This is a genomic window from Streptosporangium sp. NPDC050148, assembly GCF_055586505.1.
In genome coordinates, this window is the sequence record NZ_JBVJIA010000021.1 from 1 (window position 1) to 57239 (window position 57239).

Below are 57239 nucleotides of genomic sequence, written 5' to 3' on the forward strand. Positions count from 1 at the left end.
CCCCCCCCCCCCCCCCCCCCCCCCCCCCCCCCCCCCCCCCCCCCCCCCCCCCCCCCCCCCCCCCCCCCCCCCCCCCCCCCCCCCCCCCCGGGACCCTCGGCGCACCGGACCCTAGGTCAGGTCCTCGCACTTCCTGGCGTCGGGATCACCGGCCGCCTTCGGCACCCAGCGGACGTTGGCGAACGAGGCCGAGAAGGTCCCCTCGGTGTAGACCAGGAACGGCGTGTTCACCACCTCCAGGTCCAGACCCCCCGCGGCGAAGCACGAGACGGGAATCTTGACCGTCGTCCTGGTGCCGACCGGGATCCCCTGGAACAGGGAGGTCGCCACCACCTCGGAGAAGCACGGGTAGACGCAGTGCACGCTCAGCACCGTCCTGGCGGACGGGGCCTGGTGCACGATCGTGTCGAAGACCAGCGCCCCACCGGCGTTGAGGTACCCCCGCAGGTCCGAGCCTCCGGCCGGGTCCTGCATGTAGATCTGGGCCGGGCCGGTGCCGCTCCAGGTCGCCTTCAGGCCGTCCTGCTGCACGTTGACGTCCGCGGGCTCCACGCTGATCTCGGCGTGCGCCGCCCGGCCGTCGGCGCCGATCTCGGTGCCGCCCCAGTTCTCCGCCGAACCGATCAGGCTCTTGTACGGCGCGACGTCCGTCCGGTTGAAGATCTCCAGATCCTCACCGGCCTCGCCACCGCCGCCCTGCTGGCCACAACCGGTCGGCGAGGTCTCGTCCAGCGTCCCCACCTGGGCGGTCTGGCCGTTGCGCAGGCCGTACCCGAGCGCGAAGAGCGGGTCGTACCCCTCGGTGCCGGGGTTCAGCGGCGTCTGGCAGGCGCCCTTCGGCCACGAGAACGGCAGCTTGCCGGTGTAGCCCTCGCGGTGCTTGCCCCGCACCAGCAGGTCGGCGACGCCGCCGCCCTCGGTGCCCGGCAGCCACGCGGCGACGAAGGCGTCGGAGCGGTTGAGCTCCTTGTTCACCCACATCGGCCGGCCGCTGACGTAGACGGTGACGACCGGCGCGCCCTTGCCGCTGACCCGGTCGAGCACGGCCAGGTCACCGGGGTAGAGCCTGGCGGCCTCCAGCGAGCGCCGCGCCAGGTCCCCGACACCCTCGGCGTACGGGGTCTCGCCGATCACCGCGACGACCGCGTCGAACGCCGACGGGTCGACGCCCTCGCCGGTCTCGCTGAAGGTGACGTCGGCCTCGCCCAGCGCCTCGCGCAGGCCGCCGAGGATCGTCGTGCCGTTGGGGAAGTCGGCGTTGACGTTGCCGGTGCCCTGCCAGGTGAGCGTCCAGCCGCCGGTCTGGTTCTGCAGGCTGTCGGCGCTCTTGCCCACCACCAGGACCTTGGAGTCGGCCGCCAGCGGCAGCACCTTGCCGTTGTTCTTCAGCAGGACCTGCGACTTGCGCACGGCCTCCCTGGCGAGCCTGCGAGCCTCCAGCGCGTCGGCCGACCCGGCGAAGGCCCGCTTGGAGGGCTTGGGCCCGTCGAGCACACCGGCGCGCAGCTTCACCCGCAGGATGCGGGTGACCGCGTCGTCGATCCGCGCCATCGGGATCTCGCCGCTCTCCACCTGGGCGATCGTGTTGGCGATGAACGCCTTCCAGTCGTTGGGCACCATCACCACGTCGATGCCCGCGTTGACGGCCTTGGCGCAGCTCGCGTTGGTGCAGCCGGCGACCTGGCCGATGCCGTTCCAGTCCGAGACGACGACGCCGTCGAAGCCCATCTTCTTCTTGAGGATCTCGTCCAGGGCGCGCTTGCTGCCGTGCAGCTTGCCCTCGTCGATGCCGAGCTCGGCGTTGGTCCAGCTGTTGAACGAGACCATCACGCTCTGGGCGCCGGCCGCGAGAGCGCCGTAGTAGCCCTGGCCGTGCACGTTGATCATCTCGGCCTCGGACGAGGGGTTGACGCCCTGGTCCACGCCCTTGAGGGTGCCGCCGTCACCGATGAAGTGCTTGGCGGTGGCGATCACGCCGTCCTGGCCGATCCCCCAGGGGTGCCTGCCCTGCAGGCCCTTGACGGCCTCGTACCCGTAGGCGCGGGTGATGCGGGGGTCCTCGGAGAAGCCCTCGTAGGTACGGCCCCACCGGTCGTCGAGGGGGACGGCGAGGGTCGGCGCGAACGCCCAGTCCTGGCCGGTGGCGCGGATCTGCCGGGCGGTCGCCGCGCCGATGTCACGGACCAGGCACGGGTCCTGCGCCGCGCCCAGGCCGATGTTGTGCGGGAAGACCGTCGCGCCGTAGACGTTGTTGTTGCCGTGCACGGCGTCGATGCCCCAGATCACCGGGATCTTCGTCCGGGTGGAGACGGAGGCGTTCCAGTAGGCGTCGGCGAGGTCGAGCCAGGCCTTGGGCGCGGCGTGCTTGTCGCGGTTCGGCCACGCGCCGCCGCCGTTGAGCACCGAGCCGATGAAGTACTGCCCGACCTCCGCGGGGGTGATCGCGGTGATCTCCGGCTGGGTCATCTGGCCGACCTTCTCGGCGAGCGTCATGCCCGCGAGGATCTTCGCGATCCGGCGCTCCTGGAGCCGGTTCTGCCCGATCCTGCTCTTGACCTTCGGCCACTCGGTCAGGGTGGGCAGCTTCTTCTCGATGCGGGCACAGCCGCGGAAGTCCAGGGCCGGCTTGCCGATCACCGGTTGCCGGCCTCCGGTCGCGCTCTCGGCTCCCGCGCTCGGGATGCCGGCCGTCCCGGTGGCCAGCACGGCGAGACTCGCGAGCACCGCGAATCCGCTCCTGCGGGCGCCCGGGCGGGCGAAGGGTCTGATCATCGAGGGTCCGTTCTCGAGGCACTGCGACGGTCACGGCGGTCCCCCCGGAGTCCGCACTTGGCAGATCCTGACGCTGTGACGCGACCTAGTCAATAGGCTCGCGGGAGCGCTCTCTCGGCCGAAGCGTCGTCCCGCGAACCCGCCGGGCGACGAAAAACGCTTCTACCAGGGGTCTCACCATCGGGATCATCCCGTGTCGCTCCGGAGCGGCGGTCGGACGGATCCTTTAGAGAGAGCGCTCTCAGCGTGTCGCCCGGGGGTGCTGCCCGCCTTCAGGACTCACCGTCCGACGCCTTTACGATGTAGATCAAAAACGTCGCCGGAGTGTGCGCTCCATCGCGCCACCCGTGCCGGAATCTGGGGTAGGACATATTCCTACATGTCAGAATCCTGGGAGTGAAGGAGCTCCCCCGGGCGCCGGAACTCGCACGGGCCCTCGGGATCGAGACCTCCGGGAGCCGCCCTCGACCCGGAACGGCCGGCCGACGGACTTGGAGTGACCCATGAGCGACCACGCGGACGAGATCACCCCCGAACGCCGGGCCCGCGGACCGGAGATCATGAGAAAGGTCCACGGCGGGGACCACGACGGGGAGGGGCCCGGCGACTTCTTCGGGATGACGGTCGAGCACCTGTTCGCCGAGGTGTGGTCCAGGGAGGGCATCTCCAACCGCGACCGGCGGCTGCTCCTGCTCGGCCTGCTCGTCGGCCAGGGCATGGACGACCCCGTCGAGGTGCAGCTGGACGCGGCGATCCGGACCGGCGACCTCACTCCCGGCGAGCTGCGCGAGATCGTCGTCTTCCTCACCCACTACGCCGGCTGGCCCCGGGGATCCCGGCTGAACACCCAGGTCGAGGAACTGATCGCCCGCGTCCTGCGCTCGTAGCGGCCCGCCGGGGACCGGGACGGGGCGGCCCCTGGCGGCCCTGTGAGCGGCCCGGGCGGCCCGGGCGGCCCGTCGCGGATCGGCCGCCGGTCAGAGCCTCTCGACGTTGGGCCCGCGGCAGCGGTTGCGGGTGTCGAGGACGAAGGCGCTCGCCCGCTGGACGAGCGCGTAGTCGAAGCAGTCGTGGTCGGTGAGGACCACCACCGCGTCGGCCTCGGCCAGCTCCCGCTCGGAGAACGCGACCACCTCGATCCCCGGCGGCAGCAGGAAGGAGTCCACGTGCGGGTCGGCGGCCCGCACGTCGGCACCCAGCTTGCGCAGGCCCCTGACCACGTCGATCGCGGGCGACTCACGGCAGTCGCCCGCGTTCTTCTTGTACGCCAGGCCCAGCGCGAGCACCCGGCTGCCGTTGACCGGCTTGCGCGACCGGTTCAGCGCGAGCCCCAGCCGGCGTACCACCTGGTCCGGCATGTGGCGGTTGATGTCGTTGGCCAGTTCCACGAACTGGAAGTTGTGCCCCAGGCTGCGCTTGACCTTCCACGACAGGTACGACGGGTCGATCGGCAGGCAGTGCCCGCCGACCCCGGGGCCGGGGGTGAAGCGCATGTAGCCGAAGGGCTTGGTGGAGGCGGCGTCGATGGCCTCCCAGACGTCGATGCCCAGCTGCTGCGCGAAGATCGACAGCTCGTTCACCAGGGCGATGTTGACGTGCCTGAAGGTGTTCTCCAGGAGCTTGCACAGCTCGGCCACCTGCGGTGAGGAGACCGGGACGACCTGGTCGACGAGCCGCGCGTAGAACGCCCGGATCCGTTCCAGGGAGGCCGCGTCGATGCCGGAGACCACCTTGGGGGTGTTCTCCAGGCGCCAGTGCCCGTTGCCCGGGTCGATCCGTTCCGGGCTGTAGCCGAGGTGGAAGTCCTCGGGCGCGCGCAGTCCGGACCCCTCCTCCAGCAGGGGCAGCAGGTACTCCTCGGTGGTGCCCGGATAGGTGGTGGACTCCAGCACGACCGCGGCGCCCCGCCGCAGCAGCGGGGCGACCGCCTCCCCGGCCGCGGCGATGTGGCGCAGGTCCGGCACGCCGTCGCGGAGCGGCGTCGGCACGGTTATCACGCAGACGTCGAAGTCCCCGGCGGCGCCGTAGTCGGCGCTCGCCAGGTAGCGGCCCGAGCGGTGGGCGGCGGACAGCGCGTCGTCGCCGACGTCCTCGACGTAGGACTCGGTCGCGTTGAGGCGCTTGACCCGCCGTTCGTCGACGTCGACGCCCACCACGTCGAATCCCGCCGCGACGGCCCGCATCGCGAGAGGCAGGCCGACATATCCCTGGCCGACCACGACCAGCTTCTCTCCCACGGCAGGACCTCCGTCGCCTCGGAAAAAGGAGAATACGAAACGACTTTAGGAGGGAATGTTCTCCCGGCACCGATCAGGCGGTGAACCGGGCGTGTCGCCGCCCGGGAATCGTCCCGGAAACGGCCTGGAATCGTCCCGGGAACGGCCTGGAACCGGCCGGGAAACGGCCTGGAATCGACGCTCCGGCCCTCGTGGACCGGCTCGGGACCGGCCGGGAATCACTCCGGGAACGGTTCGGCCGTGGTTCGCGGCCCGCGCCGGTCGGTGTCCCGGCGCGGGCCGTTCCGAACACCATATGCTTATAAATAGAAGATATCCGGCTCTTGTGGATATTACGGCGTCCTCGCAGCTCGGTGAACCGGGTAAAGGTGCCGCGACGGCACGTACAACAGACCCGTCCGCCCGCATGTCGCTCCGCTCCGGAACGGAGCGGGGTACGTAGCATTCAGCCGTGTATTCCATGCGCGACATCGGCGCCGAATCGAAGAAGAGGGTCCGTTGACCGCGGGCGGCGCTTCTTCTCGCGTCCTTCCGCCGAATTCCGGCCGCCCGGCGCCGGCCGTTCCCTTCAACCGGACGTACGTCTCGGCCAACGAGATCGACTATCTGTCCGAGGCCGTGCGCCTGGGCTCCACGTCCGGGGACGGGCCGTTCACCCGGAGGGCCGCCGCGCTGCTCCGGGAGATGACCGGGGCGCGGCAGGTGCTGCTGACCACCTCCTGCACGCACGCGCTGGAGATGTCGGCGCTGCTGCTCGACCTCAGGCCCGGCGACGAGGTGATCATGCCCTCGTTCACCTTCGTCTCGACGGCCAACGCCTACGCCCTGCGCGGGGCGGTGCCGGTCTTCGTCGACTGCAGGCCCGACACCCTGAACCTGGACGAGACGATGCTGGAGGCGGCGATCACCGACCGCACCCGCGCCGTCGTCGTCGTCCACTACGCCGGGGTCGGCTGCGAGATGGAGCCGATCCTCGCCGTGACCGGGCGGCACGGCCTGGCCCTGGTCGAGGACAACGCCCACGGTCTCGGCGGCTCCTACCGGGGGCGCCCGCTGGGGTCGTTCGGCTGCATGGCGGCGCAGAGCTTCCACGAGACCAAGAACGTGCAGTGCGGTGAGGGCGGCGCGCTGCTGGTGAACGACGCGGAGCTCGCCGCCCGCGCCGAGATCGTCCGGGAGAAGGGCACCGACCGCGGGCGCTTCTTCCGCGGTCAGGTGGACCGGTACCGGTGGGTCGACATCGGCTCCAGCTACCTGCCCTCCGACGTCCTCGCCGCGCAGCTCACCTCTCAGCTGGAGTCGTTCGAGAAGATCCAGACCATGCGGCAGTGGGCCTGGCACAGGTACCACGCCGACCTGGCGGACTGGGCCGCCGCCAACGGGGTCCGGCGGCCGACGGTCCCCGGCGACCGCGAGCACCCGGCGCACCTGTACCACCTGCTGCTGCCCGACCTGGACACCAGGCAGGCGTTCATCGCCCACCTCGCCGGCAGGGGCGTGCAGGCGGCGTTCCACTACCAGCCGCTGCACACCGCCCCGGCGGGCCTGCGCTACGGCCGGGTGGCCCCGGGGGGATGCCCGGTCACCGAGGACGTCGCCGACCGCCTGGTACGGCTGCCGCTCTTCGCCGACCTGGACGACGCCGGGGTGACGCGCGTGGTCGAGGCCGTGCTCGACCACGAGGTGCGCCGGTGAGCTGGCGGGAGATGACCGGGAACCAGGTGCCCCGGACCGTGCGGGCCCCGTTCGACTCGGCCCGGTTCGGCCGCCCGGTGGAGCGCCTGACCGTCCCCGCGGGGGCCGGGCCGTCCTTCGAACCGGTCCGCGAGGCCGTCCTGGGGTCGGCGGCCGACGTCATCGTGCTCCGCTACCCGGCCGGGCACGTCGGCTGGTTCGCCGAGCTGACCTCGCTCGGCCGTACCGCCGTGCTCGCGGACTCGCTGGCCTACTGGCGGCTGCGCGCGGGACGGGGCCGCGCGCCGAGGCCGCGGACGGACCTGCTGACCGGCGGCCCGCTCCCCCCGGCGGCCGTGCCCGGCCCGGTCTCCGACATCTTCGCCGCCTACCGCAGCCACTACGTGGCCAACCCGCTGTTCGACGCCGCGGCCGCGCTGGAGGGGTACCGGGAGTGGGCGGTGCGCTCGGCCGCGTCCGGCAGGTGCGTGGCCCTGCGGGAGCGGGACGCGGACGGCGCCCGTGCCGCGGTGACCGCGCCTCCCCTTCCCGCCCCTTCCGGGGACGGGGACGGAGCCGGGAACGGAGACGGGAACGGGAACGAGGGCGGGGACGACGGGGGCGGGGTCCTCGCGCTGGCGACGCTCTCCGAGGACGACGGGGCCACCGAGATCCTGCTCGCCGGGGTCGTCTCACGCGCGCGCGGGCAGGGCCTCTACGCCCACCTGCTGGCCGCGGTGGAGGAGCGCACCCTGGCCCGGGGCGGGCGGGAGGTCGTCATCTCCACCCAGGGGCACAACACCGGCGTGCAGCGGGCCTGGGCCCGGTACGGGTTCGAGCCCGTGCACACCTTCCTCACCGTTCACCTGGTCCGGAGCCGGCTGCTGCGTGGACGGCGACGCTAGCGCCGCCCGGCTGCCGGGGAACGGCCGGCCCGGCCGGGGACCCGACGCGCTCGCACACCACGTAGGTCGGCCGGCCCATGCCGTTGCCGTGGATGCGCCCGACGTACTCGCCGAGCACGCCCACGGAGATCAGCTGGGCCGAGGAGAAGAGCGTGATCATCGACGCGATCGTGGTGAACCCGGCCACGGTGGTGTCCCCGCTGGCGAAGCGCCAGAGCACGACACCGCCCAGCAGCAGGCCGACGGTGCCGATCAGGAACCCCAGGTAGCTGGCCGCGCGGAGCGGGGCCGCGCTGTAGCCCAGGAGCATGTTGACCGCGTGCCGCAGCAGCATGCCGGGGGTGTAGTTGGACCGTCCGTGACCGCGCTCGCTCATCTCCACCCCGACCGCCCCCACCCGGGTGGTGGCCCAGGACAGGGCCACGTCGACGCAGGCGTGCGGCCCGGACAGCTGCTGGAAACCGTCGCGCAGCCGGGTGCGGAAGGCCCGGAAGGCGCTGATCGTCCGCGCGGTGCGGATCCCCAGCCCACCGGCCATGGCGGTCTTGACCGACCGGGAGGCCAGGTTGCGGACGAGCCCGTGCTCCTCGCGGTGCGGCACGCCGTACACCAGGTCCAGGCCGTCGTCCTCCAGGGCGGCCAGCAGCAGGGGGATCTGCCCGGGAGGGTGCTGCAGGTCGTCGTCCATGGTGACGACCACCTCGCACTCGGCCTCCCTGATCCCGGCGACCAGCGCGTTGTGCTGGCCGTAGTTGCGCGACAGGTGCAGCGCCCGTACCCCCTCGACGCGCTGCGCCAGCTCGGTGGCGGCCCGCCAGGTGTCGTCAGGGCTCCCGTCGACGACGAGGATCACCTCATACCGGACGGAGAGCTCGCGCAGGACCGCGACGACACCCGTCACCAGTGCCGGAAGGGTCCGCGCGGAGCGGTAACACGGAATGACCACCGACACGGACATTGATCCCCCGATTACGTCTCACAGCGAGCTAGCATCATGTGCCGCGATGATGAACACGATTGAACGGCCGGATATGGTACAAGCGGAAAATCGGACCAATCGCGAAAAACGTTTATTTTTCTGGCGAGGAGGTTTTATCTCCTCTCGTGGTGGCCAGCGCATCACATACCTGATGGCCAGCGCCACGACGGCCCTGCTCTATTACGCTCTCCTGGGCCTGGCATTGCTCGTCGTGAACGATGCGGTCTCCTACCTTCTATTGGCGATGGCGGCCCATCTGACGACCGTGGTGATCGTCTACCCGTGGTATCGGCTGGTGGTGTTCCGCACGCGCGGCCGGTCGTGGATCGCGGGCTACCTGCGCTTCTACGCGGTCGGCCTCGGTTTCCTGGGGGCGTCCCTGGCCGGGCTCCCGGTGCTGGTGGAGCTGTGCCGCCTTCCCGTGATGGCGGCGCAGGCGGTGATCCTCGTCATCAGTCCCACGGTGACGTACGCGGTCCACCGCGCCTGGACGTTCCGCGAGCGGGTGAACGTCCGGCCCGGTTGAAAACGCTCCCCTTTCTCCGCAAAGGCCATTGCGGCGAACGGGCGCCGTCCGGATCCCCCCGTAGTTTTCAACGGGATCCACCGGCCGCCGTGGCCACGCGGTCCCGGTGGAAGGGGCCAGAATCGATGAAGGCACTTGTGCTGGCGGGGGGCAGGGGAACGAGGCTGCGCCCGCTCACCCACACGTCCGCGAAACAACTCGTTCCGGTCGCCAACAAACCGGTGCTGCACTACGGACTGGAGGCGATCAGGGACGCCGGGATCACCAGTGTCGGCATCGTCGTCGGCGAGACCGGCGCGGAGGTCCGCGCCGCCGTGGGCGACGGCTCGGCGTTCGGCCTGGAGGTCACCTACATCCAGCAGGAGGCGCCGCTCGGCCTGGCCCACTGCGTGCTGATCGCCCGCGACTTCCTGGGCGACGAGCCCTTCGTGATGTACCTGGGCGACAACTTCCTGCTGGACGGCATCGCCGGCCTGGTGGACGCCTTCCGCGCGTCCGACCACGACGCGCAGATCCTGCTCACCAAGGTGACCGAGCCCCAGTTCTACGGGGTGGCCGAGCTGGGACCGGACGGGGAGATCATCGCCCTGCAGGAGAAGCCGGAGAACCCGCGCAGCGACCTCGCGATCGTCGGCGTCTACACCTTCTCCCCCGCCATCCACGAGGCGGTCCGGGCGATCGTCCCCTCGGCCCGCGACGAGCTGGAGATCACCGACGCGATCACCTGGCTGATCGACAACGGCCGTCGCGTGCACTCGCACTTCGTCACCGGCTACTGGAGGGACACCGGCCGCCTGCAGGACATGCTGGAGTGCAACCGCATGGTCCTGGAGGCGATCGAGACGACCGTCCGGGGGACGGTGGACGCGGCCTCGGAGATAACCGGGCGCGTCGACATCGGGCCGGGCGCGACGGTGCGCGGGTCGGTGATCCGCGGCCCGGCCGTCATCGGCGCCAACGCCAGGATCGACGGCTCCTACGTCGGCCCCTACACCTCGATCGGCGAGGGCTGCGTGCTGGAGGAGGCAGGGGTGGAGTACAGCATCATCCTGGCCGACTCCGTCGTCAGGGGCGTCTCGCCGCTGACCCGCTCGCTGATCGGCCGGAACGTGGAGGTCACCAGGGCCGTCGGGCTGCCCGACACGCACCAGCTCATGGTCGGCGACCACAGCCGGGTGCAGCTGCGCGCCTGAGGCACGGGCGCACCATCCCGCCCCGCCCCGCCGGGGCACCGCGACATCGAGGCACACGTCTGGGAGGACGCATGGAGGCCACGGAGATCCGCCGTACGGTCGAGCTGGAGGACCGCCACTGGTGGTACCGCGAGCGGCGCGCCATCCTCGCCCGCGAGCTCCGGGAGCTGCGCAGGCTCGGTCCGCCGGGCAGGGCGCTCGACGTCGGCGCGGCCGGGGGCGGGAACACCCGCGTGCTGGTCGAGCACGGCTGGGACGCCCTGGTGGCGGACTTCTCCGAGCTCGCGGTGGAGCTCGCCAGGGAGCGCGGGCTGCGGGCGATCCACGCCGACGCGCGGGACCTGCCCCTGCCCGGGGCGGAGTTCGACCTGGTGATGGCGTTCGACGTGCTGGAGCACATCGAGGAGGACGACCGGGCCGCCGGCGAGCTGGCGCGCGTGCTCCGGCCGGGCGGCACGGCGCTGATCGCGGTCCCCTGCGACATGGCCCTGTGGTCCGCGCACGACGTGGCGTCCGGCCACGTCCGCCGGTACACCCGCGAGGACCTGGGAGCCCTGCTGACCGGCGCGGGCCTGGTCGTCGACCGGATGTGGAGCTGGAACGTCCTGCTGCGGCCGGTCGTGGCCCGGCGCAGGAGGCACACCGCGGGCTCGGACGTGACGGAGACCCCGCGCCTGGTGAACATGGGCCTGCGGGCCGTGGTGATGGCCGAGAGGTACCTGCCGGTCACCTCGCTGCCCGGCGTCTCGCTCATGGTGCGGGCTCACCGCCCCTGACCTGTGGCGTCCCCGGCCCGTGAACTCCGGGGACTCCGGGCCGCACCGGCCCCGGACCGCACGTCCCGCGGATCCCGGACCGCACCGTGCCCGGCCTCCGGCGTCCCCGGCCCCGTGCCGTCGTGAACGGCCGCGTCCGCGACGCGGTGACCTGGCGAACGGCAAAGGACCCGGAAAGACATCACCGGGTGCGAGCGCCGAGGGCCGTGAGGGACGCTCGTTTCACGAGGCTCGGCGCATGGTAGAAACTCCGCTCCATCGCCGTCCCTCACCGGGGCCGCTGCTGACCGTCGGGGACGGCGAGGCGGGCGAGCCTCCCACGGAGCGGGAGCCCGGCCCGCGGGACGCGCCGCCCCGCGGGACCGGACGCCTGGCCGGATGGGCGCCCGCCGTGGCGGCGACCGTCCTGGCCGGGGCCGTGCTGTACCACCACGGCGTCCCGGGCACCGACGCGGCCTTGTTCCTCCTCTACGTCGCGGTGGGCGTGGGCCTGCCCGGCGTGCTGGTCCTGCGGCTGCTGTACGGGGCCAGGCGCACCTTCGCCGAGGAGGTCGCGCTCGGGCTGGCGCTCGGCTACGCCGTGGAGGTCTTCGCCTACGCCGCAGCCCGCGCCCTGGGGGCGCCGCTGCTCGTCCTGGTCTGGCCGGTCGCCACCTGCCTGCTCTTCCTGGTCGTGCCGCGGCTGCGCCGGCAGTGGAGGGGCGACCCGTCCCGGCTGGTGAGGGCGCCGGCCTGGTGGTCCTGGTCGCTGGCGCTGCTCTTCGCCTACCTGCTCGCCTGGAGCGCGGTGTCGTTCTTCGCGCGCAACGCCCTGACCTGGCCCGCGCTCGGGAACGCCTTCCCCGACATGCCGTACCACCTGGCGCTGACCGGTGAGCTGAGGCACCACATGCCGCCCACGGTACCGATGGTCGCCGGGGAGCCGCTGCTCTACCACTGGTTCGTCTACGCGCACCTGGCCGCGGCGAGCTGGGTCACCGGCCTGGAACCCCTGGTCCTGCTGCTCCGCCTGGGCATGCTTCCCGTGCTGGCCGCGTTCACCGTCCTGGCCGGGATGACCGGGCGGCGGATCACCGGCTCCTGGACGGGGGCGGCGCTGACCGCGGCCGGCACGGTGCTGGTGACGACACCGAGCCTCTACCTGGGCCGGAGCGGGGCGTTCACCACCTGGGGAGGGATCCCCGACCTGATCTGGGTGAGCCCCACCCAGATGTTCGGCGCCCTGCTGTTCGCGCCCGTCGTCCTGCTCCTGGTCGACCTCCTCGAACACCGGCGTCGGACCGCCGGGCACTGGCCGCTGCTGGGGATCTTCCTGGTGGCGACGGCGGGCGCCAAGGCCACGTACCTGCCGCTCCTGGGTGCCGGGCTGCTGGCGGTGGTCCTGACCGGGGCGATCAGGTGGCGCAGGCCCTCCCGGCCCGCGCTCGTCGCGCTCGGGATGACCGCGACGTGCTTCCTGCTCGCGCAGTTCGTGCTGTTCGGCGGAGCGAAGCAGGCACTCGTCGTCGACCCCTTCTCCTTCATGCGGACGGCCTGGGCGGCGATGACCGGCGCCGGGATCGGGACCGTTCCCTCGCCGCTGTCCACCCTGGGGATCGTCGCGGTGTTCCTGCTCGGCTGGACGATCACCTGGGGCGGGATCTCGGGGTTGCTGTGCCGGCCCCGGCTGCTGGCCCGTCCCGGGGTGACGCTGATGCTCGGCATCGGCGCGGCCGGCCTCGGCGCGGCCCTCCTGCTCGGCCATCCCGGCCGCAGCCAGCTGTTCTTCCTCTGGGGTGCCTACCCCTACCTGGCCGCCGTCACGGCCCTCGGGATCGCGGTCCTGCTGCGGCGCGCCGGGCAGTCGCTCCGCGCGACACTCTACGCGGCCGGCGCCGGAGTGGGCGCGGCGTACCTGATCCCGTTCGTCTGCGGGGTCAGGATCCCGCTCGCGCCGGGTGCGCCCGACACCCTGCTCCACCGGCCGTACGCGCTGCTGCTGGCCGTCACCGTGGTGGTCACGGCCGTGCTGACCCTCACCCGGGGGCGGCTGCGCGCCTGGGCCCTGGTGGTCACCGCGCTCGCGGCCGTCGGCCTGCCCGCCGGGGTGCACGCGCGCGTGCTGACGGTCGTGTCCGGCGGCGCGGGGACCGGGCAGCCCACCGCCGTACGGACGGCGCCGGGCACCGTGACCGTGAAGGCGCCCCCGCCGGGCGCGCTCGCCGCGGGACGGTGGCTGCGGGCCCACTCGCGCCCGGACGAGCTGGTCGCCACGAACGCGCACTGCCGCTGGGGCATGGAGGAGCCGTGCGACGGCCGGCACTTCTGGGTCTCCGCGCTGACCGAGCGGCGCGTGCTGGTCGAGGGGTGGACGTACACCGCGCGGAACACGGCACGGTGGAGGCCGGGCATGCCGACGCTGCACCTGCCGTTCTGGGACGCCGAGCTCATCGGGCTGAACGACGCGGTCTTCGCGGCGCCCACGGACGACGCCGTGCGGCGGCTGCGGGATCGTCACGGGGTGCGCTGGCTGCTGGCCGACGAGCACCGCGGGAACGTCTCCCCCGGGCTCGGGAGGTTCGCGACGCCGCTGTTCCGCTCCGGTGACTACGCCGTCTACCGGCTTCCCGACGCCCCGGCGTGAGGGCGGGGTCTCGGAGGTCGGCGGAGCGGGCGGAAGAACGCCCGGACGTCGTCGACCAGGAGGCCCGGGGCCTCCATGGCGGCGAAGTGACCGCCCCGGCCGAACTCCGACCAGTGCACGACGTTGTCGTCCCGCTCGGCGATCCGGCGGATCCCCGCGTCCCCGGGGAAGACCGCCACGCCGGTCGGGACGGCCGAACGGCCCAGCAGATTTCCAGATGACCGTTTCACCCTTTTCACGGCACCCCCTCGCCCCTCCTTCGCGTTCTGACTGGATATGGCGACATCGCCCTCCTCGTATAAGGACGACCTGCAATATGAAGGATTCTCACGCGTTTCAGGTTGATCACTATGTGTACCGAATTGAACGCATAAGGCTACGGTCAAGGCTCCATCCTGCGCGAAGGAGCCCCGTGATCCGCACCATCAGAGCGTCCCTGCTCGCCGCCGTCCTCGCCGTGCCCGTGGCCATGGCGTCACCCGCCGAAGCCTCCCCCGTGCCGAAGGGCACGAAGAAGGCGACGGTGGTGAAGATCGTGGACGGCGACACGATCGACGTCCGCTTCACCCGCACCGGCTCCCCCGTCCGGGTACGCCTCCTGCAGGTCGACACCCCCGAGCACGGGGAGTGCTGGTTCCAGGCGGCCACCAGGCGCACCGCCTCCCTGCTGCCCGTCGGCAGGACGACGTACCTGCTCGCGGACAAGGCGCCGAAGGACCGCTACGGCCGTTCCCTGTACTACGCCTGGAACGGCGGCGGGGTGTTCGTCAACCGCAACCTCGTCCGCCACGGCTACGGCAAGGCCGTGCTGTACAAGCCCAACGACCGGTACATCGCGGTGATGCGCGCCGAGCAGGCCAAGGCCAAGCGGGAGCGGCTGCGCGTCTGGTCGGGCAGATGCGACACCGCCTCCGCCCCGGCCCCCACCCCGGCGCCGCGTCCCACCCCGAGGCCGGACCCGACCGCAGGTGGGAACGATCCACGCTTCCCCACCTGCGCGGCGGCCAACGCCGCCGGGCACGGGCCCTACCGGCGCGGGACCGACCCCGAGTACGCCTGGTACCAGGACCGCGACGGCGACGGGGTGGTCTGCGAGCGCTGACCGGACGGCGAAGGCTCCCGTGCCCGTGGCACGGGAGCCTTCGGAGCCGGGATCGTCTCCCCGGTCAGAGACGTGCCCCGACGTCGGCGCCGTTGGACGGGCGCAGGAAGGACGAGGACGGGATCGAGCCGTCCGCCGCGCGGGGGCCGGTGATCGTGCCGGGGTCGGTGCCGGCGAAGGTCCAGGTGCCGCCGAGGTTCCAGGAGTTGCCCGAGCCCGAGGACGACGAGCCGAGCGAGACCTGCGTCGCGTTCGCCACCGACAGGTTCCTGGTGAGGGTGGAGTCGGAGTCGGCGAAGTCGAACCCGGTGCCGCCGTTGCGCCAGGCGGTGTTGCGGTCGGCGGTCAACCGGCCGGGGTTGCCGTTGTCGATGAAACCGCCGACCGCGTTGTCGAACGCGATCGAGTTGCGGATCACGTGGTCGGCCGCCGGGTCAGGGTCGCCGCCGCCGAGCTTGAAGCCGTTGCCGTCCCCGGTGTAGTCGGGCAGGTTCCACCGGTTGAACCCGTTGCCCCAGGCCACCGACGACTCCACGGTGATCGGGGACAGGAACATCCAGAAGTCCAGGCCGTCGTCGGAGTTGTTCCACAGCCGGGCGCCGCGCACCACGTTGCCGCTTCCCGAGCCCTCCTTGATGGCCAGGCCGTCGGCGCTCTCGCCGTTCTTGCGGGGGTCGCGGTTGCCGTAGGCGTCCAGGTCGATGATCTGGTTGCCGCCGGAGGCGCCCTGGAGGTGCAGGCCCGACTCGTAGTTGTCCCGGGTGATCAGGCGGTCGAAGACGGTGTTGTTGACGTCCAGGCCGAAGACGCCGTACGGGCCGTGGACGATCTCCAGGCCGATCAGGCGCCACCAGTCGCCCTCGATGTGGACGGCGCCCCGCTCGGGGCGCGGGATGCCGGCGCCGACCGCGCCGGGCGTGTGGGGCATGTTCTCCCCGTCGATGACGACCCGCTCGCCGTCGTGGTTGCGCATCGTGATGGGCAGGCCCGGCGTGCCGTTCTTGAGGATCTGGATGTTGGTGCTCGGCGCGTAGGTGCCACCGCGGATGACGATCGTGTGCCCCGGCTGCGCCAGGTCCACGGCCCGCTGGATCGTCCGCAGCGGTGACGCCTGCGTGCCCGGGGCGGCGTCGTCGCCGTCGGTGGCGACGTACAGCGTGCCGGCCGGCGGCGGCTGGTCGCCGGTCTCGACGTCGAGACGGTCGAGGTTGGGCAGGCCGAGGGCGGTCGTCGGGTTCAGCCGGACGGTGTTGGCGCCGGCGTTCAGCGGGACGGTCACGGTCGTGGTGGCCCACGTCGACCACGCGCCGGTGCCCGCGAACGGGAGGGTCCGCACGGTGGCCCCGTTGACGATCAGAGCGGCCGCGCGGGCCGCGGTGCCGTTGGCGAACCGGATGCCCAGGGTCGCCGTGCCCGCGGTGGTGGCGTTCACGGTGAACTGGGCGTGGGCGCCTGCGGCGTTGGTGCCGTTGCAGAAGCCGGTGCCGGAGTATCCGGCGTGGTTGGAGTCGATGGTGCCGGTGCAGACCGCGGGCGAGGTCTCGGCCTCGTAGCGGGTGGGCGCGGCGTGCGCCGCGTTCACCGGCAGTGCGACGAGCACACCGGCCAGCAGGGCGACGCACGCGTGAAGAGGCGTCAGGCGCATCCTTGGTCTCCAAGGGTCGTCGGTTCTTCCGGATCTTCAGGCCCTCGGTCCGCCGGGGGCCGTCCGCCCCGCCCCGCTGCACGCCGTCGCCGACCGTACCGTCCCGGCGCGGCGGTCATGAGGGCCACCGGGGACCGCGCCGTGAACAACCGGTTGCAGACACATTCGCGTCACATCGCGGAAACGTCAATACGTCCCGGAGAAGCTGCACATACCACCGGGTATTTCGCCTGGTCTTCTCGTGATTCCTGCAACAACCGCTTGCAAAAAGCGCGAGAAAACAGTGTGTCCTGCGGTATCGCACCGGTGGTGGCACGCCCGGACCCGTGACGGACGGCGGGAGCCGGGCGTGCCGTCCGGGCCCGCGATCGCCGCTCCCGCCCTGAAACTTTCACGGTCGCGCGGCCGCGGGACACGACCGCGGGCGCCCTCCCCTTTCCGCCGATGATGACCCCGGCCGGCGTGCCGCGAGCCGGTGGGCCGCCGCGCCGCGGACGGCCCCGTCCGCACGCGGGCCCTTCCCATGCCCGCCGGAGCGTGCTTAGCTTCGCTCCATCTAGGAAAGCGCTTACCGACCCATGGAGACGAAGGATGCGCCTCAAAGCCGTCACCACATGCGCCGGCCTGCTCGCCGTCGCGCTCGTCGGAGTGTCACCATCCGCCGCGCACGCCGCGCCCACCCGCTACGAGGCCGAGACCTCGCCCGCGGTCTGCACCGGCACCATCGACTCCAACCACGCCGGATACTCCGGCACCGGCTTCTGCAACGGCACCAACGCCGCAGGCGCCCACGCCCAGTTCACCGTGAACGCCTCGGCCGCGGGCACGGCGACGCTCGCGGTGCGCTTCGCCAGCGGGACCGGCAGCAGCCGTCCCGTCAGCCTGACCGTCAACGGCGCGGCCGCGCAGACGGTGTCGTTCGAGGGCACGGGAGCATGGAGCACCTGGGTCACCAAGACGCTGACCGTCACCCTGAACGCGGGAAACAACACGATCCGGTTCAACCCCACCGGCAGCGCCGGTCTGCCGAACATCGACCACATCGACGTGGAGGCGGGCGGCACGCCACCGCCGCCGCCCCCGGGCGACACGCTCTACGTGGCGCCGAACGGCACCGACGGCGCGCCCGGGACGCAGGCGGCCCCGACGACGCTCACCTCCGCGATCACCCGCATCGCCCCCGGCGGGACGATTTCCATGCGCGGCGGGCGCTACGACTTCTCGCAGACGGTCACCATCGCGCCGGGCAACAACGGCACCTCGGCCGCCCGCAAGAAGATCTCCGCCTACCCCGGTGAGACCCCGGTGCTGAACTTCTCGGCCCAGAGCGAGGACCCGGCCAACCGCGGCCTCGCCGTGGGCGGATCGTTCTGGCACATCCACGGCATCGTCGTCGAGCGGGCCGGTGACAACGGGATCCTCCTGGGCGGCAACGACAACATCATCGAGCGCACGGTGACGCGCTTCAACCGCGACACCGGGCTGCAGCTCTCGCGGCTGGTGGCCGGGGCGCCCCGGGAGCAGTGGCCGTCCCGCAACCTCATCGTGAGCGTGGAGTCGCACGACAACGCCGACTCCGACGGCGAGGACGCCGACGGCTTCGCCGCCAAGCTCACCTCGGGCCCGGGCAACGTCTTCCGGTACGCCGTCGCCCACAACAACATCGACGACGGCTGGGACCTGTTCACCAAGACCGACACCGGCCCGATCGGCGCGGTGACCATCGAGGACTCCCTCGCCTACGACAACGGCACCCTCAGCAACGGCGGCCAGGCCGGCAACGGCGACCGCAACGGCTACAAGCTCGGCGGCGAGGACATCTCGGTCGACCACGTCGTCCGGCGCAACATCGCCTACAACAACGGCAAGCACGGGTTCACCTACAACCGCAACCTCGGCACGATGACGGTGTCGAACAACGTCGGCGTCGGCAACACCGAGCGCAACTTCAACTTCGACGGCGGCTCGTCGGTGTTCCGCAACAACACCTCGTGCGACAGCGGGTCCAACGACCGGATCATCGGCAACTCCGACGCCTCGAACCAGTTCTGGTCCGGCTCGAACGGCTCCCGCTGCTCCTCCTACACCGGCGCACTGGGCTGGTCCTTCGCCGCGGACGGCCGCCTCGTCGTGACCTTCGGCGGCAGGCCCGTGACGCCGTAACGGCCTCCACCTGCCGATCGGCGCCGCACGGTCCCTCCACCGGCCGGCGCGGCACGGGCGGGCGGGGAGCGGGGGGCGGGGGCGGGTCGTGAGGTCCCGCCCCCGTCCCCGTCCCCGGCGCCCCCCGGGGAGAGGCTCAGGACGAGGCGCCCGGAAGGCTGTAGACCGCGCAGTCCGCCGAGCGGAACCGGAGCGTCGCGAACTCCCCGACCCTCGGGCTCAGTCCCTCCCGGCCCTCCTCGACGAAGAGCCAGCGCACCCCGTACCGCTCCTGCAGGCGCCGTACCGCCTCCGCCGAGGGTGCCCGGAAGACCGTCTCGTTCAGAGAGAGCCGCTCGGTGTCCCAGAACGGGATCTGCATCACCGACCCGCCCGGGCGCCACCGCTCCAGGTTCTTCGCGGTGTACGACCAGCCCTCGACCAGCACGCGCCGCTCGGTCAGCGCGGAGATCCAGAAGTGCCGGCTGTCACAGGGCGCTCCGGCCCGCCAGACGCAGTGCGCGTTCGTGGCGACCAGCTCGTCCGGGCGCGAGTGGGCCCGCAGCCAGCGCCCGGCCGCGAGCATCCCCGCCGGGACCTCCTGCGCCGCCGGCCGGCTCACCCGGTAGACGGCGTTCTCCCCGCCGCCGTACACGATCGACCAGGCGCGGGCCTGCCACGCGGAGAGCGGGCCGACGGCGGTGACCAGCGCGATCAGCAGGGCCCAGCCGCGCGGGCGCCGTCCGGCCTCGCGCAGGAACACCACCGCCGACAGCACCACGGCCGCCACCGCGAGGTAGGGCAGGTACAGGACGGCCTCGCTGCGGCCCGGGGCCAGCGGGACCCGCACGTCCGCCAGGACGCGGATCAGGCAGGCCAGGGCCACTCCCGCGACCGCCGCCCCCACCAGCGCCAGACGCGGCACGCCCGTCCCGCGTACGGCGGTCAGGAATCCGTAGGACGCGGCGACCGCCAGATAGGGGTAGGCGCCCTGGAGGAAGTAGCCCTGGTTCAGGGCCGGTCCCCCCAGCAGCAGCACCGCGCCGATCCCGGCGGCGCCGACGCCCAGGACGAGGACGGTGCCGGGACGCGCGAGCGAGCGCGGCCGGCTCAGCAGCCCGGCGATCCCGCACCAGGTGACGGCCCAGCACGCGGCGTACAGCAGGGTGATCCCGAGCAGGGAGGCCGGTGAGGGCTGGGCGTGCTCCCCGAGGCCGGTCAGCTCGCCCCAGGTCCTGCGCATCATCGCCAGCGGATCGAGGGACATCGCCTGCCGGGCACCGCCGAACAGCACCGCCTGCGCGTACAGCAGGCAGGCGAGGGCCGTCGCGAGCGCGCCGAGCACGGTCCACGGCGGCCTGCGCCGCCTGACCCCCTCGGCCACGCCCAGCGCCGCGAGCGCCACGACCAGCATGGGCAGGTACGTCGCCTTGGCCCCGGCCACCGCCGCCAGCAGGATCGCCGTCAGCGTCCACCGCCCGGCGCCGTACCGCCGGCGTCGCTCGAAGAGGTCGATCAGGAGCAGGACCACCGGGGCGAACAGCAGGGCCCCGAAGGTCTGGGTGGGGCTCTCCCACGCGGAGTGCTGGACGCCCGTCCAGGTGAGCAGCCCGTTCGCGTTGGCGTACAGGCTCGGCACCGCCACGAAGACCGTGCCCGCCACGGACAGCGCCGATCCCGCCCTGGAACCGGTGACGCGGTGCCCGATCGCCCCCACCAGGACGACGAAGGCGACGAGCATCGGGAACATGCCCAGGCGGAAGAGCAGGACCAGGGGTTCCAGGCCGGTGACCCAGCTCGCCGCGGCCAGGTGCGCGTAGACGAACCAGTGGTACAGCAGCGGCTCCCCGGCGACCACGGGCACCGTGGGCGGCACGTGGTGCCTCAGCTCGCCGATCAGCGCCAGGTGGTACGGCATGTCGAACAGGGACGTCCCGGCCGCGGGCCAGGTCAGGGCGGTGGTCCTGAAGTAGGTGAAGGCGCTCCAGGCGGTCACGTGGACGACGAGCAGCGCGAGGAACCACGCGTACCAGGCCGGTTCCCCCGGGCGGGCCGCGCCGCGGAAGTGCGCGCGCAGCCGGGGGACGGCGGCGAAGACGGCGTACGCGCCGAGCGGCCAGAGCAGGACGAGCAGCGGCGCCCCGGCCGCCCGCGCGGCGAGGTAGACGGGCACCTCGACGGCGTACCCGAGCGCCAGCCCGAGCGCGAGCTCCTCGGCGAACGCGAGCGTGCGCGCCCCCCGGTACAGGGCCCGGACCAGCAGCAGCCCCGGGAACGCCACCCCGAGCGCGACGTAGCCGCCGAAGAGCAACGTGTCGGTGACCGGGACCCCGTACAGGCGCAAAGCGGCCACCACGACGACGGCCGCGAACACCGCCGGAGCCCATGTCCGGGTCCGGCCCCAGGTGCGATCCGCCCTTTTGAAGGGTGTTTTCCGTCTTCTCCGTGAAAGGACCGTCCCGGATACGGACGCGGGTGTTCCGGTTTCCGCCGTGACCTCCGGTGAACCGGGCGCGGAATCCTGATCGGTCACAGATTCTGTCATACGTGCGATTCTGGCGACCCGGATGCGCGGGCCGGGCGCGCGACCCCGTACCGGGAGATGTTTTACCGGCCGTTTGTGCAGCTCGGAGCCTGTGTCCGGACGGACGGCGCGTCACCGGAGCGGCCGTGGTGAAACGCTCCCGGAAAGGCGGACGGTCCCCGCCGGAGAACGGCGCGAACCGGGACCGCGGCCTTTTCGCGGATGTTCCGCCGTCGTTTCCCGCCGACACCGTCCCCACGGGGGGCGACATCCACCGGCGGCCCCGGAAGGTGCGTTACCGTCGAATACCCGGCCCGGCCCCGATGGACCGGATCCTTATTCGCGACATCACCCGGAACGGGGATTCCCATGCTCGATTTCCTCATCGGCAGCGGACGCTGTGGTTCCACCCTCCTGTACGAGGTCCTCACCCGCCATCCGCGGGTGGGGTTCGTCACCAACCTGGACGACCGCTTCCCCCGGACCCCGGACGTGGCCAAGCGGATCGGCGGCGGGATCTACCGCAGGACACCGGCCGGTTTCCCGGAGAAGCGGCTGCGTCCCTGCGAGGCCCACCGCGCGCTGAGGCGCGAGGTGTCCCCGCTGGTCGTCGACTCCTTCCAGGATCTGACGGCCGCCGACGCCACCCCCTGGCTGGCCGGGCGGCTGAGGACGTTCTTCGAGACCCGGGCCACCGTCCAGCGGGCCGGGCACTACCTGCACAAGTTCACCGGCTGGCCGCGGGCCGCGTTCCTGCACGAGGTGTTCCCCGAGGCGCGGTTCGTGCACATCGTGCGGGACGGGCGCGCGGTGGCCAACTCGTGGCTGCAGATGCCGTGGTGGCGCGGGCACCTGGGGGCGCCGGGGTGGCACTTCGGCCCGCTGCCCGAGCACTACGCCCGCGAGTGGGAGGAGCAGGGCCGCTCGCAGGTGCACCTGGCGGGCATCGGCTGGAAGCTGCTGATGGACGCCACCGAGACGGCGCGGGCCGCGCTCCCGCCGGAGTCGTGGCTGCAGGTGCGCTACGAGGACCTGCTCGACGACCCGCGCAAGCAGACCGACCTGGTCCTGGAGTTCCTCGGGCTCACCTGGACGCCCGCCTTCGAGCGGGACTTCGGGCGCCGCGCCTTCTCCTCCGCCCGGTCCGAGGCGTTCCGGCGGGACCTGACCCCCGCCCAGGTCGCGCTGCTCGACCGTTCCCTGTCCGGTCACCTCCACGACCTGGGCTACCGGCTCTGACCGCGGGGGCGCGCCCGGCCGGCGCCGCCCCCTCCAGAGTCGTCCCGGTGACCGCCCTAGACGCGCCGTACGGGGCGTGCTCAGACGCGGCGCGCCGTCTGCGCCAGCTCCTCGTAGAGGCTCTCGAACCACTCCGCCGTGCCCGCCATCTCGACGGTCTCCGCGCTGGCGGCCGCCCCGGACCGGAGCCGGCGGTGCACGGCCGGTTCCATCGCCCGGAGGATCCCGGCGGCCAGCGCGTCCGGCGACTCCGGCTGCGTCAGGATGCCGTTCCAGCCGGAGGAGACCAGCTCCGGGATCCCGCCCACGTCGGTGGAGACCACCGGCACCCCGGCGGCGAGCGCCTCCATGACCACCACGGGCAGCCCTTCGTAGTGCGAGCTCAGCACCAGCAGGTCGGCCGCGGCGACCAGCCTCCTGGCCTGGCGCACCCGGCCCAGCACGCGCACCCGGTCGCGCAGGCCGCGCCGCTCGATCTCGCGGACGACGTCCTCGCGCAGCGGCCCGTCCCCGGCCAGCAGGAAGACCGCGTCGTCCCGCTCGGCCAGCACGGTGGCGGCGGCCCGGATCAGCAGCGCGTGGTTCTTCTCCGGCCGGAAGTTGGCGACGCAGACCACCAGGAACGCCCGCTCGGGCACGTCGAACCGGCGCCTGACGATCCCCGAGCGCAGCGCCCAGGAGCGCTGCTCGGCGACGTCCACGCCGTGCACCCGGGTCAGCAGGCGGCGGGCCCCGCGCACCGAGGGGGAACGCGCCACCTGCGAGGAGACCGCCACCGTCCGGTCGTCGAGCCTGCGGGTGAGGTAGTCCAGGGCCATGCTGGCCGCCGCCGTCAGCCGCCGGAACCGCACGGTGGTCGGCCTGCGGCAGTAGTGGACGGTGGACACCAGGACCGGCCGCCGCGGGGTGAGCCGGGCGGAGAGCCAGAGCGCGGCGGCCGGGGTCGGCGAGTGCACGTTGAGCACGTCCGGGGCGAGCCTGCGGACGACCCGGACCAGGCGGGCGTAGACCAGCGGGCGCGGGTCCGGGCTGAGGTCGACGACGGCGATCCCGGACGCGCGCAGCCGGTCGATGAGCTCGCCGGTGGAGGCCTGCAGGCACACCACCGTGTAGTCCTTGTTCACCCTGGGGGCGCGCCGCAGCCGTTCGACGAGGAGCACCTCCACCCCGCCCGCGTCGAGGGTCTTGACGACCTCGCACACCCGCAGTTCCCTCGGCGTGCCGCCGGGCGGCCGGGACGGCCCGCTCACCGGACGACCCCGGGGACGGCCGCGGGCCCCGGTGGCGGCGCGGGGTCGGGCACGCGCCCGGACGCGGTGAACCGGAACCGCCGGGGACCGGTCGTGGTCCAGGCGAGCGCGGAGAGCAGGCTGACGATCAACATGATGGGCATCCGCTGGCGGAAGATCAGGCCGATGTTGGCCATGGTGGTCGCGTAGGCGATCGTGCCGGGGATGATGAACAGCACCAGGACGAACAGCAGCGTCCGGTTCCAGACCCACAGGCGGCGGCCGCCGCGCAGCGCGCTGTAGAGGAGGTAGTACCAGATGAACGTGTCCACCTTTCCGAGCTGCAGCGTCATGCTGCCCGACGTCCAGGGGAACGGGGCCAGCAGCGTGTAGAGCAGCTTGGGGGCGAGCTCGCTCCAGGCGTCGCCGCCGTCCTCGAACAGCACGCCCGACCCTCCCCCGGCGTTGGCCCGGCGGACCGACTCCGACTGCCCCACCTCCAGCTGCTCCTGCAGCATGGTCAGGGAGGCCCCGCCGTCCATCCCGGCGAGCAGCACCAGCAGGGGGATCAGCAGCAGGGTCGAGACGATCATGGAGCGCAGGGTGAGCTTCCGCCTCATCGGCGAGAGCCCGACCGTCAGCGGCAGGGCGCACATGAACACCATGTAGGGGCGTACGTGCCAGATCATCCAGAGCAGCGGGATCATCAGGATCAGCTTGCGCACGTCGAAGCGCTGCACGTTCGAGACCACCAGCCACAGGCAGGTGACGACGAGGAAGGCGTTGATGCCGTCCTTGAACGTGTCGGAGGTGTGCAGCAGCAGGGCCGGCAGGAAGGCGACCACGACGAACAGCCGGAACGCCGCCTGCTCACTGGCCCCGATGAGCTGCGCGAACCGGTACATGACAATGCACAGCAGGCAGGCCAGGGTGGCCACCACCGCCGTGCAGCCCAGCGCGGCCGGCCCGTCGCACAGGTAGACGACCAGGGCGAAGAGGTTGCAGGGCACCTCCATGGAGTGGATGGAGGCGATCTGGTCGGCGGTGACGAACCGGAAGCCCGCCTGCCTCCAGTAGGTGGCGATCTCCCCGGCCCTGGCCAGGTAGGTGCGGTTGTCCCCGCCGTACTCGATGAGGCCGGGTCGCATCACCATGACGTGCACGACCAGGCGGGCGACGAAGGCGAGGAGCAGCACCGGAAGCAGCCGGTTGGCCTGCCGCACCCCCAGTCCCGTGTAGGTCACGAAGATCAGGAACGCCGCCAGGAAGGCGACGAGGAAGTACTCCATGAATCGGGTTCACCTCGAAGACGCGTCAGGGGCGTGCACCGCCGAGGACACCCGGCGGGCCGGCGGAGGGGTCATTTGACGCCGCGGACGACGTACATCCCGCGCCGGCGCCCGATCGAGACCTCGCGCAGCCCCAGGTCCTCGGTCCAGCGCCTGATCGTCCGGCGGAACTGCGGCTTCTCGTAGCGCGGGGAGAGCCAGTCGAAGGTGTCCAGCACCGACCACTCCCGCATCGTCTCGGCGTCCTTCAGCCCCAGGTGGCGGTGGTTGGCCACCGGCACCAGCCGGGCGAGCCCCTGCCCCACGCCCGGTACCGAGCTGAGCGCCATGGACAGCGGCAGCAGGCGCGGCACCGCCCGTTCCACCAGCGGGTACAGCCGCTCGGGAGGCATCCGCCGGGTGAAGGGGCGGATCAGCTGCCGCAGGTGCGGGTAGGCGACCGGAGCCGCGTAGACGTCGACGCAGAACCGGCCCCCCGGCCTGAGCTGGTCGAGCAGCGTCGTGAACGTCCGCCGCACGTCCGGCGTGTGCTGGATGACCCCCAGGCAGACCAGGAAGTCGAAGGACTCGCGCGGGAAGGGCGGCTCGTACACGCTCGCCTGGACGAGCCTGAGGTTGGGGAAGCGGCCGTTGGAGGCGGCGTTGGCGTGCACGGCTCCGGACAGGTCGAACGAGGTCACCAGGGCGCCGGTCTCGCAGAGCACCTCGGTGAACCGGCCCGCCCCGCTGCCGCACTCCAGCACGGTCCTGCCCCGCAGCTCGGCGGCGGACCAGCCGCTCGCGGTCATCAGCCGGTCGCGTGAGATCGGCATGCCGACGTGGGAGTCGAGCTGCGTCAGCCGGTGCCTGTTCCACTGGAACCCGAACCCGTCGGCGTAGCCGTCCCGGGGGACGAAGCGCGGGATCCCGCGGTCGACGGGGTACCTCGCCCCGCACCGGACGCACCGCAGCGCGCTCCGGTCGTCGAAGGCGCCGTTGAACCCGCCGGTCCCGCCGTCGAGCGTGCCGCCGGGCGTGCCCTCGGCCCCACCGGAGCCGCCGGAGCCGCCGTGCAGCGGGCCCCGGCACCGGGGGCAGCAGAGCGGCGGGTGCCGGGTGACGCCGGTGCCCGTACCGCCGGTCTTGTCTTCCGCAAAGGTCATCCGGCCACCCGTTCAGCGAGAGGGAAGGAAAGGGACGCGGCGTCGCGGCCGGATCCCGGGGTCCGCCGCGGGCGTCCGCCGGGCGGGCCGGCGCGCGTGCCGGGCGCCGGCGACGAGCCGGAGTCATGCCTTCCGCCACGTTCGTTCACACGCTCACACGCCGCCGCCCGCGCGCGGCGCGCGGCGGCTCCCCCGCGAGCAATGATCTTCACGATCCTTACCCGGCCTTGGGACACCTGGCCGCGGGACGCCCGGTGGCGGAACGCCCCTTGGCGGAACGCCCGGCGACACGCCCCCGCGGCCCGCTGGCCGGTGACACCCCGCTCCGTTACCGTGATCTTGCAGAACGTCACCGACGGGGGCCGCCCGCGCCGGCGAACGGGCACGGGCCTGCGGGCGCCGGCCGACGAGCGTCACCGAGCAATGGAGGACCCGATGTGCGGGATAGCCGGAGTCGTGTCGACGTCGCGTCCCGATCCGGAGCTGGTGCGCCGCATGTGCGACGTGATCGTGCACCGGGGCCCGGACGGCGCCGGTTTCCACACCGACGAGCACGCCGCGCTCGGCATGCGCAGGCTCGCCATCGTCGACGTGGCGACCGGGCACCAGCCCGTCCACAGCGAGGACGGGCGGGTCGTGTCGGTCTTCAACGGGGAGCTCTACAACTTCCCCGAGCTGCGGCGGGAACTGACGCGGCAGGGGCACCTGCTGCGCTCGTCCGGCGACTCCGAGTGCCTGGTCCACCTGTACGAGGAGCACGGCCCCGACCTGGCCCGGCTGCTGCGCGGGATGTTCGCCTTCGCCGTCTGGGACCGCGACCGGCAGCGGCTGGTCCTGGCCAGGGACCGGGCCGGCAAGAAGCCGCTGTACTGGTGGGCCGACGGGACCTCGATCCGGTTCGGCTCGGAGCTGAAGTCGCTGGCCTGCGACCCCGGCATGCCCCGCGAGATCGACCCGGTGGCGCTGCACCACTACCTGACCTACCGCTACGTCCCCGCCCCCTGGTCGATCTACCAGGGCGTGCACAAGCTGCCCCCCGGTCACGTGCTGGTCTGGGAGCGGGGCCGGATCACCGTGGACCGCTACTGGCGGCTGGACCGCACCCCGCGGGCGGTGACCGACGTCCGCGAGGAGGAGGAGCGGCTGCGGGAGCTGATCCTGGAGGCGACCCGGGTCCGGATGGTGAGCGAGCGTCCCATCGGCGCGTTCCTGTCCGGCGGGATCGACTCCTCCGCGGTGGTGGCCGCGATGGCCATGCAGAGCCGCGACCCGGTCAAGACGTTCTGCGTCGGCTTCGACGACGGCCGCTACGACGAGCGCGCCGAGGCGCGGCTGGTGGCCGAGCGTTACTCCACCGACCACCACGAGCTCATGGTGACGGCCGACGTCCCGGACGTGCTGCCGCTGCTGGCCTGGCACTTCGACGAGCCGTTCGCCGACTCCTCGGCCGTGCCGAGCTTCTACGTGGCACGGCTGAGCCGGCGGCACGTCACCGTGGTGCTCAACGGGGACGGCGGGGACGAGTGCTTCGGCGGCTACCAGCGCTACGCCCTGATGAACCAGGCCGCCAGGATCCCGGCCATGCCCGGCGCCCTGGCGGCCATGTCGGCCCGCGCGGGCACCCGCATCACCGAGCAGAGCCGCTACCGCTCACCCGCGCGGCTGCTGGGACGGTTGATGCGGTTCGCCGCCGAACCCCCCGCGCGGCGCTACGCCGGGCTGATGTCCTGCTTCACGCCCGAGCAGAAGGACGAGCTGTACGAGCCCGCGCTCCGTGAGCGGCTGGCGGGGGTGGACAGCGGCGCGCTGCTGGAGGAGGCGTTCCTGGCCTCCTCGGCGACGACCACGCTGGGCCGGGTGATGGACGTGGACACCACCGGCTACCTGCCGTACGACCTGCTGGTGAAGGTCGACATCACCACGATGGCCAACTCCATGGAGGCCCGCTCCCCCTTCCTGGACCACCACCTGATGGAGTGGGCGGCCGGGCTGCCCGACCCGCTGAAGGTCCGTGACCGGAGGACCAAGCTGCTGCTGCGGCGGGCGGTCGCGCCCTGGCTGCCCGCACGGCTGCACAACCGCCCCAAGCGGGGGTTCGGCGTGCCGCTCGCCGCATGGCTCCGGGGCGAGCTGCGCGACCTCGCCCACGACGCGCTCACCGACGACACCGCCCGCGGCCGGGGGCTGTTCCGGCCGGAGGTCGTGGCCGATCTGCTGCGGCGGCACGACGAGGGCGCCGACCACGGCGACCGCCTCTGGGCGCTGCTGCAGTTCGAGCTCTGGCACCGCGCGCACGCGGTCCCGGACGGCGCCGTGCCCGCGGAGATCGGATGCCCGGGGTCCTGAGCGGGAGCACCGCCCTGAAGCGGGCCGTGCAGACGATGGCCAGCCACCTGGTACGGCTGACGCTGGCGGCGCTGACGGGCATCCTCATCGCGCGTACCCTCCAGCCGGAGGGGCGGGGCGTCTACGCGATGATCGCGACCACCGGCGGGATCGCGATCGTGCTGGGCAACCTGTCGATCGGCAGGTCGCAGATCGCGCTCTGGCCCGACCCGGCGCGGCACCGCGCGCTGACGGGCAACGGCCTGCTCCTGGGGTTGCTGCTCGGTGTGCTGTCGGCGCTGGTGACGCTGGCGGCGGTGACCGCGCTCGTGCCCGTCCCCGCGCCGCACCTGCTCGTCGTCGCCCTGCTGGCGGTGCCGTTCGGCGTGGCGGCGGTCAACCTCAACGGGATCGCGCTGCTGCGCTCGCGCAGCGACCTGGCCAACCGGGGCGTGGTCGCGACGGCGCTCGTGCTGAACCTGCCGATCCTGGTGCTGTCGGCCGCCGGGAGGCTCACCGTGGCGGCGGTGATCGTCTGCTGGACGCTCGCGATCACCGCGCCGTTCTGGCTGCTCCTCGCGGGGCTCGGGCCGCGCGCCATGCGCGTCGAGGCGGCGCTCGCCCGCCGCCAGCTCGCCCTGTCGTGCCGCTACCATCCCGGGCTGGTCGCGTTCCACCTGCTGCTGAGCGCCGACATCTTCCTGCTCGGCGCCCTGGCCTCCCCGGCCGAGGTGGGCCTGTACACGGTCGGGACGGCCTTCCTGACCTTCTCCCGGGTGCCGGCCGACGCGGTCACCCAGGTGGTCCTGCCCCGCCAGACGGTCGTGGACGGCGCCGACGCCCGGGACGTCACCGTCCGGGTGCTCCGGCTCAACCTGGCGCTCTCGGCACTGTTCGCCGGCGCGCTGGCGGCCGTCTCGCCCGTGCTCGTCCCCCTGCTGTACGGCGCCGCGTTCACCGGCAGCGTGACGCCGCTGCTGCTGCTGGCCCCCGGCATGGTCGCGCTCTCGCTGCTGCGGCCGGTCGAGCAGTACCTGATCCGCCTGGAGCGCCCGACGACCATGACCGTCATCGCCGCCGGCGCCCTGGCGCTCGACCTGGCCCTGAACGCCGTCCTCATCCCCCGCTGGGGAGCCTCCGGAGCGGCACTGGCCGCCAGCGTGAGCTACACGGCGATGGCCGCGACCGAGATCGCCTGGTTCGCCACCAGAACCTCCACCCCCCTGCGCGCCCTCCTCCCCCGCCCCTCCGACCTGAAAGCCGCCCTCAGACCCACCACCCCGATCACCACTCCCCCATGAGGACACGCCGGGGACCGGCCCCATGAATCCCCCGCCAGGGACTCCCCGTGAGGCCGCGCCGGCGACTGGACCGAGGAGGGAGGGGTCGTGAGGAACGAACGATCCCTCCCGACGAGGGAAGGAGCCGGATCAGAGCGGCCTCACCGCGACGCGCAGCGTCGCCATGAACACAGAGCCGGATCAGAGCGGCCTCACCGCGACGCGCAGCGTCGCCATGAACACAGAGCCGGATCAGAGCGGCCTCACCGCGACGCGCAGCGTCGCCATGAACACAGAGCCGGATCAGAGCGGCCTCACCGCGACGCGCAGCGTCGCCATGAACACAGAGCCGGATCAGAGCGGCCTCACCGCGACGCGCAGCGTCGCCATAGACGCAGCTACATCACGTTTAGGTAGGGAGTAGGAAAAACATCGCGCCGCTCCCGTGATGGTGTCGGCGGACGGATCGGGTGGAGAACTAGTTTCTCCGACGTGAGCCAGGCCTGTCAGCAAGGAGCCTCCATGAAGCCAGACGGCCGGATTCGCGTTATGGAGATCATCGCGCGAATGAACGTCGGCGGTCCCGCCACCCAGGTCTCGGGGCTGCACGAGCGTCTGAACCGCGAGGAGTTCGACCACCGTCTCTACACCGGCCACGTCGGCGCCGGGGAGGGTGACCACCTGCTGCTGCACGGCGCGCGCGCCCCGGTGCACCGGGTCCCGGGCCTGGGCCGCTCGGTCAGGCCCGGTGACGACCAGCGCGCCCTGTACTGGCTGGTCCGCGCCATGCGGTCGTTCCGGCCGCACATCGTGCACACCCGTACCGCCAAGGCCGGCGCCCTGGGGCGGGTGGCGGCCCGGCTGTCGGGCGTCGGCGCGGCCCGGGTCCACGTCTTCCACGGCCACCTGCTGCACGGCTACTTCTCCCCCTTCAAACGCGGGCTCTACGTACGGTCGGAACGGCTGCTGGCGCTGCTGTCGGACCGGCTGGTGACGGTCGGGACCCGGGTGCGGGACGAGCTGCTGGAGGCGGGGATCGGCCGGCCCGAGCAGTACGTCGTCATCCCGCCCGGGGTGCGGCTGGGGCCGGTGCCCGCCCGCGAGGCGGCCCGCGCCGCGCTGGGCCTGCCGCAGGACGCGCCCGTGGTGGCGTACGTGGGGCGGCTGACCGGGGTGAAGCGGCCCGACCGGTTCGTCACGGTGGCCCGTACCGTGCTCGGCCGCGTCCCGAACTGTCACTTCGTGGTGTGCGGCGGGGGCGAGCTCGCCCGGACGATGGAGCGGGAGACGGAGTCCATGCGCGGCTCCTTCCACCTGCTGGGCTGGCGCGCGGATCCCGAGACGGTCTACGCCGCGGCCGACGTGGTCCTGCTGACCTCCGACAACGAGGGCACCCCGGTGACGCTCGTCGAGGCGGGGATGGCGGGCGTCCCGGTCGTGTCCACCCGGGTGGGGAGCGTGGCCGAGGTCGTCAGGGACGGCCACACCGGTCTGCTGTCGGGTGCCGGGCCGGACGAGCTGGCGGCGCACGTCGTCCGGTTGCTGAACGATCCCGCGCTGGCCCGGCGGATGGGCGAGGCGGCCCGCGACTGGACCACGTACGCCTTCGCGGTGGACCGCCTGGTCGCCGACACCGAGAACCTGTACCGGTCGCTGTGCCCGGTTCCCGGCCACGATCCGCTGCCCGAGCGGAGCAGCCGATGAGGGTCCTGGTGACGGGCGGCGCGGGTTTCATCGGCGCGCACATGTGCCGGACCCTGGCGGCCAGGGGCGACGTGGCGCGCGTCACGGTGCTGGACGACCTGAGCAGCGGCGATCTCGCCAACCTGGACGGGGTCGGGGCCGAGGTGGTGACCGGCAGCATCCTGGACCGGGACCTGCTGGGCGACCTGGCGGCCGACGCCACGCACGTGATCCACCTGGCCGCGCGGCCGTCGGTGCCCCGGTCGCTGGCCGATCCGATGGCCTCGCACACCGTCAACGCGACCGGCACCCTGCACGTGCTGGAGGCGTGCCGCGCCGGGCGGCCGCACGTGATCCTCGCGTCGTCCTCCTCGGTGTACGGCGACCGTCCCGAACCCCGCAAGCACGAGGACCTGCCCACCAGGCCGCTCAGCCCGTACGGGGCCGGGAAGCTGGCCGCGGAGGCCTACACGCTGGCGTACGCGGCCAGCTACGGCCTGCCGGTCCTGCCGTTCCGCTTCTTCAACGTCTACGGGCCGCTGCAGAGCGCGGGTCACGCCTACGCGGCGGTGATCCCGGCGTTCGTCTCGGCCGCGCTGCGCGGCGAGGCGGTGCCGCTGCACGGCGACGGCGGGCAGGCGCGGGACTTCACCTATGTGGGGTCGGTGACCGAGATCCTCGCCGACGCCGCGGCCCGGGGGGTGACGAGCGCCAAACCGGTGAACCTGGCCTTCGGCACCCGTGTCTCGCTGCGGCAGCTGATGGACGTCCTCGGCGAGATCCTCGGCCGCACGATCGAGACGGTCCCGCTGCCGCCGCGCCGGGGTGACATCCGCGAGTCCCAGGCCTCCAGCCGCCTGCTGCGCGAGCTGTTCCCCGGTGCGTGCCCGGTCTCGCTCGAGGACGGGCTGCGCAGGACGGTGGCCTGGTTCGAGGGGACGCGGGCACCGGGCGCGGACGCGAGACTCGGCGCGCCCGCGTGAACCACCGCCGCCTCCTGCCGGCAACCCAGTTCTCTCCAAGCACGCGATGAGGAGCAGCACGTGAGCAAGGCATCAAGAACCCGCTATCTGATAACGGGTGGCAGCGGATTCATCGGATCGCATCTGGCCGACGCGCTGCTCGCCCGCGACGACTCCGTCGTCGTCCTGGACAACCTCTCGACGGGGCGGCTGGAGAACCTCCGGCCCCACCCCGACCTGCACTTCGTGCACGGTTCGGTGCTGGACGAGCTCATGGTGGACGAGCTGGTCCACCGGTGCGACGTGGTGGTGCACCTGGCGGCCGCGGTCGGCGTCAAGCTGATCGTCGAGCAGCCGCTGCGGTCCCTGACGACCAACATCCGGGGCTCGGAGATCGTCATCGAGGCCGCGCACCGCTACCGCAAGAAGATCCTGATCACCAGCACCAGCGAGATCTACGGCAAGAACTCCTCGGGCGCGCTGCGCGAGGACTCCGACCGCATCCTGGGCAGTCCCGCCGTGGTCCGCTGGGCCTACAGCACCGCCAAGGCCGTGGACGAGATCCTCGCCAACGCCTACCACAAGGAGCGCGGCCTGCCGACGATCATCGTCCGGCTCTTCAACACCGTGGGCCCGCGGCAGAGCCCGACGTACGGCATGGTCATCCCGAGCCTGGTCCGCCAGGCCCTGTCGGCCGCGCCGCTCACGGTCTTCGGCGACGGGACCCAGACCCGGTGCTTCGCCCACGTCGCCGACGTGGTGGACGCGCTGCTGGGGCTGCTCGACGAGGAGGCGGCGATCGGGGAGACGTTCAACATCGGCTCCTCGGACGAGGTCAGCATCCTGGAACTGGCGAAGATGATCATCGGTTTCACCGGCTCCACCTCCGGGATCGAGCTGGTGCCCTACTCCGAGGCCTACGAGCAGGGATTCGAGGACATGACCCGCAGGGTCCCGGACACGACGAAGCTCCGTGCCCTCACCGGCTGGGTTCCGCGGCGCGCTCTCGACGAGATCCTCATGGAGATCATCGGCGCGTCCTCCGGGGCTCCGGCGACGTCCCCGCGGTGAGCGGGACGATCGCCCTCACTGCGGGGACGGCCTGCCTGCTCAGCGCGGTGGCCGTGGTGCCGCTGCGGCGCCTGGCGCTGCGCTGGGACCTCACCGACCAGCCCGGGGGGCACAAGGCGCACTCCCGCCCGACCCCCTACCTCGGCGGCATCGCGATCACGGTGGGCACCGTGGTGCCCACCGTGGTCGCGCTCGGCCTGGCCGACCTGCAGATCGCCGCGATCCTGCTGGCCGCCACCGCGGTGTCCCTGCTGGGGCTGATCGACGACATCTCCCCGCTGTCGGCGGTGACCAGGCTGACCGTGGAGACCGTGGTGGCCGTGGGGGTGGTGCTCTCCGGTGTCCAGGCGACCGTGACCGGGACGTGGCTGGACGCCGTGCTCACGACGGTGTGGATCGTCGTGATGACCAACTCCTTCAACCTGCTGGACAACATGGACGGCGCGCTGGGCTCCGTCACCGCCGTGGCCGCGGCGCTGCTCGCGGTGACGGCGCTGCTGCAGGGCCATGTCGCGCTCGCGGTGCCGCTGGTCGCGCTCACCTGCGCCTGCCTGGGTTTCCTGCCCTACAACTGGGCGCCGGCGAGGGTGTTCATGGGCGACTCGGGATCGCTGTTCATCGGGTTCACGCTGGCCTGCTCGGCGACCGTGCTGGTCGCGGGACGCCCCCCGGACGCGACGATCGCCGGGCTGTTCCTGCCGACCTTCGTCGCGACCGTGGACACCTGCGTGGTCTTCCTCTCCCGGGTGCTGACCGGCCGGTCGCCGCTGCAGGGCGGCACCGACCACGTGTCGCACCGGCTGCGGCGCGCCGGGCTGGGGACCCGCTCGGTCGCCGTCACGCTGGGCGCGATCACGGCGGTCACCGGTGCCCTCTGCCTGGCCACGGCGCTGGGCCGGATGCCCCCGCTCGTCGCGACGGCCGTGGCCGGTGCGATCGCCGGTGGCCTCGTCGGCATGCTGCGGGACATGAGCGTCCGCGTTTCCGTCCGAACCCCCCAGCCCCTCCAGAGAATCCGCGAAAGGCGGCGTTGACATGGAACTGCTCTACTACGTACGGCTCGCGCGCCGGAACTGGCCGCTCATCCTGCTGTCGTTGATGATCGCGGTGGGCGCGGCGGTGACCGTCACGGCCAACACGCCGCCGAAGTACGTCGCGACGATCTCCATGCTGGTCTCCGGTCACGACAAGGAGGGCAGCCTGTCCACCGCGTACCAGGCGGGCATCCTGTCGGCGCAGCGGGTGCAGTCCTACGCCACCCTGCTCTCCACCCGGCGGGTGCTCAGCCGGGTCACCGACGACGCCGACGTGGAGCGGCTGCAGTCGAACATCACGGCCGAGGCGGTGCCCGGCACGGTGCTGCTGCGCGCCACGGTCGCGGACACGGTGCCCAAGCGGGCCGCCGAGCTGGCGAACGACCTGGGGGCGAGCTTCGCCGACCTCATCGACCAGATCGAGCGGCCCACCTCCTCCAGCCGTCCCACGGTGAAGGTCACGGTGGTGGACCACGCCGAGGTGCCGCAGGAGCCGGTCAGTCCCAAGCCCGTGGTCAACCTGCTGATGGCCGTGCTGCTGGCCCTGCTGACGGTGATGGCCGTCATCGTGGTCCGCGACCACCTGGACACCACCATCAAGACGCCGGAGGCGCTGCAGGAGGCGTCGGGCAGCTCGACCCTGGGGATCATCGGCTACGAGCGGGACGCGCGGCACCAGCCGCTGATCCTGCGCGCCAACGGCCGCTCGTCCAGGTCGGAGGCGTTCCGCACGCTCCGTACCAACCTGCAGTTCATCGGGATCGACCGCCAGCCCAGGTCGCTCGTGGTCACCAGCTGCCTGCCGGGCGAGGGCAAGTCCTCGACCTCGGTCAACCTGGCCATCACACTGGCCCAGGCCGGATGGCGGATCGTCCTGGTGGACGGCGACCTGCGCCGTCCCACGATCCCCCGCTATCTCGGCATCGAGGGGACCACGGGCCTGACGGACGTGCTGATCGACAGGGCGCGTCTGAAGGAGGTCATCCAGGTCTGGGGCGAGCCGGGCATGTCGGTGCTGCCGAGCGGGCAGATCCCGCCGAACCCGAGCGAGCTGCTCGGCTCGGGCGGGATGCGCGAGGTGCTGACCCAGCTGACCGAGACCTACGACATGGTCATCATCGACGCGCCGCCGCTGCTGCCGGTGACCGACGCCGCGACGCTCAGCGCTTTGTGCGACGGCACCCTGCTGGTCAGCCGGCACGGCAAGACCCGCCGCGAGCACATGGTCCGCGCCGCCGCGCTGCTGGCGTCGATCAACGCCCGGGTGGTGGGAACGGTCCTGAACTTCGTCCCGCCCCGGCACGAGACCTACTTCGGGTACGGGTACGGGTACGGGTACGGCTACGAGCCCGAGGTCAAGCGTCCGGTGGGGGTGTGAGCAGCCGGAGCGGGGCGGCCAGGTACCGGGTGATGGTCCGCCCCGTCATCCGGTAGGCCAGCCAGGACCTCCCGTAGGGGTCGTCGATGTCGGACTCGTCGACGCGTACCAGACCGCGCAGGGCCCGCGCCTCCTCGACCAGGGCGCGGGCCCTGCGCACGGGGTCGTGGTGGCGCAGGATCCTCTCCGGCGGCACGGCCTGGGCCAGCGCGCCGAACTCGGCGACGGTGAAGGTCCGGGTGGCCGCGGCCAGGTGCAGGGCCACCGCCTGCGCGCGGTGCCTGCGGGTGGCGGTCAGCACCAGGTCCGCGTCGGCCACCAGGCGGGGGGTGAGCAGGCGGGAGGTGAACCCGGCCGGGTCGCCGCCGAGCCGGGCCAGGGTGTTCCCGGCGCGCCTGTCCATCTCCATCCCGGGCTGGGCGTGCGTGCCCGCGCTGCCGATCCGCAGCGCCGGGCAGGGCCCCAGTGCCGAACGGGCCAGCCGTTCGGCCAGCGGGGAGCGGCAGATGTTGGCGGTGCACACGAACAGGATGTGGAAGCGGACGCCGTCCCTCGGCGCCTGCGCGTCCCTGGGGTCCCGCCAGCAGCGCGTGCCGCAGTCCTCGTGCCCGGGCGGGGCCTTCTCGCCGCCCGCGGGGACCGCGCTCCGCTCCCCGGTCACGCGCCCCTGCGTGGTCCCGGTGGTCCCCGGCGAAGCCCTCATGACGAGAGGGTAGATCCGTGCCGGTACGCGGCAGGCCGCGGCGCACCGCTCTTTGCCCTTTCATACCGGCCCGGCGTCGTCACGGGAGGCATCCCCGCGCGTCCTGGGTGACGCGGGTCCGCTGCGGCCGGACCAGCGGCTGCACCGGGACCAGCGGTGGTTCGCTCGAGACGGGTTCGGTCAGCTCGAGCTCCAGGACCCTGGACTGGCCGGGGGCGAACTCCACCATGGTGGAGTAGACCGGACGGGACCGCTCGGTCTCCCGGATGATCGGCGCCCGGTCGCCGTCGAGCCGGGCCGCGGTGACCTCCGCCCCGACGCCCGCGTACAACGACACCCACAGCAGGTTGGACCCGGGACGGTGCCGTCCCATGCCGGCGTTGTCGAGCCGGCCGGTCACGTAGGAGGGCAGGGTCTTCCTGGGGACGTCGTTGGTCAGGCGCACGCGCACGGTCGAGGAACGCCTGCCGTCCCGGCAGGGGCCGAGCCGGTAGTGCAGCGAGCGTTCCAGGTAGTAGTCGAGCTTGCCACCGGCGGAGTTGTTGACCACCAGGGCGGCGAACGGCCCCGGCCGGGACGGCAGCACGCCGCCGAGGGGGGTGCGCGCCAGCAGCCGTTGCTCGGCCCGGTGACGGCTCCAGACCTGCAGCCGCCGGTCGGCCGCCATCCCGGCCAGCACGGGGAGCAGCCGGGCGGGTTCGGCGAATGCGGCGGGCAGGGCCTCGCCGACGGCGCGGGCGATCCCCATGAGGAACACCTTGCGCGCCAGGGGGTCGGGATAGCGGGCGTAGGCCACCCGCTCGGTGAGGTCGACGACGTTCCCCGCCGTCACGACCTCCCCGCCGGGCGCGGTGACCGGGCCGATCACCCGGAGCAGATGGGCCAGGCCGACCGGGTCGGTGGCGATGGCGCCGTCGAGCCGGGTGCGGGCCTGGCGCTCCCACAGGCCGGTCCAGATGGCCGCGGCGTAGGGGAAGTGCGGGGAGAGGTTGGAGACCGACAGCATCCGGGTGGCGTTCGGCCCGTAGCGGCCGAGGAATCCACGGCCGGGGTCGGTGACGGGGACGGGGCTGGTGTCGAGGTCGTTGTTGGAGGAGAGCCGCTCGATGACGACCTTGCCCCGGTCGAGCCGCAGGATGCCGAAGGCCCCCACCAGTCCCCCGGTGCCGCGCGCCTCGGCGTTGGTCTGGAAGGCCAGGAAGTAGCGCCGCGGATCGTCGCCCCCCAGCATCGGGGGGAGCAGCGCGGCGGCGGTCACCGCGTCGTCCAGCGTGCCGCGCAGCTCGTCGATCTCCCGCAGCGCGGTGCCGCGGGCCTGGTCGAGCTCGTCCACGCCGGTCCGCGCCGGGGTGGACGCCAGGCGCGAGCTCACCCGGGCGAGCCGGGCGACGGCCTCGTCCAGGACCGGTGCCGCCGTCTCGACGGCGGCCAGCAGCCGCCTCGGGCCCCCCGGCGAGGGGGTGCCCGCGGTGATGAACGCCGCACCGACGCGCTGGAGGTCGTTCAGCACGCCGGTCAGTTCGGCCACCCCCTCGGACAGTCCTCGTACGGTGCTCGCGGCCCCTCCCACCATCGGGACGTGGGTGAGCAGCGACCAGTCGGCACCCGCGGTCAGCCGCCGCGCCTCGGCCGCGTGCCGGGCGGCGTCCGCGAGCGGTGCGGCGACGAGCGACGGCTGTCCCGCGCTCACCGCCGCGCGCAGCCGGAGCAGCGCGCCCCGGGTCGCCTCCAGGTGGTCCCGTACGCTCAGACCGAGGTGCGCCGACCAGCCCCCGGCCGACACGAGGACGGCGACGAGGGCCAGCAGGCAGATGACGGCGGTCCGGCGGTGACGTCTAGCGGGCACTGGACGATCGACGGCGCCGGATGGAGATCAGGGTGCCGACGATCCCGGCGGCCAGCAGGCCCCCGCCGACCGTGGCCACGGTCGACACCGGCGTTCCGGTGAAGGGCAGCTTCTCCCCCGAGCCCCAGGAGGCGTCGCGGAAGCATCCGCCGCCACCGCAGCCGCCGCCGCAGCGGTCACCCTCGCAACCGTCGCGGGCCTCGAGTGCGAGCAGCGCGACGTTCCTGGCCTTGAGGGCCAGGTTCTCCGCGGCCTTGGCCAGGTCGGCCGCCGCGGAGGCGAGCTCCTCGGCCTCGGACGCCACCCGTGCGGCGTTGGTCGCCACCGCGGCCGCGGCGGCGTTGGTCGGTGCCGCGAGCGCCGCGATGGCCGCGGCGTCGGAGGCGATGTCCGCCGCCCGGTCCGCGATCGCCTCGGCCCTGGCGGCGATGTCCCTGGCCCTGGCGGCGATCCTGCCCGCCTCGGCCGCGATCCAGGCGAGGTCGCCCGGGCGGGCGACCGCACCGCCGGAGACGATCGGCCGGGAGGCCGAGACGAGCTCCACGGTGCCGGGCGCGAGCCTGGCCGCGTTCGCCTCCGCGGCCTGCGCGTCGTTGAGCGCCTCCCTCGCGTCGTCGACGGCCTCCTCCGCGGCGTCGAGAGTGGCTCCGCCGACGTCACCGGCGACGTCCTCCGCCGCGGCGGCGATGTCCTCGGCGTCGGACGCGACGCCCTCGGCCTCCGCAGAGACCGCTTCGGCGTCGTCCGCGACGTCCTCGGCCTCGAGGGCGATCCGGTTGGCCGAGGCGGCGTAGTCGATGACGGGCGGATACGGCTGTGCGTGGAAACCGGCGACCGAGGCCGGAAGCCCGGTTCCGGCGGTCGCGGTTCCGGCGATTCCAACGCCCAGCCCGCTCCCGGCCATCACCGTAAGAAGGATGGACATTGTGTATTTTTTGACCATTTCGAACTCCTCATGGCAAGTATTCAGGCCAGGAGCACAGCGCTTGGAACACAAGCGACATGCCTCCGGAACCCGTTATATTTGACTATCGAAAAAGGCGGCTTATCCGGCTCACCGCCCTTACCGAATGATCACTCACTGTTCTCCGATCTTTGATGTTCACGGGCGAGGCGGGTTCATCCGGGCGGAGCACCGCGGCCCGGCCGGGTGCGCCCGTCCCCGGCGCCCCGCCGCGTCCCTAGAATTCGGATATGCCAACCGCATTGATCACAGGGGCGACGGCCGGCATCGGTGCCGCCTTCGCCGACCGCCTGGCCGCCGACGGCTTCTCCCTCGTCCTGGTCGCCCGCGACGGGAAACGCCTGGCCGAGGTCGCCGAGCGGCTGCGGCTGCGCCACGGGGTGGGCACCGAGGCGCTCGTCGCCGACCTGGTGACCGAGGAGGGCCTGGAGGCGGTGGAGCGGCGGCTGCGCGAGGGCGTCGACCTGCTGGTCAACAACGCCGGTTTCGGCCATCCGGGCCACTTCCTCGACGTTCCCGCCGAGCAGGAGGTACGGATGCTCAGGCTGCACTGCGAGGCCGTGCTGCGGCTGACGCTGGCCGTGCTTCCGGGGATGAGGGAACGCGACCGGGGCGCGGTGATAAATGTCGCGTCGGTGGCGGCGTTCTTCAGCAGGGGCTCCTACAGCGCGTCCAAGGCGTGGGTGGTGAACTTCAGCGAGTCCACGGCCGCGGAGATGGCCGGCACCCGGGTACGGGTCATGGCCCTGTGCCCGGGGTTCGTGCGCACCGAGTTCCACGAACGCGCCTCGATCGACACCTCGGGGATCCCGGGCTTCCTCTGGCTGTCGGCGGAGAACGTGGTCCGCGAGGCCATGCGCGACCTGGCCCGCGGCGTGCGGGTGAGCATCCCCGACCTGCGCTACAAGGCGCTCGTCAGGGTCGGCAGGCTGCTCCCGCTGACCCTGATCGGCCAGGTCTCCCGCCGCATCGGCCGCTAGAAGGCGGCCGGGGGACCGGCCGGGAGCGCCCCAGGACCGCCGGGAGGGCGGAGCGGAGCACTCCCGGACCGGGAGGCGGTGAGCGGGCGCGCTCCGCATCGGGGCCGCGGGCCGGGGCGTCAGCCGGTCACCGGAAGGTGGCGGTCGACCGGCCGGGGAACCGGTGCCCGGCCGGGCCCGCGGTCCTGGTGCCCGCGCGGGCCGAACCAGCGGTCGCCGAACCAGCGGTCACCGAACCAGCGGTCACCGAACCAGCGCGGGCCGAAGATCCGATCGACGAACCCTCCCGGGCCATCCCTGCTCTCCTCGACCTCGATCTCCGTACCGCTTCGGTTCCCGCGCCGGCCCTGACGGCCGGGCCCGGCGGCGTCGCCGGGCGGCAGGATGATCTCCCGCCTCTGCGGGGGCTGCCGCGTCCTGGTCGGGCTCACCGTGGGCGTGGGGGTCACCGTGGGAGTGACCGTGGGCGTCACGGTCGGAGTCACCGTCGGGGTCACCGTTGGAGTGACCGTCGGGGTCACGGTCGGCGTGACCGTGACCGTGGGCGTCACCGTGGGAGTGACCGTCGGGGTCACGGTCGGAGTCACCGTGGGTGTGACCGTTGGAGTGACCGTCGGCGTCACCGTGGGAGTGACCGTGGGCGTCACGGTCGGAGTCACCGTCGGTGTGACCGTTGGAGTGACCGTCGGGGTCACGGTCGGAGTCACCGTCGGTGTGACCGTCGGAGTGACCGTCGGGGTCACGGTCGGGGTGACCGTCGGTGTGACCGTGGGCGTCACGGTCGGAGTCACCGTCGGTGTGACCGTTGGAGTGACCGTCGGGGTCACGGTCGGGGTGACCGTGGGAGTGGGGGTCACGTCGCAGACGGCCCGGCTGATGGTGTTCGTGTCGAGGCTGACCTGCCCGTTGCGGGCCAGTACCCGGCCGTCGACGACGGCGCCGGTCGTCACCGTGATCGACGTCAGGGCGAGGATGTTGCCGACGAAGGTGGAGTTGGTCCCCAGCGTCGCCGAGCTGCCCACCTGCCAGAAGACGTTGCACGCCTGCGCCCCGTTGATGAGCTGGACCCTGCTGGCCGACCCGGTGATGAGCGTCGAGGCGACCTGGAAGATGAAGATCGCGTCGGGGTCGCCCTGCGCGTCGAGGGTCAGGGTGCCGGTCAGCCCGAGCGAGGAGGTGGAGGTGTAGACGCCGGACACCAGCGTCCGGCCGACCAGGTCCCCCGAGACGAGGGCGGTCGAGGCCTGCCCGGCCGCGTTGTCGTAGGCGATGGTCAGGTCGTTCTGCGCCTGGAGCGCGACGGCGTCGGCGATGTTCTGGGTCCCGAACACGGTGCCCGGGGGGAAGCCGGTCACCGCGGTGCCCGGGCTCAGGCCCAGGTCTCCGGTGATCACGCTGGGGCCGGTGTTGGTGACGGTGGTCCCGGCCAGCACGGCGAAGGCGTCGGCGGTGCCGAGGTTCACCGGCTCCTGCACGACCCTCGCCCCGGAGTGCGTGGCGACGGCCACGGCGATGACCGGAAGAAGCAGAATTCCGATGAGAAGCCCGAACACTCCCGGCGACCTTCGAGCAAAACCAATGAGAAATACTGTCATTTGCCGGATCTTCTCCCTCAAGGGGCGGCGAACGCGCCTGGACTCATAGGAGCGGTGAAGACATCCGGCCGTATGAAATCTCCCTCGGGTCGAAAGCGCCTGCCGGCACTCTCGACGGCCCGGGAGGTCCGAGAGCCCTACCCCGCGATTCCGCACGCTACCCGGGAATATCGGAAAGCCTCGGCGTGAACCGCTGAAACGGGAAACAAAGATCACTTAATTCTTCATTGAATATCCGGACGACGTCCCGCCGGAAGGGCCGCGGACACGAAAGGGCCCGCGCCACGGGAGGGGGTCGTGGCGCGGGCCCTGTCGGCCTTGCGGGATGTGGTCCGGGACGGGCCGGGTGCGGCCCGTCAGGGGTCAGACGCGGGTGTTGGCCGGGTGACCGATGGCCAGACCCGAGACCGGGTCGAAGAAGTGCAGGTTGTGGGTGTCGACGACCAGCTCGATGTTCTGGCCGGGACGGACGTGGCTGCGGGAGTTGACGCGGGCGGTCCACAGGGACTTGTCGCCCACCAGGGGCAGCGTGGCGTCCTCCTCGCCGTCGTCGGCGGCGGCGGCGACGGTGTCCTGGTGCTGGACCGGCGGGGCGTCGATCAGGAAGAGCACGTTGATCTCGGAGCCGAGCTCCTCGGTGACCTCGGCGCGGACCTGCAGGCGGGTCCAGCCTCCCGGGGTGCCGTTGGCGGCGACCGAGTCCTCGAAGTCGGAGGGGCGGATGCCCAGGATGATCTTCTTGCCGATGTAGTCCTCCAGGCCGCGCTTCTCGGCGAAGGTCTCGGCCGGGACCGGCAGGTTGAAGCCCGCGAAGGAGACGGCCGCGCCGCCGTCACCGCGTACCAGCTCGGCGTTGACGAAGTTCATCGAGGGGGAGCCCATGAAGCCGGCGACGAACAGGTTGACCGGCTTGTCGAACAGGTTCTGCGGGGTGTCGACCTGCTGCAGCAGACCGTCGCGGAGCACGCAGACCCGGTCCCCGAGGGTCATCGCCTCGACCTGGTCGTGGGTGACGTAGACGGTCGTCACGCCCAGGCGCTCGTGCAGGGTGTTCAGGGAGGCGCGCATGGAGACGCGGAGCTTGGCGTCCAGGTTGGACAGCGGCTCGTCCATCAGGAAGGCCTGGGGCTCACGGACGATGGCGCGGCCCATCGCGACACGCTGGCGCTGACCACCGGAGAGGGCGGCTGGCTTGCGCTTGAGGTACTGGTCGAGGCCGAGCATCTTGGCGGCCTCGCCGACCCGCTTGGCGATCTCCGCCTTGGGCATCTTGCGGAGCTTCAGACCGAAGGCGAGGTTCTCCTCGACGGTCATGTGCGGGTAGAGCGCGTAGTTCTGGAAGACCATGGCGATGTCGCGGTCCTTCGGGGGCAGGTGGTTGACCACCCGGTCGCCGATCGCGATCTCACCGCCGCTGATGTCCTCAAGGCCCGCGATCATGCGCAGGGCGGTGGACTTGCCGCAGCCGGACGGGCCGACCAGCACCATGAACTCGCCGTCCTTGATCTCAAGGTCGAGGCCGTTCACGGCTTTGACGCCGCCCGCGTAGATCTTGTCGACTTTGCTGAGAACGATGGATGCCATGGAAGTCCTTAGCGCCTCGGGCCAACCCCGTGTTCACCCGATATTGGATACGTTTTCATGCATCTCATCGGAAACGGACATCGGTGTCAAGAGGTTGCCCGGTTCTGGCCTGTCAGCAGGGCGGTCGTTATGCCTCCGTACTGGATCGTTCGTGAAAAACATGATGGAATCGTTTCCATGAACATGCGTCGCGCGACGATCAGGGACGTCGCCGAGACGGCCGGGGTCGGGGTCGCCACCGTGTCGCGGGTCCTGTCCGGCGGGTCGGCGAGCCCGGAGACCAGGGAGCGGGTGCTGACGGTCGCCGCCCAGCTCGACTACCGGCCCAGCGCGCTCGGCCGCAACCTGCGCCAGCGCCGCTCGGGCGGGATCGGGCTGCTGCTGCCCGACATCACCGACACCTTCTACGGGAGGGTGGCCGACGGGGTGCTCGCCTGCGCGCGCTCGGCGGGCGAGCCGGTGATCCTGGGCACGACCGGCGACGACCCCGAACGCGAGGCCGAGGCGATCGGCGTGCTCCTGGAGCAGGGGGTGGACCGGCTGGTCGCGATCCCCTCGGGGGACGGCGAGAGCTGGGCGCCGACCCTGAGGGCCGGGCTGACCACCGTGTTCGCGCACCGGACCTCGGCGGGGTGCGGGGACATCCCGGCCGTGCTGGCCGACGACCGCGCCGGGGTCAGGACCGCGGTGGACTACCTGACCGGGCTGGGGCACCGGCGCATCGCCTACCTGGGCGGTCCCGGGCAGGCCCAGCGGCTGGCGGTCTTCCGGGAGGTGATGGGCCCGCTCGTCGACGAGGAGCTCATCGTGGTGGCCCGGGGCAGCCGCGACTCCGCCTACGCCGCCGCGGCCGGGCTCTTCCAGCACCGGCCCGACCTGACCGCGGTGCTGGCGGGCGGCAACCTGCTGGGGGAGGCGGCCGTGCTGGCCGCACGGGAGCTGGACCTGCGCCTGCCCAGGGACATGTCGCTGATCATGTTCGACGACGTGCCCTGGGCGGAGCTGTGCTCGCCGTCGCTGACGGTGATCGCCCAGCCGGCCCAGGACATCGGCTACCGCGCCGCAGAGCTGGTGCTCCGCGGCGGCGGCAGGCGCCCGCGCGGCGTGCTGCTGCCGACCGAGCTGATCGTCAGGGGTAGCTGCGCGGCTAGAGGGACTTCTCGATCGCCGCGATGACGGCGGGGTCGCCGGGCTCGACGCCGGGCCTGAAGCGGGCCACCACCTCGCCGTCGGCGGAGACGAGGAACTTCTCGAAGTTCCACTGCACGTCCCCGGCCTCGCCGTCGGCGTCCGGGACCTCGGTGAGCCGGTCGTACAGCGGGTGCCTGCCCTCGCCGTTGACCTCGGTCTTGGCCAGCAGCGGGAAGTCGACGCCGTAGGTGGTGGCGCAGAACTCCTGGATCTCCTCGGCGCTGCCCGGCTCCTGGCCCATGAACTGGTTGCACGGCACGCCGACCACGGTGAGGCCCCGCTCGCCGTAGGTCCGCTGGAGCTCGACGAGCCCGGCGTACTGCGGCGTGAGCCCGCACTTGGAGGCGACGTTCACCACGAGGACGGCCCCGTCCCCGGCCAGCCCGGCCAGGGTGGTGGGGGTGCCGGAAAGAGTCTGTACGGCGATATCACGGATTCCCATGCAGTGCACCCTAATCCCCTTGTCACATTTGAGAGTTATGACGTCCATAAAGTGAAATGTGACTGAAGCCACAGGCGGGACGACACCCGCCTCACCATCGCTTTGATCATTCTCTTACCGATCTCTGACATGGCTCCTGACAGACGCTGTCGGCTGGCCCGCCGCCGGATCGCGAGGCATCGTGGCGCCGTCCCCCGACCTCAAGGCACAAGGGAGTCCCATGTCGACGCTACGCCGTACCGGTGCACTGGTGATCACTTCGGTGCTCGCCCTCGGCACCACCACGGTCGCCCAGGCGTCCTCGGCGAGTACGGGCAACCGGGCGGTCGCCAGGCCGATGGTGTCCGCTCACGGCTGGAACAGCACTCAGTTCGACTGCCTCAGCAGGCTCTGGACCAAGGAGAGCAACTGGAACCACCGCGCCCGCAACCGCTCCTCGGGCGCGTACGGCATCCCGCAGGCGCTTCCCGGTGGGAAGATGGCCAGCGCGGGACGCGACTGGCGCACCAACCCCAGGACGCAGATCAAGTGGGGGCTCGGTTACATCAAGCAGCGCTACGGCTCGCCGTGCCGGGCGTGGTCGCACTCGCTGTCGCGGGGCTGGTACTGATCAGGAGCGAGCACTCCGAAACCCCATGGTGGGCTGATTTTCATGCCGTCTCCGGGCATTGGGGATTCGCCGGTCGTCATCGACCTCTCGCTGAACCACCCGTAAATCCCGAAGATCGGGCAAACACCTTTCCTTCGCGTGTCCCATCCGCCGCTCGGCGCTCTCCGGCGTACTAGAAAGCCGCCTAGAGAGACCGCCGCGGCGTCTCATGCCGGAAACAGGCCGGCGAGACCGCGCGGGCGTTCCCCGTCCGAGCCACGGGCGCCGGATCGTCAGGCGTGCGAGGGCACCGATGCCCTCGCGCGCCCCCGCACGCGGCCCGAGGACAAGGAAACATGTGAACAGCAGCCACCGTGTTCTACGCGGTACCGTCGTCACCGTTCTCGCCGCCTCGGCGATGGTCGGTCCGTCGACGGCGGGACGAGCCGAGAGCGCCACCGAGTCGTCCAGGAAAGGGACGGCGCGGATGGTGCACCGCTTCACCTGGGTGACCCAGGTGAAGCCCACGATGAAGGCGGTCGCCAGGACCGCCAAGAGCAGGAACAAGACGATCGCCTACCGCCTCGTCTCCCGGCGGGCGTGGCCGCACAGGCAGTTCCGCTGCCTGGACAGCCTGTGGACCAGGGAGAGCAACTGGAACCACCGCGCCTACAACCGCTCCTCCGGGGCCTACGGCATCCCGCAGGCGCTGCCCGGCTCGAAGATGGGCGGCAGCGGCGGCGACTGGCGGTACAACCCGATCACCCAGATCCACTGGGGTCTGCGTTACATCAAGAGCCGCTACGGGTCACCGTGCGGCGCGTGGGGTCACTTCCGGTCGAGCAACTGGTACTGACCCGTCCGGAGAGTGTCCAGGGGAAGGGAACACTCTCCCGGCGCCCGGGGCCGTCCGCGGCCCCGGGCGTCACCTCCGCGGGCGCGGCCTCCATTGACGTACGTACAGTGTACGTGACAACCTCGTGGGGGTACGTACGATGTACGTCTCCAGGAGGCCCCCATGTCGACGCACGACCTCTACGCCATCCCCTCCGAGCTGTCCACCTGGGACGTCGAGGCGGCCGGAGCCGCCCGGTTCACCTGGGAGTACGACGAGGGCCGGGACCGCATGCTGAGCCTGTACCAGAAGGGCAAGGACAAGCAGTGGGACTCGGCCAAGCGCATCGACTGGGACCTGGAGGTCGATCCGTACGACGTGCTCGGCGTCCCCGACCGGACGCTGGCGATCTACGGCAGCCCGCTGTGGGAGCGGATGGACGACAGGCAGCGCGCCGACGTGCGGCTGCACAACGCCTCCTGGCAGTTCTCCCAGTTCCTGCACGGTGAGCAGGGCGCGATGATCTGCTCGGCCAGGATCGTGGAGTCGGTCCCCGACCTGGACTCGAAGTTCTACGCGGCCACCCAGACCATGGACGAGGCCCGGCACGCCGAGACCTACGCCCGGTTCCTGCAGGAGAAGGTGGGCCTGGCCTACCCGATCAACCCCCACCTGAAGGCACTGCTCGACAACACGCTGAGCGACTCCCGCTGGGACATGCCCTACCTGGGCATGCAGGTGCTCATCGAGGGTCTCGCGCTGGCCGCCTTCGGCGTGATGCGCGACATCACCACCAAGCCGCTGCCCAAGCAGATCCTCGCCTACGTCATGCAGGACGAGGCCCGGCACGTGGCCTTCGGCCGGATGGCGCTGCGCGACCACTACGCGCAGCTCGACGAGGCCGAGCTGCGCGAGCGCGAGGACTTCGTCATCGAGGGCTGCTACCTGATGCGCGACCGGCTGCGCGGCCGGGAGACCTGGGAGACCCTGGGCCTGAACAAGGCCGAGGTGGCCGAGGCCATGGAGTGCGTCGACCGGTCGGAGTACCTGAGGATCTTCCGCTCGCTGCTGTTCAGCCGGATCGTCCCCTGCGTCAAGGACATCGGGCTGTGGAGCCCGCGCCTGCAGCAGGCCTACGCCGACATGGGCGTGCTGGAGATGGCGGGCCAGGACCTGGACCGGCTGATGCGCCAGGACGAGGACATCGCCGAACGGCTCGACGCCGAGCGGTTCGCGGCCGAGGAGGCCGAGCGCCACGCCGAGGTCGCCGAGACCGTCGCCCTGGGCGGCACCGACGCCCCCCGGCCCTGATCTCCCGCCCCTGACTTCCCGGCCCTGATCCCCCGCCGCCTCCCGGCCCGTCGCGCGGCCCGTGCTCCCGCCCGTCTCACGGCAGGTCGAGGGCGCTCAGGCCGAGCAGGAACGTCTGCCGGTCACGGGTGGTCAGGGTCTCGTACGGCCGCGCGGCGCGGCGGTTGGTGTCGGCCTCGATCCGGTCCCGGACCGGCCCCGGGGGCAGGGAGACGATCTCGGCGGCGGTCAGGCCCGCCCGCGCCCAGGCTCCGGCGTGCGCGTCGGCGCGGTGGTAGCGCAGGGCCGCCAGCCGGTTGAAGAGCAGCACGCCCGGCGGGGTGCCCGCGGGCTCGTACGGCGGCGAGACCTGGGTGAAGGCGGCCCCGCCGGTCGCCGCGCCCGCCCGCAGGAGCCGTCCGGCGACGGCGGCCAGCTCGGGCAGCCGGTCGGCCTGGGCGGCCCACAGCCCGCCGAGCACCGTCGCGTGCACCTCGTACAGGGAGGCGATGAAGGCCCGCGCGGCCGGGGTCGCGCGCAGGACGCCCCCCTCCGCGGGAGCGCCGGCGGGGGCGGTGTCCTCGACCAGGGTGCCCTGGACGAGGTGGACGTCGATCTCGGACCGCCGCAGGGGGTTGTAGCGGTAGACGGCGGCCACCCCCTCGGGGGTGAGCGGCCTGACCGGAAGCACGAAGCGGAGATCGACCAGCAGGTCGGCCTGCAGCCCCCAGCGCTCGGTGAGCTCCCGGCAGGGTGGCCTGCTCGCGATGTGGACCCCGAGGTTGACCGCGTCGATCAGCGGGCCGATCGACGCCGCGTAGCCGGGCAGATCATCGAAGCGGGACATGCTCCGCTATCTTGCCGCATTTTTTACCGCCCGACCCCCGCGAGCACGGAGGCGACGGCCCCGGCGGTGACGGCGACGGTGCCGATCCAGGCGATGAGGACGTCGGCGCGGTCGTCGAGGGGGCGCCCCCGGCGGAGGGCCTCCTGGGCGCGCCGGTAGCGGATGCCGGTCTGGGTCAGCAGCAGGAAGGCGCAGAACACGGCGGGGACGAACAGCAGGGCGATCCCGGCGGGGGCACCGGCGCGCAGGGCCACCCCGGCGCCGCCCAGGGCACCGGCCGCCAGCACGGTGGCGGTACGGACCCAGGCGAGCCTGGTCCGCTCACCCTGCAGGCCACCGTCCCCGACGCCACCGTGCCCCGTGCCGTCACCTCCGGGGCCGTCACCTCCGGGGCCGTCGTCCCGGGGAGCGACGTCCTGGAAGCCGCCGTCCCCGGACCCGCCTCCGTCCCGGGAGCCGCTCATCGGGAGCCGTTCATCGGGAGAGCAGGATGAGGATCAGGGCCAGCACGGCGACGGCCGCCACCCCGTACCCGAACAGCGGGGCCAGGGCCGGGGGCGGGAGCGGCGCGGAACTGCGCAGGGCCCGCTCGACGCTGCGCCAGCGGGGATAGGCCATCGCGGCGGCCAGGGCGGACAGCGACACCAGGACCACCGCGAGCAGGGTGCGCATCCACGGGATGAAGACGTCGGCCGAGACCGCGGCCATGGCGACGCCGCCCGCGCTGAGCGCGAGCGACGTACTCAACCAGGTCAGATAGGTGCGTTCGTTGGCGAGAGTGAACCGGGGATCCGGTTCGTTGTCCGGAGCGTCCATGGGAACGACGCTATTTCAGCGCTATTCCCCTAGGAGAATGCGGGTTGGGAACAGGCCGCCGTCACCCGCAGGCGTTGGTCAGCTGCTGGACCCAGCCCACCGAGTCGGTCGCCACCTTCTGGGCGGCGTCGACGGCGCTGTTGGCGTCGGTGACGTTGAAACCCTGCAGGGTGTTGGACACACCGTCGGCGGCCTCCTTCAGGGAGGTGTTGGAGGCCTTGTCGGCGAGATCACCCAGCTTGGCGCCCCCGTCGTTCAGCGCCTTCTCCATGCCCGCGGGGTCGTTGAGCAGGCCGGACACCTTGGAGGCGGTCTCGGTGACGATACCCGCGGCCTGCACGCACTGCTGCGCCTTGTCGATGCCCTGGCTCACCTGCTGGATCTCGGAGCAGCCCGTGACCAGCAGGGCGGCGGCCACCGCTGAGGCGGCGAGGACGGGAATTCGTCGCGGAAGGGGTCGCATGTCCCGACCCTACCCAACGCGCCCGCGCGGCAGGCGCGGTCGTACCGGCTCGTTACCGAAGGAGGCCGCAGGCCGGAACGCGGAGAGGCACACCGACCCGAACATGGTTCGGGTCGTACGATCCTGAGTATTCACACAAGGGGGGAACCATGGAGCTCTGTCAGCATCTCACCCGGGCCCGGACCGAGGACCCGCCGGCGCGCACGCCGCAGGGGTGTGAGGAGTGCCTGGCGATCGGAGCGCGCTGGGTCCATCTGCGCAGGTGCCTGTCCTGCGGCCACATCGGCTGCTGTGACTCGTCGCCCAACCGGCACGCCACCGGCCACGCCACCGGGATCGGCCACCCGGTCATCGCCTCGTTCGAACCGGGCGAGAACTGGCGCTGGTGCTACGTGGACAACGTGATGGGCTGAGACGCGTCCACCGATGATCTCGGCCCTGCCGCTCCGGCTCCGATGCACCGGGGCGCCGGACACGCCGTGTCGCACGACTGCGCGATGCCCGTCTCGTCGTGGAGGCGCGACGCCTTGACCGACGGCCGGGTCATGGCCGGGAACGTGCCGATCGGCACCGGCCGGGTCGTCACCGGCCCCTCACCCTCGCCTCTCACCCCCGGGGGAGGGCCGGTCCGAAGACCGGACCTGCTCCTCCGCCTCCGTGCGGGCCGCGTGACCTGCGGTCATCCCGTGGACCGGCGCGCCCGCCTTGCTTCGCGGTCGATCGCCCAGGCGTCCGCCACCGGGCCCAGGTGCCCCAGCTTGTCGGGGTTGATCACCGAGCGGATCGTCTGGATCCTCCCGCCGAGCACATCGAGCGCCAGGATGTGGAGCACTCTGCCGTCCCGGTCGCGGAAGATCGCACCCGGCTGGCCGTTGATCTCGTGCGGCTCGAACGTCACGTCGATCCGGGCCACCCGGGGGAAGAAGGAGGCGAGCAGCCGGGCCACGTTCTCGGCGCCGAAGACGGTCCTGGCCAGCTGGGGGGCCTTGCCGCCGCCGTCGCCGACCACCGACACGTCGGCGGCGAGCAGTTCCCGCAGGCCGGCGACGTCGCCTTCGCGAAGGGCGGCGAAGAACCGTGAGGCCAGCTCCTCCCGCTCCTCGCGGGCCGCTTCGAAGCGGGGCCGGCCGGTCTGCATGTGCCGCCGTGCCCGCACCAGCAGCTGCCGGCACGCGGCCTCCGAGCGTCCCACCGCCGACGCGACCTCGTCGAACCCGAAGCCGAACACCTCCCGCAGCACGAACACCGCCCGTTCCAGCGGGCTGAGCCGTTCCAGCAGCAGCAACGCCGCCATCGACACCGAGTCGGCCAGCTCCGCCGACCGCGCCGGATCCTGGTACGGATCGCTCAACAGCGGCTCGGGCAACCACGGGCCCGCGTACTCCTCGCGCCGCGCGCGGGCGGAGCGCAGCACGTCGATCGAGATCCGTGTCACCACGGCCGACAGAAGGGCCTTGGTCGACGTGGGCGGGGTCGTCAGGGCGTCGAAGCGCAGCCACGTCTCCTGTACGGCGTCCTCGGCCTCCCCCACGCTGCCCAGGATCCGGTAGGAGATCGAGAACAGCAGCGGTCGCAGTTCCTCGAACTCCTCGGCCTTGTTCACTCCGGCCTCCCTCCCCTGTCCCCCGTCCGTACCGTCCGGCGCGGGAGTCTTCCGGTGATCATTCGCGGTGCCGGTACGGCAGGGCGACGCCCCCGGCGCGGGGCCCGGAGCCCGCGGGCCCCGAGCCGGTCGCCGGTGCCGTTCAGTGGAACTGCCCGGGCACGTGGTCACCGGCCGGCTGCCGGGCGATGATGTTCAGCCGGTTCGCGGTGTTCATGAAGGAGACCAGGATCACCAGGGCGGCGAGCTGTCCCTCGTCGTAGTGTTCGGCGGCGCGGGCCCAGGTGTCGTCGCCGACCCCGTCGGCCGCGTCCGCGACCCGGGTCCCCTCCTCCGCCAGCCTCAGTGCGGCGCGCTCGGCCTCGGTGAAGACGGTGGCCTCCCGCCATGCCGCGACCAGGTTCAGCCGCACCGGGCTCTCACCGGCGGCGGTGGCCTCCTTGGTGTGCATGTCGATGCAGACGGCGCAGCCGTTGATCTGGCTCACGCGGAGCGCCACCAGTTCCTGCGTGGCGGCCGGCAGCGGGGACTCCTTGAGTGCCCTGCCCGCCGACATGAAGTGCTTGAGGATCTTGCCGGCGGCGGGGTCGGCGAAGTAGTTCAGTCGAGCGTCCACGTCGTGCTCCTGCGCGGTCGGTGATGGCTACACCTCCTGAGACGAGGTAGCCCGACCCCCAGTGACACGGACGGATGTGACCTGTGTCTCCCGGCCGCCGACCGCGACCGGGCTCAGTCACGCTCCAGCGTGGCCTCCTCGAAGTCGATCTCGTGGAGGACCCGGCGGAGCACCTCGTCGTCGACGCGCCGCTCGTCGCGGAGGCGGATGAAGACCTCGCGCTCGACCGCCAGCATCTCCCTGCGGAGCCGGCGGTAGACGGTGCTGGGCGTCTCCTCGCCCTCCGGGCCGGTCCCGCCGCCCAGCCGCTCCCACGCGGTGAGGGCGCGGCGCTCGGTGCGCGACCTGAGCTGGTCGACCACCTCCCGGTGGACGTCGTCGACCCCGTCGGCCACCAGCTCCTCCAGCCGGGCCAGCGACGCCGAGGCCGCGGCCTGCTGGGCGGCGGCCTCGGACAGGTTGTCGGCGTAGGTCTCCTGCTCGTTGGAGACCCTGAGCCTGCGGATCAGCGCCGGGAACGTCAGGCCCTGGAGGAGCAGGGTGCCGATCACCACCGCGAAGGTGAGGAAGAGCAGCAGGTCGCGTCCCTCGAAGTCCTCCGGGATGGCGAAGGCCGCGGCCAGGGAGACCACGCCGCGCATGCCGGCCCAGCTCACGATGGCCGTGTACTGCCACGACGGCGCGTGGGTCTCGCGGCTGCGGACCTTCTTGGACAGCATCCTGGGCAGGTAGAGGCTGGGCACCACCCAGACCGCCCGGGAGATCACCACCGCGGCGAAGACGGCCAGGGCCATCCCGGTGAGCCTCCACCGGTCGCTCCACTCCAGCTCCCTGACGATCGGCCACAGCTGCAGGCCGATCAGCGCGAAGACGATCGTCTCCAGGAAGAAGCCGAGCACCCGCCAGATCGCGTCGGACAGCAGCCGGGTGCCGAAGCCCGCCCTGGGCATCCGGTGCCCGATGTAGAGGCCGACGATCACGACGACGACCACCCCGGAGACGTGCACGCTCTCGGCCGCCAGGTAGACGGCGAACGGGGCCAGCAGCATCACCGTGTTCTCGATGAGCGCCTCGCGCAGCCGCAGCAGCACCCAGGTCAGCATCCAGGCGAGCGCCAGCCCCATGACCACGCCGCCCACCGCGGCCCTGACGAAGTCGACGGTGACGTCCAGCCAGGTCAGGCCCTGCCCCAGCGCGGCGGCGATGGCCACCCGGTAGGCGGTCAGCGCGGTGGCGTCGTTGAACAGGCTCTCCCCCACCAGGATGGTGACCACCTTGCGCGGCAGCCCGAGCCTGCGGGCCACGGCGACGGCGGCGACCGCGTCCGGCGGGGCCACGATGGCGCCCAGCGCGAACGCGGCGGCGAGCGGCAGCTCGGGCAGGAGCAGGTGGGCGACCCCTCCGACGACCAGCGTGGTGAACAGCACCAGGCCGATCGAGAGCAGCGCGACCGGCCTGCGGAGATCCTTGAGCCTGAGGTAGGAGCTCTCGATCGCCGCCGCGTAGAGCAGCGGCGGCAGGAAGACCAGCAGGACGAGTTCGGGGTCGAGCTCGTACTCGGGGAACAGCGGTGACAGCACCAGGCCCGCGAACACCAGCAGCAGCGGCGCCGGCCATCCCCTGCGCCTGGCCACCGCGGCCACGGCGATCCCGACGACCGACACGGCCAGCATCTGCAGCACCGTCGACTGGTCCACGCCACCCCGCCCGATAGAGATCGATCAGCCCGCCCGCCCGGTGCCTCCGGGGAGCCGCCCTCGAGGGCGGGACGCCGTCAGGCGCCGGGGTCCGCATCCGGCGAACGGGTCACCGTATCTCCTCGGGGGCCGCGCTGGCGAACGGGCGCGACGGGGCCGCATCGGAACGTGAGCCGGGCCACACCGGCGGGGTCATCGGCGGACGGTCACCAGTCGCGGCGCTCGCCACGGCGCCTGCCCTCGTGGCGCCCGTCCTCGTAGCGGGGCTCCTCCCGCTGCTCCTCGTAGCGCCGTTCGTCGTGACGCTGCTCGGGGCGGAGACGCTCGCCGGTGGAGTGCGGCGGCTCCTGCACGTAGGGGCGCGGCAGCCGCTGGTCCGGCGCGGAGCGGCCGAACAGGCCCAGCGGGTCGGACGGGTCGACGTCCTCCTGCGGGTAGGCGGGCGGGGTGTAAAGGTCGCGCAGGTCGGCCGGGTGACCGGCCGGGTGCGGCTGCTGGGCGCCCGGCGCGTAGGGGTCGGGCTGCGCGGCGGCCGGGTAGCCGTAGGGTGCCGCCTGCCCGGCCCCCTGGGCGGCCTGCTGCGCGGCGAACCCGAAGGGGTCGGTCGAGGTCTGCTGTGCCTGCGCGTAGGGGTCGGGCTCGGCCGGGCGGGCGTGGCCGGGGAGACGGTCGGCGGGCGGCGCGAAGGGGTCCACGGGCTTCTGCCGCTCGGCCGGGGGCGCGAAGGGGTCCACCGGGTGCGGCTGCGGTGGCACCTCGTACGCGCCGGACCGCGGGGCGCCGTAGGGGGCGGGCTGCGCGGCGCCGCCGGGATAGGCGTCCTGCGGGACCGGGCCGCCGTAGGGGCCCGGCTGCTGGGCGGGCGCGCCGTAGAAGTCGGCCTGCGGGACCGGGCCGGGGTAGCCGTCCGGCTGCGAGCCCCCGTAGGGGGCGGGCTGCGCGGGGCCGCCCGGTTGCGGGCTCCCGTACGGGGCGGGCTGCTGCGCGCCACCGGGGTAGGCGTCCTGGGGGCCGCCGTAGGGGCCGGGGCGCTGGGCGGGCGGGTAGAGGTCGCCGGGCATCTGGTAGCCGGCCTCTCCGGGCCCGGGGTCCGTGCCGAGCGGCTCGGCGGGCTGGGGCTGCCCGTAGGGCAGCGCGTCGTTCACGATGAGGTTCTCGCGGGGCACCGCGTCGGCCGGGCCGTACCCGGGCTGGGCGCGGTCGGAGGATCGATCCAAGGCGGGCACCGCGCCCCGCGCGACGAGCACGTCGTTCGGCCCGAGTGCCGGGGCCGGGCGGGACGCGCTCGGGTCGGTGGTGTGACCGATCGGGTCGACGTACTGCTGCTGCGGCTGGGCGTAGTCCTCGGGCCGCGGCCGGGCGTACTGGCCGGTGCCCGGGTACTCGCCGTAGACCTGCTGCTCGCCGTGGTGCGGCTGCTCGGCCGGGACGGGCTCGTCCACCTCGTCGGGGTACTGTCCACCGGCCTCGACGAAGCCCTCGTCGAGGGTGTCGACCAGGCGTCCCACGTCGTTCATGGGCATGCGGAAACTCGCGGTGCACATCTCACCGCGCCAAAGGCTCAGCACCAGGGTGCCTTCGTGCCAGGTGACCCGGAGCACGCGCTCCTGGCCACGCTCGTCAAAGAACACCTCGCCGAACGACGGCAACGGCACAACTTCCGACATGGAGGACATAGTGCTTTAACCAGCCTTTATTCGTCCACTCGACCTCGGGAAACCCTACCGAACCGGCCTTTCCATCCCCATCTTCCGCCCCAGGGACACCAGAACGATAGATCTTCCGTGACCTTGCGGGGCTCGACGAGCCGGGTGATCCAGCCAGTTTGCCACGTGACGTGAACCTCGGCTTCCTGAATACCGCCATGCGTCCGTACGGCGAACTCCTCCGGAACCGCCGAAGCCCCCGGAGCCGCCGCGATCGTCGGAGTGAACGGGTACGGTTGGCTGTCGTGCCGACCGACTCCATCGCCCCATCCGAAGACGTCTCCTCGAAGACGGATATTCCCCCCGTCGAGGATCTGCTGAGCACCGCCGTCGAAGCGGTGGGCGGGGTCGAGCGCCCCGGCCAGATCGCGATGGTGAGGGCGGTTCAGCACGCGATCGAGTCGGGCGACCACCTGGCCGTCCAGGCCGGCACCGGCACCGGCAAGTCGCTGGCCTACCTGATCCCCTCGATCAGGCACGCGATGACCTCCAAGGGGGCCGTGGTCGTCTCCACCGCGACCATCGCGCTGCAGCGCCAGCTCGTCGACCGCGACCTGCCCCGCCTGGCTGCGGCCCTCGCCCCGCACCTGCCGCACGAGCCCGCGTTCGCGATCCTCAAGGGCCGCCGCAACTACCTGTGCCGGTACAAGGCGAGCGCCGGGTGGCCCGACGAGGAGCAGGACCAGCTCTTCGACCCCCGCGAGGTGAACGCGACGGGCCGGATGGTCCAGCGCATCCAGGAGTGGGCGAACGAGACCGACACCGGTGACCGCGACGAGCTCGTGCCCGGGGTCAACGAGCAGGCCTGGCGCCAGTTCTCGGTCAGTGCCAGGGAGTGCCTGGGCGCCATGCGCTGCCCGAACGGCGCCGAGTGCTTCGCCGAGCTGGCCCGCGCCCGCGCCGGTGAGTCCGACGTCGTGGTGACCAACCACGCGCTGCTGGCGATCGACGCGATGGAGGACTTCCCGCTGCTGCCCGAGCACGAGGTGGTCGTGGTCGACGAGGCCCACGAGCTGGTCGACCGCGTCACCTCGGTGGTCAGCGGCGAGCTGTCGGAGACCATGGTCTCGGTGGCCGTGCGGCGGGTCGGCAAGCTCATCGAGCAGCACCTCGCCGACCGGCTGATGGAGGCCGGGGAGGACCTCAGGGCCCTGCTGGCCGCCGCGCCCGCCGGCCGTCTCGACGAGCTCCCCGAGGTGCTGGGGATGACGCTCGCCCTGATCCGCGACGCGGCCTGGGCGTGCATCACCGCGATGGGGCCGCGCGGCGGCGACAAGGACGACCCCGAGGGCGCTGGGCTGCGCAAGGCGGCCTTCACGTCCCTGGACGAGGTGCACGACACCGCGCAGCGCATGCTCGACGCGTTCGGTCACGCCACGGAGGTGGACCGGGCAGAGGTGGTCTGGCTGGAGGCGGGCACCGACCGGCGCCCGCCCCTGCTGCGGGTGGCCCCGCTCACCGTGGCGGGCATGCTCCGCGACAAGCTCTTCGGTGACCGTACGGTGATCCTGACCTCGGCCACGCTCGCCCTGGGCGGCGCCTTCGACGGGCTGGCCCGCCAGTGGGGGCTGGGCGCCGGGGGCGGCCGGGCCGAGCCGTCACGGGACGCGGCCCGCGGCGGCGACGACGACACCCGTGACACCGGCGACACCGGCGACACCGGTGACACCGAGGACGCCTCCGGCACCGGCGCGCGGGACGGTGAGCGCGGCAACGGCGGGCGCCGCGCCAGGGGGAACGGC

46 protein-coding genes and 1 pseudogene (1 of these 47 running past the window's edge) are annotated in these 57239 nt (G+C 72.3%); 24 read left to right on the top strand and 23 right to left on the bottom strand.

Translation table 11 applies throughout. The features are described 5' to 3' along the window. Positions 1–111: 111 nt before the first annotated feature. Positions 112–2772, bottom strand: a complete 2661-nt coding sequence (locus tag ACZ6RT_RS23325) for a glycoside hydrolase family 3 N-terminal domain-containing protein (protein ID WP_470156055.1) — start codon at positions 2770–2772, stop codon at positions 112–114. Between the two features lie 503 nt (positions 2773–3275). On the opposite strand from ACZ6RT_RS23325, the gene ACZ6RT_RS23330 reads away from it, so the two are divergent. Further along, positions 3276–3659, top strand: coding sequence for a carboxymuconolactone decarboxylase family protein (locus ACZ6RT_RS23330; RefSeq protein WP_470156057.1), 384 nt, complete (start codon positions 3276–3278; stop codon positions 3657–3659). Positions 3660–3749: 90 nt separating this feature from the next. On the opposite strand, the gene ACZ6RT_RS23335 is transcribed toward ACZ6RT_RS23330, so the two are convergent. Next, the gene (locus ACZ6RT_RS23335; protein ID WP_470156058.1) at positions 3750–5009 is read right to left on the bottom strand and encodes a nucleotide sugar dehydrogenase; all 1260 of its coding nucleotides are present in this window, start codon (positions 5007–5009) and stop codon (positions 3750–3752) included. Positions 5010–5507: 498 nt separating this feature from the next. On the opposite strand from ACZ6RT_RS23335, the gene rffA reads away from it, so the two are divergent. Both rffA and ACZ6RT_RS23345 read left to right on the top strand, forming a co-directional pair. Further along, a complete protein-coding gene (rffA, locus tag ACZ6RT_RS23340) occupies positions 5508–6704 on the top strand; it encodes a dTDP-4-amino-4,6-dideoxygalactose transaminase (protein WP_399193066.1) in 1197 nt (398 codons plus the stop codon). Further along, entirely contained in the window at positions 6701–7588 is an 888-nt protein-coding gene (locus tag ACZ6RT_RS23345; protein ID WP_470156060.1) for a GNAT family N-acetyltransferase, read from the top strand. Before rffA ends, ACZ6RT_RS23345 begins: the two co-directional genes overlap by 4 nt. Here ACZ6RT_RS23345 and ACZ6RT_RS23350 read toward each other — a convergent pair. Next, positions 7539–8534, bottom strand: a complete 996-nt coding sequence (locus ACZ6RT_RS23350; protein WP_470156062.1) for a glycosyltransferase family 2 protein — start codon at positions 8532–8534, stop codon at positions 7539–7541. The two genes, ACZ6RT_RS23345 and ACZ6RT_RS23350, sit on opposite strands and share 50 nt — an antisense overlap. 184 nt (positions 8535–8718) lie before the next feature. Between ACZ6RT_RS23350 and ACZ6RT_RS23355 the strand changes: the two genes are divergently transcribed. From ACZ6RT_RS23355 to ACZ6RT_RS23370, 4 genes are all read left to right on the top strand, one after another. After that, positions 8719–9093: a GtrA family protein gene (locus ACZ6RT_RS23355; protein WP_399193072.1), complete on the top strand. Its 375-nt coding sequence runs from the start codon at positions 8719–8721 to the stop codon at positions 9091–9093. 125 nt (positions 9094–9218) lie between these two features. Continuing rightward, the gene (locus ACZ6RT_RS23360; protein WP_399193074.1) at positions 9219–10286 is read left to right on the top strand and encodes a glucose-1-phosphate thymidylyltransferase; all 1068 of its coding nucleotides are present in this window, start codon (positions 9219–9221) and stop codon (positions 10284–10286) included. Positions 10287–10357: 71 nt separating this feature from the next. Beyond that, positions 10358–11062, top strand: coding sequence for a class I SAM-dependent methyltransferase (locus ACZ6RT_RS23365; RefSeq protein ID WP_470156064.1), 705 nt, complete (start codon positions 10358–10360; stop codon positions 11060–11062). 238 nt (positions 11063–11300) lie between these two features. Next, positions 11301–13685 carry a hypothetical protein gene (locus ACZ6RT_RS23370; protein WP_470156066.1) on the top strand — a complete coding sequence of 795 codons (2385 nt, stop codon included), beginning with the start codon at positions 11301–11303 and terminating at the stop codon, positions 13683–13685. Here ACZ6RT_RS23370 and ACZ6RT_RS23375 read toward each other — a convergent pair. Further along, positions 13658–13924: a hypothetical protein gene (locus tag ACZ6RT_RS23375; RefSeq protein ID WP_470156068.1), complete on the bottom strand. Its 267-nt coding sequence runs from the start codon at positions 13922–13924 to the stop codon at positions 13658–13660. The two genes, ACZ6RT_RS23370 and ACZ6RT_RS23375, sit on opposite strands and share 28 nt — an antisense overlap. Positions 13925–14097: 173 nt before the next feature. Here ACZ6RT_RS23375 and ACZ6RT_RS23380 point away from each other — a divergent pair, with 173 nt between their 5' ends. Next, positions 14098–14787: a thermonuclease family protein gene (locus ACZ6RT_RS23380; RefSeq protein ID WP_470156069.1), complete on the top strand. Its 690-nt coding sequence runs from the start codon at positions 14098–14100 to the stop codon at positions 14785–14787. A gap of 64 nt (positions 14788–14851) precedes the next feature. Here ACZ6RT_RS23380 and ACZ6RT_RS23385 read toward each other — a convergent pair whose 3' ends face one another. Next, a complete protein-coding gene (locus tag ACZ6RT_RS23385; RefSeq protein ID WP_470156071.1) occupies positions 14852–16432 on the bottom strand; it encodes a right-handed parallel beta-helix repeat-containing protein in 1581 nt (526 codons plus the stop codon). Between the two features lie 591 nt (positions 16433–17023). On the opposite strand from ACZ6RT_RS23385, the gene ACZ6RT_RS23390 reads away from it, so the two are divergent. After that, on the top strand, positions 17024–18595 hold the full coding sequence (locus tag ACZ6RT_RS23390; protein WP_470156073.1) for a carbohydrate-binding protein: 1572 nt from the start codon (positions 17024–17026) through the stop codon (positions 18593–18595). Between the two features lie 136 nt (positions 18596–18731). On the opposite strand, the gene ACZ6RT_RS23395 is transcribed toward ACZ6RT_RS23390, so the two are convergent. Next, a complete protein-coding gene (locus tag ACZ6RT_RS23395) occupies positions 18732–20948 on the bottom strand; it encodes a hypothetical protein (protein ID WP_470156075.1) in 2217 nt (738 codons plus the stop codon). Between the two features lie 519 nt (positions 20949–21467). On the opposite strand from ACZ6RT_RS23395, the gene ACZ6RT_RS23400 reads away from it, so the two are divergent. After that, positions 21468–22337 (top strand): sulfotransferase family protein, encoded by an 870-nt coding sequence (locus ACZ6RT_RS23400; protein ID WP_470156077.1) that lies wholly within the window; start codon positions 21468–21470, stop codon positions 22335–22337. 80 nt (positions 22338–22417) lie between these two features. On the opposite strand, the gene ACZ6RT_RS23405 is transcribed toward ACZ6RT_RS23400, so the two are convergent. The 3 genes from ACZ6RT_RS23405 to ACZ6RT_RS23415 all read right to left on the bottom strand — a co-directional run bounded on the left by ACZ6RT_RS23405 (position 22418) and on the right by ACZ6RT_RS23415 (position 25997). After that, a complete protein-coding gene (locus ACZ6RT_RS23405; protein WP_470156079.1) occupies positions 22418–23587 on the bottom strand; it encodes a glycosyltransferase in 1170 nt (389 codons plus the stop codon). Continuing rightward, positions 23584–24855 (bottom strand): hypothetical protein, encoded by a 1272-nt coding sequence (locus tag ACZ6RT_RS23410; RefSeq protein ID WP_399193094.1) that lies wholly within the window; start codon positions 24853–24855, stop codon positions 23584–23586. The genes ACZ6RT_RS23405 and ACZ6RT_RS23410 overlap by 4 nt, the downstream gene beginning before the upstream one ends. A gap of 71 nt (positions 24856–24926) precedes the next feature. After that, entirely contained in the window at positions 24927–25997 is a 1071-nt protein-coding gene (locus ACZ6RT_RS23415) for a methyltransferase domain-containing protein (protein ID WP_470156081.1), read from the bottom strand. 435 nt (positions 25998–26432) lie between these two features. Here ACZ6RT_RS23415 and asnB point away from each other — a divergent pair, with 435 nt between their 5' ends. The 7 genes from asnB to ACZ6RT_RS23450 all read left to right on the top strand — a co-directional run bounded on the left by asnB (position 26433) and on the right by ACZ6RT_RS23450 (position 35730). Then, positions 26433–28343, top strand: coding sequence for an asparagine synthase (glutamine-hydrolyzing) (asnB, locus tag ACZ6RT_RS23420; protein WP_470156083.1), 1911 nt, complete (start codon positions 26433–26435; stop codon positions 28341–28343). After that, complete coding sequence (locus ACZ6RT_RS23425) at positions 28328–29623, top strand: lipopolysaccharide biosynthesis protein (protein WP_470156085.1); 1296 nt, start codon at positions 28328–28330, stop codon at positions 29621–29623. The genes asnB and ACZ6RT_RS23425 overlap by 16 nt, the downstream gene beginning before the upstream one ends. 546 nt (positions 29624–30169) lie before the next feature. Next, positions 30170–31306, top strand: a complete 1137-nt coding sequence (locus tag ACZ6RT_RS23430; RefSeq protein ID WP_470156087.1) for a glycosyltransferase — start codon at positions 30170–30172, stop codon at positions 31304–31306. Next, positions 31303–32268, top strand: a complete 966-nt coding sequence (locus tag ACZ6RT_RS23435; protein WP_470156089.1) for an NAD-dependent epimerase/dehydratase family protein — start codon at positions 31303–31305, stop codon at positions 32266–32268. Before ACZ6RT_RS23430 ends, ACZ6RT_RS23435 begins: the two co-directional genes overlap by 4 nt. 60 nt (positions 32269–32328) lie before the next feature. Then, positions 32329–33318, top strand: coding sequence for an NAD-dependent epimerase/dehydratase family protein (locus ACZ6RT_RS23440; protein ID WP_470156091.1), 990 nt, complete (start codon positions 32329–32331; stop codon positions 33316–33318). Beyond that, positions 33315–34352: a glycosyltransferase family 4 protein gene (locus tag ACZ6RT_RS23445; RefSeq protein ID WP_470156093.1), complete on the top strand. Its 1038-nt coding sequence runs from the start codon at positions 33315–33317 to the stop codon at positions 34350–34352. The genes ACZ6RT_RS23440 and ACZ6RT_RS23445 overlap by 4 nt, the downstream gene beginning before the upstream one ends. Before the next feature lies 1 nt (position 34353). Beyond that, the gene (locus ACZ6RT_RS23450; protein WP_470156095.1) at positions 34354–35730 is read left to right on the top strand and encodes a tyrosine-protein kinase domain-containing protein; all 1377 of its coding nucleotides are present in this window, start codon (positions 34354–34356) and stop codon (positions 35728–35730) included. Here ACZ6RT_RS23450 and ACZ6RT_RS23455 read toward each other — a convergent pair. The 3 genes from ACZ6RT_RS23455 to ACZ6RT_RS23465 form a co-directional block, all read right to left on the bottom strand. Next, the gene (locus tag ACZ6RT_RS23455) at positions 35708–36433 is read right to left on the bottom strand and encodes an arsenate reductase/protein-tyrosine-phosphatase family protein (protein WP_470156097.1); all 726 of its coding nucleotides are present in this window, start codon (positions 36431–36433) and stop codon (positions 35708–35710) included. The two genes, ACZ6RT_RS23450 and ACZ6RT_RS23455, sit on opposite strands and share 23 nt — an antisense overlap. A 79-nt stretch (positions 36434–36512) precedes the next feature. Then, a complete protein-coding gene (locus ACZ6RT_RS23460; RefSeq protein WP_470156099.1) occupies positions 36513–38279 on the bottom strand; it encodes a DUF4012 domain-containing protein in 1767 nt (588 codons plus the stop codon). After that, positions 38269–39204 carry a hypothetical protein gene (locus tag ACZ6RT_RS23465; protein WP_470156100.1) on the bottom strand — a complete coding sequence of 312 codons (936 nt, stop codon included), beginning with the start codon at positions 39202–39204 and terminating at the stop codon, positions 38269–38271. The genes ACZ6RT_RS23460 and ACZ6RT_RS23465 overlap by 11 nt, the downstream gene beginning before the upstream one ends. A 269-nt stretch (positions 39205–39473) precedes the next feature. Here ACZ6RT_RS23465 and ACZ6RT_RS23470 point away from each other — a divergent pair, with 269 nt between their 5' ends. Further along, positions 39474–40223 carry an SDR family NAD(P)-dependent oxidoreductase gene (locus ACZ6RT_RS23470; protein ID WP_470156102.1) on the top strand — a complete coding sequence of 250 codons (750 nt, stop codon included), beginning with the start codon at positions 39474–39476 and terminating at the stop codon, positions 40221–40223. A 119-nt stretch (positions 40224–40342) separates the two neighbouring features. Here ACZ6RT_RS23470 and ACZ6RT_RS23475 read toward each other — a convergent pair whose 3' ends face one another. Together ACZ6RT_RS23475 and ACZ6RT_RS23480 are read right to left on the bottom strand one after the other, a co-directional pair. Beyond that, positions 40343–41776, bottom strand: a complete 1434-nt coding sequence (locus ACZ6RT_RS23475) for an ice-binding family protein (RefSeq protein ID WP_470156104.1) — start codon at positions 41774–41776, stop codon at positions 40343–40345. A 405-nt stretch (positions 41777–42181) separates the two neighbouring features. Beyond that, complete coding sequence (locus ACZ6RT_RS23480; protein ID WP_399193123.1) at positions 42182–43402, bottom strand: ABC transporter ATP-binding protein; 1221 nt, start codon at positions 43400–43402, stop codon at positions 42182–42184. Positions 43403–43579: 177 nt separating this feature from the next. On the opposite strand from ACZ6RT_RS23480, the gene ACZ6RT_RS23485 reads away from it, so the two are divergent. Next, positions 43580–44578, top strand: coding sequence for a LacI family DNA-binding transcriptional regulator (locus ACZ6RT_RS23485; protein ID WP_399193125.1), 999 nt, complete (start codon positions 43580–43582; stop codon positions 44576–44578). On the opposite strand, the gene ACZ6RT_RS23490 is transcribed toward ACZ6RT_RS23485, so the two are convergent. After that, a complete protein-coding gene (locus ACZ6RT_RS23490; protein ID WP_399193127.1) occupies positions 44550–45035 on the bottom strand; it encodes a glutathione peroxidase in 486 nt (161 codons plus the stop codon). The genes ACZ6RT_RS23485 and ACZ6RT_RS23490 overlap by 29 nt on opposite strands. A gap of 319 nt (positions 45036–45354) precedes the next feature. Here ACZ6RT_RS23490 and ACZ6RT_RS23495 point away from each other — a divergent pair. The 3 genes and pseudogenes from ACZ6RT_RS23495 to ACZ6RT_RS23505 form a co-directional block, all read left to right on the top strand. Next, positions 45355–45645: pseudogene (locus ACZ6RT_RS23495) on the top strand (aggregation-promoting factor C-terminal-like domain-containing protein); the annotation flags it as partial. A gap of 337 nt (positions 45646–45982) precedes the next feature. Next, entirely contained in the window at positions 45983–46480 is a 498-nt protein-coding gene (locus ACZ6RT_RS23500) for an aggregation-promoting factor C-terminal-like domain-containing protein (protein ID WP_399193129.1), read from the top strand. A gap of 162 nt (positions 46481–46642) precedes the next feature. Next, positions 46643–47770, top strand: coding sequence for a ferritin-like domain-containing protein (locus tag ACZ6RT_RS23505; RefSeq protein ID WP_470156107.1), 1128 nt, complete (start codon positions 46643–46645; stop codon positions 47768–47770). A gap of 76 nt (positions 47771–47846) precedes the next feature. Here the strand turns inward: ACZ6RT_RS23505 and ACZ6RT_RS23510 are convergent, their stop codons facing one another. The 4 genes from ACZ6RT_RS23510 to ACZ6RT_RS23525 form a co-directional block, all read right to left on the bottom strand. After that, a complete protein-coding gene (locus tag ACZ6RT_RS23510) occupies positions 47847–48596 on the bottom strand; it encodes a hypothetical protein (protein WP_399193133.1) in 750 nt (249 codons plus the stop codon). Between the two features lie 23 nt (positions 48597–48619). Beyond that, complete coding sequence (locus ACZ6RT_RS23515) at positions 48620–49060, bottom strand: DUF202 domain-containing protein (protein ID WP_470156109.1); 441 nt, start codon at positions 49058–49060, stop codon at positions 48620–48622. A gap of 10 nt (positions 49061–49070) precedes the next feature. After that, positions 49071–49412 (bottom strand): YidH family protein, encoded by a 342-nt coding sequence (locus ACZ6RT_RS23520; protein WP_344900739.1) that lies wholly within the window; start codon positions 49410–49412, stop codon positions 49071–49073. Positions 49413–49473: 61 nt separating this feature from the next. After that, positions 49474–49875: a hypothetical protein gene (locus tag ACZ6RT_RS23525; RefSeq protein WP_399193137.1), complete on the bottom strand. Its 402-nt coding sequence runs from the start codon at positions 49873–49875 to the stop codon at positions 49474–49476. A 149-nt stretch (positions 49876–50024) separates the two neighbouring features. On the opposite strand from ACZ6RT_RS23525, the gene ACZ6RT_RS23530 reads away from it, so the two are divergent. Continuing rightward, positions 50025–50288, top strand: coding sequence for a UBP-type zinc finger domain-containing protein (locus ACZ6RT_RS23530; RefSeq protein ID WP_399193139.1), 264 nt, complete (start codon positions 50025–50027; stop codon positions 50286–50288). A gap of 266 nt (positions 50289–50554) precedes the next feature. Here the strand turns inward: ACZ6RT_RS23530 and ACZ6RT_RS23535 are convergent, their stop codons facing one another. The 4 genes from ACZ6RT_RS23535 to ACZ6RT_RS23550 all read right to left on the bottom strand — a co-directional run bounded on the left by ACZ6RT_RS23535 (position 50555) and on the right by ACZ6RT_RS23550 (position 55458). Further along, positions 50555–51478, bottom strand: a complete 924-nt coding sequence (locus ACZ6RT_RS23535; RefSeq protein ID WP_470156112.1) for an RNA polymerase sigma-70 factor — start codon at positions 51476–51478, stop codon at positions 50555–50557. A gap of 142 nt (positions 51479–51620) precedes the next feature. Next, the gene (locus ACZ6RT_RS23540) at positions 51621–52094 is read right to left on the bottom strand and encodes a carboxymuconolactone decarboxylase family protein (protein ID WP_399193144.1); all 474 of its coding nucleotides are present in this window, start codon (positions 52092–52094) and stop codon (positions 51621–51623) included. Positions 52095–52207: 113 nt separating this feature from the next. Next, positions 52208–53791, bottom strand: a complete 1584-nt coding sequence (locus ACZ6RT_RS23545; RefSeq protein ID WP_399193146.1) for a Na+/H+ antiporter — start codon at positions 53789–53791, stop codon at positions 52208–52210. Positions 53792–53997: 206 nt separating this feature from the next. Next, a complete protein-coding gene (locus tag ACZ6RT_RS23550; protein ID WP_470156114.1) occupies positions 53998–55458 on the bottom strand; it encodes a hypothetical protein in 1461 nt (486 codons plus the stop codon). A 284-nt stretch (positions 55459–55742) separates the two neighbouring features. Here ACZ6RT_RS23550 and ACZ6RT_RS23555 point away from each other — a divergent pair, with 284 nt between their 5' ends. Continuing rightward, positions 55743–57239: the 5' portion of an ATP-dependent DNA helicase gene (locus ACZ6RT_RS23555; RefSeq protein WP_470156116.1), read on the top strand. The gene runs 702 nt beyond the window's last position; the window shows 1497 of its 2199 coding nt (coding positions 1–1497); it begins with the start codon at positions 55743–55745; its stop codon lies off the right edge, out of view.

What these genes read in the sequence shown, in the direction of transcription:
- ACZ6RT_RS23325 (WP_470156055.1), bottom strand. Translation starts at nt 2,772, where the DNA reads ATGATCAGACCCTTCGCCCGCCCGGGCGCCCGCAGGAGCGGATTCGCG.
- ACZ6RT_RS23330 (WP_470156057.1), top strand. Translation starts at nt 3,276, where the DNA reads ATGAGCGACCACGCGGACGAGATCACCCCCGAACGCCGGGCCCGCGGA.
- ACZ6RT_RS23355 (WP_399193072.1), top strand. Translation starts at nt 8,719, where the DNA reads ATGGCCAGCGCCACGACGGCCCTGCTCTATTACGCTCTCCTGGGCCTG.
- ACZ6RT_RS23360 (WP_399193074.1), top strand. Translation starts at nt 9,219, where the DNA reads ATGAAGGCACTTGTGCTGGCGGGGGGCAGGGGAACGAGGCTGCGCCCG.
- ACZ6RT_RS23365 (WP_470156064.1), top strand. Translation starts at nt 10,358, where the DNA reads ATGGAGGCCACGGAGATCCGCCGTACGGTCGAGCTGGAGGACCGCCAC.
- ACZ6RT_RS23370 (WP_470156066.1), top strand. Translation starts at nt 11,301, where the DNA reads ATGGTAGAAACTCCGCTCCATCGCCGTCCCTCACCGGGGCCGCTGCTG.
- ACZ6RT_RS23385 (WP_470156071.1), bottom strand. Translation starts at nt 16,432, where the DNA reads ATGCGCCTGACGCCTCTTCACGCGTGCGTCGCCCTGCTGGCCGGTGTG.
- ACZ6RT_RS23390 (WP_470156073.1), top strand. Translation starts at nt 17,024, where the DNA reads ATGCGCCTCAAAGCCGTCACCACATGCGCCGGCCTGCTCGCCGTCGCG.
- ACZ6RT_RS23400 (WP_470156077.1), top strand. Translation starts at nt 21,468, where the DNA reads ATGCTCGATTTCCTCATCGGCAGCGGACGCTGTGGTTCCACCCTCCTG.
- ACZ6RT_RS23410 (WP_399193094.1), bottom strand. Translation starts at nt 24,855, where the DNA reads ATGGAGTACTTCCTCGTCGCCTTCCTGGCGGCGTTCCTGATCTTCGTG.
- ACZ6RT_RS23415 (WP_470156081.1), bottom strand. Translation starts at nt 25,997, where the DNA reads ATGACCTTTGCGGAAGACAAGACCGGCGGTACGGGCACCGGCGTCACC.
- asnB (WP_470156083.1), top strand. Translation starts at nt 26,433, where the DNA reads ATGTGCGGGATAGCCGGAGTCGTGTCGACGTCGCGTCCCGATCCGGAG.
- ACZ6RT_RS23425 (WP_470156085.1), top strand. Translation starts at nt 28,328, where the DNA reads ATGCCCGGGGTCCTGAGCGGGAGCACCGCCCTGAAGCGGGCCGTGCAG.
- ACZ6RT_RS23430 (WP_470156087.1), top strand. Translation starts at nt 30,170, where the DNA reads ATGAACGTCGGCGGTCCCGCCACCCAGGTCTCGGGGCTGCACGAGCGT.
- ACZ6RT_RS23435 (WP_470156089.1), top strand. Translation starts at nt 31,303, where the DNA reads ATGAGGGTCCTGGTGACGGGCGGCGCGGGTTTCATCGGCGCGCACATG.
- ACZ6RT_RS23450 (WP_470156095.1), top strand. Translation starts at nt 34,354, where the DNA reads ATGGAACTGCTCTACTACGTACGGCTCGCGCGCCGGAACTGGCCGCTC.
- ACZ6RT_RS23455 (WP_470156097.1), bottom strand. Translation starts at nt 36,433, where the DNA reads ATGAGGGCTTCGCCGGGGACCACCGGGACCACGCAGGGGCGCGTGACC.
- ACZ6RT_RS23465 (WP_470156100.1), bottom strand. Translation starts at nt 39,204, where the DNA reads ATGTCCATCCTTCTTACGGTGATGGCCGGGAGCGGGCTGGGCGTTGGA.
- ACZ6RT_RS23470 (WP_470156102.1), top strand. Translation starts at nt 39,474, where the DNA reads ATGCCAACCGCATTGATCACAGGGGCGACGGCCGGCATCGGTGCCGCC.
- ACZ6RT_RS23480 (WP_399193123.1), bottom strand. Translation starts at nt 43,402, where the DNA reads ATGGCATCCATCGTTCTCAGCAAAGTCGACAAGATCTACGCGGGCGGC.
- ACZ6RT_RS23485 (WP_399193125.1), top strand. Translation starts at nt 43,580, where the DNA reads ATGAACATGCGTCGCGCGACGATCAGGGACGTCGCCGAGACGGCCGGG.
- ACZ6RT_RS23490 (WP_399193127.1), bottom strand. Translation starts at nt 45,035, where the DNA reads ATGGGAATCCGTGATATCGCCGTACAGACTCTTTCCGGCACCCCCACC.
- ACZ6RT_RS23505 (WP_470156107.1), top strand. Translation starts at nt 46,643, where the DNA reads ATGTCGACGCACGACCTCTACGCCATCCCCTCCGAGCTGTCCACCTGG.
- ACZ6RT_RS23510 (WP_399193133.1), bottom strand. Translation starts at nt 48,596, where the DNA reads ATGTCCCGCTTCGATGATCTGCCCGGCTACGCGGCGTCGATCGGCCCG.
- ACZ6RT_RS23515 (WP_470156109.1), bottom strand. Translation starts at nt 49,060, where the DNA reads ATGAGCGGCTCCCGGGACGGAGGCGGGTCCGGGGACGGCGGCTTCCAG.
- ACZ6RT_RS23520 (WP_344900739.1), bottom strand. Translation starts at nt 49,412, where the DNA reads ATGGACGCTCCGGACAACGAACCGGATCCCCGGTTCACTCTCGCCAAC.
- ACZ6RT_RS23525 (WP_399193137.1), bottom strand. Translation starts at nt 49,875, where the DNA reads ATGCGACCCCTTCCGCGACGAATTCCCGTCCTCGCCGCCTCAGCGGTG.
- ACZ6RT_RS23530 (WP_399193139.1), top strand. Translation starts at nt 50,025, where the DNA reads ATGGAGCTCTGTCAGCATCTCACCCGGGCCCGGACCGAGGACCCGCCG.
- ACZ6RT_RS23550 (WP_470156114.1), bottom strand. Translation starts at nt 55,458, where the DNA reads ATGTCGGAAGTTGTGCCGTTGCCGTCGTTCGGCGAGGTGTTCTTTGAC.